We start from the raw sequence: 54,678 nt of genomic DNA, 5'->3' as shown, positions 1-54,678 counted from the left end.
TCGTTCTTTTGGAGACCGTGGTCGGATTCGAACCGACGTCACTCGCTTTGCAGACGAGCCCCTGAACCACTCGGGCACACGGTCGTGTAGGTGTGGCGACAACAACGACGTTAGGCGCCCCGGGGGAGGGGCTCAAGGGGGATCGGCGCCGCGCCACGGGACTGCAATGGCGCCGCCACACGCCGTTCACAGAGCGGGGGACGGACCTGATGAACTCGGCACGGGGGAGGGTGGCCGATAGCAGGAGTAAACGTTCCGGCAGGTCTGGGGAAAGCCCTGATGGGGCATGGGGGGCCGGATTTACGGCACCGGCCGGATTTCGATCCGCACGTCTGTGCATGCCCGTGTGCGTGCGTAAACTCCGGAGCCTCACTGGCGGACGGGGGGACGACGTGTCGTTCGAGGACGAGTGGGCCGCGGCGAAGGGTGCCGCCGCGATGCGGCTGAACCATGCTCCGGCCGACCCGGGGCGCTGGAGCCCCGGCGTCGGCCTCTCCGTGAAGCAGGACCACCTCGGCGCGATCGGCCACGCCGCCTACGAGCTGCACGGCCGGCTCGCGAAGGACGGGAACCACGCGCGGATGGACGGCTACGAGGCGGCCACCGCGCTCTCGGCCCACGGGTTCCGTACGGGAGCCGCCCTGACCACCGTCCAGGAGACCTGGGGTTTCCAGCTCCGCACCCTGCTGCACGCGGTCGCGCACATCTCCAACCACCTCGACTACAGCGTGGCCTCCCACGCGAAGGACGACGTGGAGATCGGCACCTCCCTCTCCGTGTCCAAGATCAGCGAATACTTCAAGTAGGGGGCGGAGGAAGCGTGCTGACCTTCGACGGCGTGTACCGGGTGCCGCTCGGGCGGATGAAGGACGCGGCGGACCGCTGGTCCGAGACGAAGCGCAAGCTGGACGAGCTCGCCGAGGATGCCCGCCGCACGATGGCCGACCAGACCAGGGCGGAGGACTGGCGGGGGCTGAACGCCGAGGTGACCAAGCCGTTCATCGACAAGACGGCCAAGGAGTTCACGGACGCGGCGAAGGCGGCGGAGGGGATCCACAAGGTCCTGGAGGACGGGTACCAGACCTTCAAGAAGGCCAAGGACGAGCTGACGAAACTCGTCGAGACGGACGCGCCGGCCCAGGGGCTCCTGGTGAGGACCGACGGCACCGTCGTGGCCCGCGACCCGGTCGGGGAGGACGTCGCCGTCCGCCGTGACCCGGACTTCGATCTCGTCCACCGCAAGGAACAGGCTCGGATCAAGGCGTTGAAGGCGCGCATCGACGCCGTCCTCGAACGCTGCGACGAGGCCGACGTCGCCTGTGCCAACGCGCTGCGCGCCAACATCACCGGCGACGCACACGACTTCAGCGCCCCGAAGTACGCGAGCCTCGACGCCGAGGAGGTCGACCGGGCCGTCGCACTGGCCGAGAAGGGCCGGAAGCTCACGCACGCGGAGCTGGAACAGCTCAACGAGCTGCTCGCCGACAACCGGGAAGTGGGATGGTTCTCCCGCACCTTCTACGACCGGCTCGGCACGAAGGGCGCGCTGGAGTTCTTCGGTGAACTCGCGGCCGACACGGGCGGGCAGGGCTCGGAGGAGAAGGACAAGGAGCGCCTGGCGGACGTCCAGGCCCTCCAGAAGAACCTCGGCCTCAACCTCGCGAACGCCACGCGCGGCGACGACGGCTGGGCCAAGGAGTGGTCCGCCGAGCTGCGGAAACTCGGCACCGAGCGGGTCCCGCTCCCCTCCCGCCCCGACGGCACGGGCCCCTACGGCTACCAGTTGCTCGGCGGCATCCTCCGCTACGGCGACTACCACCCGAAGTTCCTCGTCCCGATCGCCGAACACGTCACCCAGCTCCACGCCAGGGAACCCGACCTCTTCAGGCCCGACCGCACGCTGATGCGCCCCGGTGTCCGGGACACGTACAACCCGTCCGGGACGAACGGCTACGGCTTCGACCCGGTCATCCCGATGCTGGAGGCACTGGGCCACAGCCCGGAGGCGGCGAAGGAGTTCTTCTCGGCCAGGCCGACGGCGTACGAGAGGGACGGGAGCGTGGGCGGGACGCTGGGCCTGGGGAAGGACAAGGCCGGAGAGGACGTCGGGAAGTACCTCGACTACTTCGCCAGCGAGAAGTACGCGTCCTTCTCGGACCACATCACCGGGGACGACCCCTCGAAGGCCAAGGCGTACATGCCGGACGCGCTGGGCCACGCGCTTGAGGCGGCGACTCTCGGCCATGCTTGGGACGATCCACGTCCTGAGCTCCACAGGGACGAGACCACGGCACGGATCATGAGGGATGTCGTGGAGAAGTACGGCGATGGCGCCGAGTTCGTCAAGAAGCATCAGTCCGCTTTGGCAGACAGCTTGGGCAATATGGGCGCCGGATACATCGACGACTTGAGCTGGGCACTGACAGACAACGATCCACGTTCCGCCAACGCGCCGCATGTCGAGGGCCGGTCACTGAGGGAGGCCGCCGACATCGCGGCCCGCCATCCGGAATTCGGCAGGGAGGGCTCCGCGAAGTTCCTGAGTCTCCTGGGTCAGTATCCCGAGGCGTACGCCTCGATGACCACGGCGGATCGCCTCTACACGGCGAGCATGCTGGAGGCGCAGGTCGGCTCCGGCGGGTCGATCAACGGCGTGGCTGCCTGCGACGCGGTAGACGTCGGGGCCAAGGTTCAAGGGCTGTTGGACCAGTCTCGCGCGGCGCAGATCGAGGCCGAGGGGGCGAAGCTCCAGGAGGACTACGAGAAGGCGCAGGAAGAGCGCGGCGCGTGGGTGCAGTTCGGGGCGACCGCCGCCATCGCGGCGGGTGTCGCCTTCGTGCCGGCCACCGCCGCGGCCGCCGGGGCGGCTGCGATCCTGGTCCCGCTCGCGGTCGACACGGGCGCCGGTGCGATGGAGACCCTGGCGGGAGTAGTGGTCGGAGACTGGTCCGAGAAGTCCGTCGAGAAGCACAAGAACGACGTGGAGGACTCGGTCGACGAGGCCAAGGCCGCTGTCTATCTGGCAGGCATTCACAGCGCGGAGTCTCCGGCCAAGCACTTCATCGACGTGCGCGGGGACCAGGTGAGCGACCAACTGAGGAGGGACCTCCTCAAAGCCGCGGAAGACGGCTACGGGGTGGGTGTTCGGTACACCGGACAGTTCGGCAACGGACCGGAGACGGGGTGATCGTGTGGGTCTGTCGACAGTGGCCGTACGGCGGGTGCTGAAGGGTGTCGGGTCGGGGGTGGCCGTGTGTCTCCTCGCCACCGCGTGTGGCGCGGCGGAGGAGCCGGAGCCCGAGCGCGTCACGGCCGGGCAGCAATGCGACGACACGCTGTCGCCGGACGCGGCGCGAGCTTTGGAGACGGTGCTGAGGACGAAGCGCTTCGACCACGATCCCCGGGGCGGTCTGGAGCGGGGCGCGAAGGAGCTGGTCAGGGATTACGAGACGTCGTGGGGGCTGACGCTGAACCCACCCATGTGCCGGGTGAACCCGCCTACCGGCATCGAGAGGGTCGACCTCCGCTTCGGCCTCTATGTGGACGACGACCTCTTCGAGGACGTGCATCCCCGAGGGCTCCATCCCTACGACATGGGAGTGGAGGCGCAGTCCGGCCCGAGAAAGGCGTACCTCTTCGTCAGATGCGTCAGCCCTCGGCTCAAGGGCTCCGACAAGCGTCCCGCCCGGATCCGGGGAACGCTCGTCTTCAACGAATCCGAACTCCCCGACACCGTCCCCATCCGCGAAGCCAACCTCACGATCCTCCACTCCGTCACGCTCGCCATGGTGAGGAAGCTCGGGTGTGAGAACGACGCCGGGCTGGACGCGAAGCCGGTCTTCAAGCCTCGGCCCGAGTAAGGAGGGCCTCATGAGGTGGGCGCTGAAGACGACTGTCTTCGGGCTGACCGTGTGCCTCCTCGCCACCGCCTGTGGCGGGGAACAGCAGCCGGAGCAGGAGCGCGTCACGGCCGAGGAGCAATGCGATGCCACGCTGACGCCGGAGGCGGCCCGTGCGCTTGAGACGGTGCTGGAGACGGAGAAGTTCTCGCATGACCCGAGAGGCGGACTGGAGCGTGTCACGAACGCATTGGTCCAGGACTACAGGAAGCCTCTGTCGCAGACCCCCTATCGCTTCCTGTGCCGTGCGACCCCTCCTGTGGGCTCGGGCACGGACACGGTCAACATCCGATTCGGCTTCTATGGGCACGACGATCTCCTCGGCGACGTCCGCCCCCGAGGACTCCACCCGTACGCCATGGGGGTGGAAGCGCACTCAGGGCCGAAGAAGGCGTACCTCTTCCTCACGTGTGTCACCCCCCGTCTCGAGGGTTCCGACAAGCGCCCCGCCCGCATCCGGGGCACGCTCACCTTCAACCGGTCCAAGCTCCCCGACACCGTCCCCATCCGCGAAGCCAACCTCACGATCCTCCACTCCGTCACGCTCGCCATGGTGAGGAAGCTCGGGTGTGAGAACGACGCCGGGCTGGACGCGAAGCCGGTCTTCAAGCCTCGGCCCGAGTAGGGGGGCGTAGGGCCAAAGGACGAATTCGGGATCCGACGCGCGACAGGGGTCAGTGGGGGTGACGGCCCTTACCCTGGGGCCATGAGTGCCCTCGAACCCCGGGATGCCGGGACCGCCGTCGCCCCTTCCTCACCCGAGGCCCCCCGGGGCTCCGTCATGGACTCCGCCCATCGGGCGCTCAGTGTCGGCATCGTCTCCGTCGTGCTGCTCATCGCGTTCGAGGCGACGGCCGTCGGGACGGCGATGCCGGTGGCGGCGCGGGAGCTGGACGGCATATCCGTGTACGCGTTCGCGTTCTCCGCGTACTTCACGACCAGTCTCTTCGGGATGGTCGTCGCCGGGCAGTGGTCCGACCGGAACGGGCCGCTGGTGCCGGTGACGGTGGGGATCGGGGCCTTCGCGGCGGGGCTGCTGCTGTCGGGGACGGCGACCGCCATGTGGGTGTTCATCCTCGGGCGGGCCGTGCAGGGGCTGGGCGGCGGGCTGGTGATCGTCGCGTTGTACGTGGTGGTCAGCCGGGCGTACGAGGAGCACCTGCGGCCCGCGATCATGGCGGCCTTCTCCGCGAGCTGGGTCGTGCCGTCGGTGGTCGGGCCGCTGGCCTCCGGGACGATCACCGAGCACCTGGGGTGGCGGTGGGTCTTCGTCGGGATCCCCGTCCTCGTCGTGCTGCCGCTGGCGCTCGCGCTGCCGGCGATCCGGCGGACCGCGTCCGGGCCCGCCGACCCGTCGGCGCCGCGCGCGCCCTGGGACCGGCGCCGGGTCCTGCTGGCGTTCGCGATATCGGCGGGCGCCGGGCTGCTCCAGTACGCGGGGCAGGAGCTGCGCTGGCTGTCGCTGCTGCCCGCCGCCGTGGGTGTGGCGCTGCTGGTGCCGGCCGTGCGGGGGCTGCTGCCGCGCGGCACGGTGCGGGCGGCGCGCGGGCTGCCGGCCGTGGTGCTGCTGCGGGGCGTGGCCGCCGGATCGTTCATCGCGGCGGAGTCCTTCGTGCCGCTGATGCTCGTCACGCAGCGCGGGGTCAGTCCCACGCTCGCCGGCCTTTCGCTGGCCCTCGGTGGCCTGACCTGGGCGCTTGGATCCTGGATCCAGACGCGGCCGTGGACGGAGCCGTACCGGGAGCGTCTCGTCGTGCTCGGGATGCTGCTCGTCGCCCTCGCGATCGCCGCCGCGCCGAGCGTGCTGCTGCCGGGCGTGCCGGTGTGGGTGGTCGCGATCGCCTGGGGCTTCGGCTGCCTCGGCATGGGCGTGGTGATCGCCTCGACGAGCGTGCTGCTGATGAAGCTGTCGCCGCCGGAGGAGGCGGGCGCGAACTCCGCCGCGCTCCAGATCTCCGACGGCCTGTCGAACGTGCTGCTGCTCGCCGGCGGCGGCGCGGCCTTCGCCGCGCTCGGCGGCGGGGCGGTCGGGCACGCCGCCGCCTCGGCCGCGGGCCAGGCCTCCCATCCCGGTGCCTTCGCCGCCGTCTTCCTGCCGATGGCGGGCGTCGCGGCGGTGGGCGCGTGGGTGGCGACGCGGCTGCGGGGGGAGGGTCGATGACCCGAGTGGTACCACTCTGACCCCATCGAATGGTACCGTTCTGGTATGGCCATGAACCTGCGTCTCCGTGACGACCAGACCGAAGCGCTCAAGCTCCGCGCGGAGCAGGAGGGCACCAGCATGCACGCCATACTCCTCCAGGCGGTCGACGACTACCTGGCGCGTACCGCCCAGCAGGCAATCGTGCGGAAGACGGCCATGGAGCAGGCCGCCAAGTGGCACGAGCTGATGGAGCGGCTCAAGTGACCTGCGTCTACCTCTCTGCCGAGGATGTCCTGGTCATCGCCGGATACGCGGTCGATGACCAGGCCATCGTCGTTCGGGACGCGGGGCTGCTCGAATCGGCCGTCCACCGGCCGTCGGCCGCGATGTTCGGTGAGGAGGCGTACCCGGACCTGCTCGGCAAGGCCGCGGCCCTCCTCCAGTCCCTCGTGATCAACCACCCGCTCTTCGACGGCAACAAGCGCACCGCCTGGCTGTCCTGCGTGACGTTCCTGGCGATGAACGGCGTCCAGCTCCGGCCGGACATCGACGCGGCGGAGCGGCTCGTCATCGAGGTGGCGACGGGCCGCACCGACGAGGTGGGGGCGATCGCCCAAGAGCTGCGTGCGCTGCTCGCCCCCGAGGTCTGAGAGCGGTCCGTCCCGCCCCCCCGGCCGCGCGGCGGAGGGGGCCCCGGCGCGCGGCCGGGGGGCACTTCCCGCGCCGCGGATGTGAGACTCGCCGCACGCCCCGAGGTCAGAGCGTCGGCCGTCCCGTGTTCGATCGAGGTTCCGTCCGCCCCGCCGGTAAGGTGGCCCGGTTGTCATATCTGGACGAGCGTCTGGACGAGCGTCGAACCGTGACCGGAGATCGTGACTACCACCACCGCCACCTCCTCTCATCACCTCTCTCCCGCCTTCCCCGGCCGTGCCCCCTGGGGCACCGCCAACAAGCTGCGAGCCTGGCAGCAGGGCGCGATGGAGAAGTACATCCAGGAACAGCCCCGTGACTTCCTCGCCGTCGCCACGCCCGGCGCCGGCAAGACCACCTTCGCCCTGACCCTCGCGTCCTGGCTGCTGCACCACCACGTCGTGCAGCAGATCACCGTCGTCGCCCCCACCGAGCACCTGAAGAAGCAGTGGGCGGCGGCAGCGGCGCGGATAGGGATCAAGCTGGACCCGGAGTACAGCGCCGGGCCGCTCAGCAAGGAGTACGACGGCGTCGCCATCACGTACGCCGGCGTCGGCGTGCGGCCCATGCTCCACCGCAACCGCTGCGAGCAGCGCAAGACCCTCGTCATCCTCGACGAGATCCACCACGCCGGTGACTCGAAGTCCTGGGGCGAGGCGTGCCTGGAGGCCTTCGACCCGGCCGCCCGCCGGCTCGCCCTCACCGGCACCCCCTTCCGTTCCGACACCAACCCGATCCCCTTCGTGACGTACGAGGAGGGCAACGACGGCATCCGCCGCTCCTCCGCCGACTACACCTACGGCTACGGGAACGCGCTCGGCGACGGCGTCGTCCGGCCGGTCATCTTCCTCTCCTACAGCGGCAACATGCGCTGGCGCACCAAGGCCGGCGACGAGATCGCCGCCCGGCTCGGCGAGCCGATGACCAAGGACGCGGTCTCGCAGGCCTGGCGCACCGCGCTCGACCCGCGCGGCGACTGGATGCCGAACGTGCTGCGCGCCGCCGACCAGCGCCTCACCGAGGTCCGGAAGTCCATCCCGGACGCGGGGGGCCTCGTCATCGCCTCCGACCAGGACTCGGCCCGCTCCTACGCCAAGCTGATCCGCGAGATCACCGGCACCAAGGCGACGATCGTCCTCTCCGACGAGGCGGCCGCCTCCGACCGCATCGACGAGTTCAGCGAGTCCACCGACCGCTGGATGGTCGCCGTCCGCATGGTGTCCGAGGGCGTCGACGTGCCCCGCCTCGCCGTCGGCGTGTACGCGACGACGATCTCGACGCCGCTGTTCTTCGCGCAGGCCGTCGGCCGTTTCGTGCGATCCCGCAGGCGCGGCGAGACCGCCTCCGTGTTCCTTCCCACGATCCCCAGCCTCCTCGGCTTCGCCAGCGAGATGGAGGTCGAGCGTGACCACGTCCTCGACAAGCCGAAGAAGGCGGGGGAGGACGAGGACCCGTACGCCGAGTCCGAGAAGGAACTGGCGGAGGCGGAGAAGCAGCAGGACGAGGACACCGGCGAGCAGGACATGCTGCCCTTCGAGGCGCTGGAGTCCGACGCCGTCTTCGACCGCGTCCTCTACAACGCCGCCGAGTTCGGCATGCAGGCCCACCCCGGCAGCGAGGAGGAGCAGGACTACCTCGGCATCCCCGGCCTCCTCGAACCCGACCAGGTGCAGCTCCTCCTCCAGAAGCGGCAGGCCCGGCAGATCGCGCACAGCCGCAAGAAGCCCGACACCGAGGCGGACCTCCTGGAGCTTCCGGCCGAGCGGCGGCCCGTCGTTTCCCACAAGGAGCTGCTCGAACTGCGCAAGCAGCTCAACACCATGGTCGGCGCGTACGTCCACCAGAGCGGCAAGCCGCACGGCGTGATCCACACCGAGCTGCGGCGCGTCTGCGGCGGCCCGCCGAGCGCGGAGGCCACCGCCGGACAGATCCGCGAGCGGATCAAGAAGGTCCAGGAGTGGGCCACCCGGATGCGGTGAGTCCCCCGAGGGAGACATGAGAGAGGCCCGTACGACGGCGGTCGTACGGGCCTCTCCGCCGTTCCGTGCGAAGCGGTACGGCACCGGGGCCGGCCCCCACGGTCGGCCGTCCGGCACCCTCCACGCTACGGGCACGACATAGCCGTATCTGTCAGCCAAAGTCCCGAGGAGGGCCGACGAAAGTCCTGAACCGTCCGCATCCGGTCGCCCGCGCCCGGATTCTGGACGAGGTCTTCCGCTGAGCGGAGCGGGTCGCTACTGTCCCGGCACAAAGCAACCGCCCCGTGGCAGCGCCGCCGCGGAGCGCAGCCGGTGTATCCCCTTCCTGCCGGCGGCCTCTGACGTGCGTCGCCGACGGGACCGGCGCCGCGAACCCCGTGGGAGCCCGCCGCCACTTTCTCTTTCGAAGGAGAGGGCGTCGTGACCGCGGAGACCTCCCAGACGCTCGACAGGGGACTCAGAGTCCTCAAACTGCTCGCCGACACCGACCACGGCCTGACCGTCACCGAGTTGTCCAACAAACTCGGCGTCAACCGGACCGTGGTCTACCGTCTGCTCGCCACCCTGGAGCAGCACGCCCTCGTCCGCCGCGACCTCGGCGGACGGGCCCGCGTCGGCCTCGGCGTGCTGCGCCTCGGCCGCCAGGTCCACCCCCTGGTGCGGGAGGCGGCCCTGCCCGCCCTGCGCTCGCTCGCCGAGGACATCGGCGCGACCGCGCACCTGACGCTCGTCGACGGGGCGGAGGCGCTCGCCGTCGCCGTCGTCGAGCCCACCTGGACGGACTACCACGTGGCCTACCGGGCCGGCTTCCGCCACCCGCTGGACCGGGGCGCCGCGGGCCGCGCCATCCTCGCCGCCCGCCAGGGCACCCTCATCGAACCCGGCTTCACCCTCACCCACGGGGAACTGGAGGCCGGCGCGAGCGGGGCCGCGGCGCCGCTCGTCGGCGTGACCGGCGTAGAGGGCAGCGTCGGCGTGGTCATGCTCGCGGACGCCGTACCGGAGCGCGTCGGCCCCCGTGTCGTCGACGCGGCCCGGGAAGTGGCGGACGCGCTGCGCTAGCGCCCGCACGCCGTAGCGTGCCGTCGCGTGCCGGAGGGGTACCCGTAGGACGTACGGGTACCCCTCCGGCGTGCGTACGGTCCTACCGGAGCAGCAGCTCCGCCACCGCCGTGCGGCTGTGGTGGACCGACCGGCCCGTGCGGGCCGTGGCCAGCAGCCCGGCCGCGCGGAGGGCCGCCGTGTGCCCCGAGACCGTGGCCGCCGACACGCCCAGCGCCCTGGCCAGTTCGGTCGTCGTGCGCGGCGCGGGCAGGGCGCGCAGCAGCGCGGCCCTCGTGGGCCCGAGGACGCCCGCCAGCGGCTCCTCGGGCCCGTCGGCGCCCTCCGCCACGGGAGGCAGCCCCGCGCCCGCCGGACAGGCGAGCACCACCGGCCGCCCCGGCCGCGTGCAGCGACCGCACCCACGCCGGCATCGGCGTGGCGTCCTTCGCGGCCGTCCGTCGCGAGCTGCGCGGCTTCTTCGGCCGGGAGGCGGGCCGCGTCCGCCGCTGAGTCCGGCCCAGTAGATTGGACGCGTGCTCTCGCGTCTCTCCCGTATGCCCCGGTCCCGTGTGCTCGCGGCGTGCGCCGTGCCCGTCGTCGCGCTGGTCGCCGTGGCGGGGCTCGCGCCGCTGCCGTTCGCCATCGCCCAGCCCGGGACCACCGCCGACGTCCTCGGCAGGGACCAGGGGCGGGAGATCATCACGATCACCGGCGCCCCGGTCCGGCCGACCAGCGGGCAGCTGCGGATGACGACGATCCTCGCCACCGGGCCCGGCACGGACGTCGACCTCGGGGACGTCGCCGACGCCTGGTTCCGCACCGACCGCGCGGTGCTGCCGCACGACTCCGTCTACCCGCCGGGGAAGTCCGACGCGGAGATCGAGAAGCGGAACCTCGGGCAGATGAAGGAGTCCCAGGACGCGGCCGCCATGGCCGCCCTGGACTACCTGGACCTCGACCCGGCGAAGGTGAAAGTGGAGCTGCACCTCGCCGACGTCGGCGGGCCCAGCGCCGGCCTGCTCTTCGCCCTCGGCGTCGTCGACAAGCTCGACGGCGACGGCGACGGCGGCGAGCTCACCGGCGGCAAGGTCGTCGCCGGTACGGGCACGATCGCGCCGGACGGGAAGGTCGGGGCGGTCGGCGGCGTCTCCCTCAAGACCCAGGCCGCGTCCCGCGACGGCGCCACCGTCTTCCTGGTCCCGAAGGACGAGTGCTCGGACGCCCGGGCCGAACTCCCGGACGGCATGCGGCTCGTGCCCGTGACCGCGCTCACCGACGCGGTGGACTCGCTTCGGGCGCTGGGGCAGGGCCAGGAGTCGAAGGTTCCGAGCTGCTGACGGAGACCTGGTCCATGCCGCGCCAGGCGGGGAAGACCGCCGGGGAGAGCGTCACCAGGAAGTAGAGCGCGGCCGCCCCCAGCAGGGTCGGCGTCAGCCCCGCCCGCTCGACCACCAGGCCCGTCACCAGGCCGCCCAGCGGCGTCGCCATGAGCACCCCGGCCGTGGAGGCCCCGGCGACCCGGCTCCGCAGCTCCTCCGGCACCCGCTCGTACATCACGGTCGCCAGGACCGGGTTGAGCACCCCGGCCCCCAGCCCGGCCGCCACCGCCGTCACGAGCAGCGGCGCGACCGTCTCCGTCGTCGCCGCCACCACGTACACCGGGGCGCCGGTCAGGAGGAAGCCGGTCGTGAAGACCTTCCGGCGCGGGAAGCGGTGCCCCACGGCCCCGTACAGCAGCGCCGAGGCGAGCGCGCACCCGGCGGAGACCGCGAACAGCAGACCCTGGGCCGCGGGCCCGCCCAGGTGCTCCCGGGCGTGCAGCGGAAGGAGTACCGAACTCCAGCTCAGGGAGAGTCCGTTGGTGACCATCACCAGGAGCATGATGCCGAGCATCATCCGGTCGCCGAGGAGGTACGCGTACCCCTCGCGCAGGTCCGCCCGGTAGCGCTCCGAGGAGAGCGGCGGCCCGTCGCGCTGCGGCTCGGCCGCCGGTACGCCGCGCAGCCCGAACGCCACGAGCAGCGCGGAGACGCCGAAGGTCGCCGCGTCGAAGAGCAGCACGGTGTCGGCGCCGACCGTCGCCACCAGCACGCCGGCGAGCGCCGCGCCGGTCATCCCGGCCCCGCGCGACACCGCGTCGTACAGGCTCGCGGCCCGGGCCAGCGGGGTCCCGGCCCGCTCCGCGAGATGCGGCACCAGGACGTAGCGGGCGGTCTCGCCGGGGGCGTGGAAGAGGCCGTTGACGGCCATCAGCGCGCAGAGCATCCAGTAGGCGAGGTGCCCGGTGTGGTGCAGCAGCGGGATCGCGGCGATCGCGAGCGCGCAGACCAGGTCGGACGCGACGCTGACCCGCCGCCGCCCGATCCGGTCCACGAGCGGCCCGCCGGCGATCGCGGAGAGGACCACCGGAAGCGCCGCGCAGAACGCGACGAACCCGGCCTTGCCGGGGCTGCCGGTGGTCTCCAGGGCGAACCACGGCACGCCGATGAGGGTGAGCGAATTCCCCGCGATCGAGATCGTGTTGGCGGTGAGGGCGGTGAACAGCGGTCGTCCGCTCTTCCGCTGCGTCGGATGAAGGACGTCGTCGGCGTGCATCGTCTCGCGGTCCCTTCCGTGGTGGGCGTGGGGGAGGTCCGGCCCCGCCGGCGTTCGAGGCGCGGGGGTCCGGGGGTCCCGGGGGGAGGGGGGCGGAACCCCCGGTCACGGGAAGGGGCGGGGCGGGGGAGAAGCCCCGCGCGGGGCCCGCACCCTGTCCGCGCCCCGCCTGCTCACCCCGCCCGTGCACCCCGCCCGCTCACCCCTCCCGCTGCGGAAACGCGTGCAGGTGGAGTCGTACGCGCCCGGCGTCCGGCGCCTCCGCCGCGGGCGAGTCCCGGTACTCCTCGATCAGCGCGTGCAGCCGCTGTCCGAGCTCGCGCGCGGCGGCGGGCGGGAGCCGCAGCGTGAAGTCGCTCATGTCGGTCGCGCCGGCCCATTCGGGCCACTCGTGGCGGGTGGCGATCCAGGCGGACAGTTCCCGGGTGTGGTTGGTCGCGACCTCGTGGAGGAGGAGGTCGGCGGCGCCCCGCACCTCGGGGTCGTCGGTCCGGTCGAGGGACTCGTCCCAGCTGATGCCCTGCTGCGCGGCCCTCCACCACCGCTCCCGCCCCTTCCCGAGGCTCGGGTCGTCCTCGACGAAGCCGTGGGCGGCGAGCTGGCGCAGGTGGTAGCTGGTGGCGCCGCTGGACTCGCCGAGGCGTTCGGCGAGCCGGGACGCGGTGGCGGGGCCGTGGTGCCGCAGGGAGCGGAGGAGCTGCATGCGCAGGGGGTGGGCGAGGCCGCGCAGGGAGCGCGGGTCGAGGGCCCGGGTGACGTGCTTCTGCGGGGCCTTCGCGGCCTTCTCGGGCTCGGGCATGCCCTGAGCGTAGGGTTGCAAAGAAACCGTTGCAAGGATTTCTTTGCAACTACCCTCCCTCAGGGGCTACTCCGGCTCCCCGTCCGCCGCCTGCTCCACCAGCGGGATGATCCGCAGCGGCACCGCGTTCTCCATCACGATCGCCGTCGACGCCCGCACGATCCCCTCGAAGGCGACCACCTTGTCGATCACCCGCTGGAGGTCCGCGTTCGACCGCGCCACCAGCCGGCACAGCATGTCCCCGTGGCCCGTCGTGGTGTGCAGTTCGAGGACCTCCGGCACTGTCGCCAGGTGCTCCCGCACGTCCGCGCCCTGGCCCTGCTTGATCTCCAGGGTCGCGAAGGCCGTCACCGGGTAGCCGAGCGCCGCCGGGTCCACCTGCGGCCCGAACCCGCGGATCACCCCGCTCGCCTGGAGCCGGTCCAGACGTGCCTGGACGGTGCCGCGGGCCACCCCGAGCCGCCTCGACGCCTCCAGGACCCCGATGCGCGGCTCGCGCGCCAGGAGCACGATCAGCCGGCCGTCCAAATGATCGATCGCCACGACACCCTCCGAGTGGTCACGATGTACAAGTCGCCCGGCCATACTCCCTGGTTGCTGTACAGATTGCCCACTCCGACAGCGAACTATTGCGCACCTTGCGGGTCGGCGGGACGCTGAGCCCATGACTGAGACCCTTGACCACACCCCTTCCACCGCGCGCGAGGCCGACCCCTTCCCGGTGAAGGGCATGGACGCGGTCGTCTTCGCCGTGGGCAACGCCAAGCAGGCCGCGCACTACTACTCCACCGCCTTCGGCATGAAGCTGGTCGCCTACTCCGGACCGGAGAACGGCAGCCGGGAGACCGCCAGTTACGTCCTCACCAACGGCGCCGCCCGTTTCGTGTTCACCTCCGTCATCAAGGCGAGCAGCGACTGGGGCCGCTTCCTCGACACGCACGTCGCCGAGCACGGCGACGGCGTGATCGACCTGGCCATCGAGGTCCCCGACGCCCGTGCCGCGTACGCCCACGCCGTCGCGCAGGGCGCCACCGGCCTGGTGGAGCCGTACGAGCTCAAGGACGAGCACGGCACCGTCGTCCTCGCCGCCATCGCCACCTACGGCCAGACCCGCCACACCCTCGTCGAGCGCTCGGACTACACGGGCCCGTACCTCCCCGGGTACACCGCCGCCGCCCCGATGGTCGAGCCGCCGGCCAAGCGCACCTTCCAGGCGATCGACCACTGCGTCGGCAACGTCGAGCTCGGCAAGATGAACGAGTGGGTGACGTTCTACAACGACGTCATGGGCTTCACCAACATGAAGGAGTTCGTGGGCGACGACATCGCCACCGAGTACTCCGCCCTCATGTCGAAGGTGGTCGCGGACGGCACCAAGAAGGTGAAGTTCCCGATCAACGAGCCGGCGATCGCGAAGAAGAAGTCGCAGATCGACGAGTACCTCGAGTTCTACAACGGCCCCGGCGTCCAGCACATCGCCCTCGCCACCAACGACATCGTCGCCACCGTGCGCGCGATGCGCGCCGCCGGCGTCGAGTTCCTGTCCGTCCCGGACGCCTACTACGACACCCTCGGCGAGTGGGTCGGCGACACCCGCGTGCCGATCGACGAGCTGCGCGAGCTGAAGATCCTCGCCGACCGCGACGAGGACGGCTACCTGCTCCAGATCTTCACCAAGCCGGTCCAGGACCGCCCGACCGTCTTCTTCGAGATGATCGAGCGCCACGGCTCCATGGGCTTCGGCAAGGGCAACTTCAAGGCCCTCTTCGAGGCCATCGAGCGCGAGCAGGACAAGCGCGGCAACCTGTAAGGCCGGCCGGCGCGTCCGGGACGGGGCACGGGGCCCGTCCCGGACGCGCGGTCAACTCCCCGAAGACTTCGGTGACCCCTCCGGGGAGTCCTTCTCGCCCGGAGCGTCCGGAGCGTCCTTCGCAGCCTTCGCCGCCTTCGCCCGAGGCGCGTCCCCCGCCCGCCGCGCGTCCTTCGCCGGCAGCGCGTCCTCCGGCACCGCCTCCGGGTCCGGCTCGCCCAGCTCCGCCGACGCCGCCCGGGCCCGCGGCGCGTGCAGCGGCGAGAACGCCGGGTGGATCCGCAGCGCCTCCTCCAGGTGCCGCCGCGCCTGGCCCGTCCGCCCGAGCGCCCGCTCGATCTCGCCCAGGTGGTACATGAACGAGGCGCTCCGCAGCCCCTCGTCCGTGGCCCTGCGGGCGTACGGCAGCGCCTCCTCCGGCTCGCCCGCCCGGTGCAGCGCCCAGCCCAGCGCGTCCGCCACCGCCACCGACCGGTGGCCCTTCGCCCAGGCGCCCTTCAGCCGGGCCACCGCCGCGCCCGGATCGCCGTGGTCGGCGTCGAGCAGCCCCAGGACGACGTCCGCGGCGGCCCAGCTCCCCTCCCGCAGCCGCCGGTACGCCGCCTGCGCGTCCCCGTCCAGGCCCAGCGACTCCGCCAGCTCCCCGGACTCCAGGACGTACTCGGGCAGCGGCTGACGGGCCAGCGCCGCCCGCCAGTCCCGCTGCGCCTCGTCGGTCCGGCCGAGCGCCGCGAGCGCCCGCGCCCGGCCCGCGAGCGCCGGCCCGTGGTCCGGTACGAACCGCAGCGCCGTCCCGTACCGCTCCAGGGCCTCGGCCGGCTCGCCCCGCTCCCACGAGAAGCGCCCGAGGCGCGCGTACGCCTCCGCCTTCTCCGGGTCCGTCGCCGCCAGCGCCGCGGCGTCCAGCGCCGTGGCGTCGGCGTCCTCCCGCCAGCCCCGGTCCCGGTAGACCTGCGCCGCCCGGCCCCGCACCACCGCCCCGCCGTGCAGCTCCTCCAGGCGCTCCATCGCCCTGCGGGCCGCCGGGTAGTCGCCGAGGCCGTTGTACGCGTCGATGAGGAGCGGATACGTGTTCCACCGCTTCGGCGCCGCCTTCCCGGCCCGCTCGCCCCACTCCTTGGCGCCCTTCCAGTCGCCCCGCGCCCCCGCCAGCGCCGCGAGCCCCAGCTGCGCGTCCACGTTCCCCCGCCCGGCCGGCAGCTCCGCGAGCGAACGGTTCAGCGCCCGCTCGGCCCTCGGCAGGTCCCGTACGTCCCCGAGCCGGGCACCCCGCTCCGTGTAGGCCGCGCCGAGCACCGCCCACGACGCGGCGTCGTCCGGGTGCTCCGCCAGCCACTCCTCCCGGTCGCCGATCAGCGCCACCAGGTCCGGCAGCGCCGCCGGCGCGCCCGCGTGCGCCGCGCCCGCCGCCCGCTCGGCGGGCCCCGGCGGCCGCGGCGGCCCGTCCCCGCCGAGCAGCTCCGGCAGGTACAGCAGCGCCGTCGCCGCGAGCACCGCCGCCACCCCGGAGGCGAGCACCGCCCGCGACACGTTCTGGCTCTTCATCGCGCTCATGCGCCTCACTGTGCGCCCGCCCGCGCTCGTACGAAGAGCACACGAGCCGCCCGTCCCGGCGGGTTCACACCATCGGCCCCCGGTGCCACGCTGGGACCATGGACGATCTCCAGACGCCCCACCCGGACACCACCCCGGATCCCCGTGCGGCCCTCCTCGCGGACCTCCGTGCCGGGCTCCCCGCCGACGCCGTCCTCACCGACCCGGACGTGACGGCCTCCTACGCCCACGACATGGCGAGCTTCTGCGCGGCCGGCACCCCCGCCGTCGTCGTGCTGCCGCGCACCGTCGAACAGGTCCAGCACGTCATGCGGACGGCGACCGGGCACCGCGTCCCGGTCGTGCCGCAGGGCGCCCGCACCGGACTCTCCGGGGGCGCCAACGCCTCCGAGGGCTGCGTCGTGCTCTCCCTCGTCAAGATGGACCGGATACTGGAGATCGACCCGGTCGACCGCGTCGCCGTCGTCGAACCGGGCGTCGTCAACGCCGTCCTGTCCCGCGCCGTGACCGAACACGGCCTGTACTACCCGCCGGATCCCTCCAGTTGGGAGTCCTGCACCATCGGCGGCAACATCGGCACCGCCTCCGGAGGTCTGTGCTGCGTCAAGTACGGCGTCACCGCCGAGTACGTCCTCGGCCTGGAGGTCGTGCTCGCCGACGGACGCCTCCTCACCACCGGGCGCCGCACCGCCAAGGGCGTCGCCGGATACGACCTCACCCGGCTCTTCGTCGGCTCCGAGGGCAGCCTCGGCGTCGTCGTGAAGGCCGTCCTCGCGCTCAAGCCGCAGCCGCCCGCCCAGCTCGTCCTCGCCGCCGAGTTCCCCTCCTCGGACGCCGCCTGCGCCGCCGTCTGCGCGATCATGGAGCGCGGCCACACCCCCTCGCTCCTCGAACTCATGGACCGCACCACCGTCCAGGCCGTCAACCGCATGGCGCGGATGGGCCTCCCCGAGACCACCGAGGCGCTCCTCCTGTGCGCCTTCGACACCCCCGACCCGGCCGCCGACCTCGCCGCCGTCGGCGCGCTCTGCACCGCCGCCGGGGCCACCGAGGTCGTCCCCGCCGCCGACGCCGCCGAGTCCGAACTCCTCCTCCAGGCCCGCCGGCTCTCCCTCACCGCCCTGGAGACCCTCAGGCCGGCCACGATGATCGACGACGTGTGCGTGCCCCGCACCCGGCTCGCCGAGATGCTCGCCGGCACCACCGCCATCGCCGAGAAGTACGCCCTCACCATCGGCGTCTGCGCGCACGCGGGCGACGGCAACACCCACCCCGTCGTCTGCTTCGACCACACCGACGAGGACGAGTCGCGGCGCGCCCGCGAGTCCTTCGACGCGATCATGGCGCTCGGCCTCTCCCTCGGCGGCACCATCACCGGCGAACACGGCGTCGGCGTCCTGAAGAAGGAGTGGCTGGCCCGCGAACTCGGACCGGTCGGCCTCGAACTCCAGCGGGAGATCAAGCGCGTCTTCGACCCGCTCGGCCTCCTCAACCCCGGAAAGCTCTTCTGAGCCCGCCGGTACGGAATCACAGCTCCCCGTCCTGCGACTCGTCCGAGCCCCACGGGTCCCGCAGCCACAGGTCGTCGCCGACCACGGTGGTCGCGAGCAGCTCCGCCAGGCCGTCGTCGATGCCGAGCCGCTCCGACTCCGTGCCCGGCGGCACCGTGCGCAGGGTCCGCTCCAGCCAGGCGGACACCTGCGCCGACGGGGCCTCCAGGAGCGCGTCGCCGTCGGGGGAGGAGAGGGCCATCAGGATGACGCTGCGGCCGTCGACCTTCGTCGGCCAGATCCGCACGTCCCCGTGGCCGCAGGCCCGGAAGACGCCCTCGACGAGCAGCTCGCGGGCGAAGGTCCAGTTCACCGGGTGCTCGGAGCCGATGTGGAAGGCCATGTGGACGGCGTACGGGTCGTCGGTGCGGTAGGCGAGCCGGGCGGGCACCGGGACCGAGCGCTCGGGGGACAGGACCAGCTTCAGCTCCAGCTCGCGCTCGACGGTGGTGTGCTCGGTGTTGTTCCGCATGACTGCTGCCTCTCGCGTAGGGGCCCCGGACGGGCCTTCACCTGGAGAGAGCGCGGTGGACGCGGTTCATTACGCGACTTCGGGAAAGTTTTTCGGGAAGTTTCTTCCGGCCTCCCCCGACACCCCGGCCCCGGGCCCGAACCTCACGGGGAGTGAGTGATTCCGTCCTCCTTCGCGTGAAGGCGGGCTTTCTCGCGGGCTCTTTCCTCCCTCGCGGAGGTTCTTCGTTACTGTGCCTCCTTAGTGTGGTGACGGAACGTTGTGACTGAACGGAGTCGGGGCAGTGGCTACTCCTCCCGGAGGCGGCGGCGAGGTACCGCAGGCGGGGTACTACCCGGACCCGTCGATCCCCGGATACATCCGGTACTGGAACGGCGGCTCCTGGGTGCCCGGCACGAGCCGGCCCGCCCCCAAGGACGGCGAGGGCGCGCCGGTGCCGCCCGCCTCGGCCATGCCGGCCGGGCCGGTCCTCGCGCCGAGCCCCGCGCCCGCGCCGGCCGTGCCCGCCCCGGCGCCCGTCCCCGAGCCCGCCCCGGCGGCCGTGGCCCCCGCGCGGGCCGCCGTCGACGAGACCGGGCCCGTCTTCTTCGACGAGGAGCCGGGCGCCTGGGAGGCCCCCGCGGCCGCCGTGCCCGACCCGCGCTCCCCGGTCGAGTGGCCGACCGCCCCCGCGCAGGCCGAGGCGCCCGCCGCGGACCCGCGCGTCCCGAGCGCCCCCGCCCGTCTCGGCGGCATGCCCGTCACCCCGGCGCCGGCGCCCGCCCCGGCCCCCGAGCCCCCGGCCCCGGCCCCGGCGCCGGTCCACGAGGACCCGGCCCCGGCGCCCGTACAGCCGCAGCCCCAGCCGCAGCCGCAGCCCACCCCCGTACAGGCCCAGGCACAGGCCCCGGCCCCGGCTCCCGCGCCCGCGGCGCCCTCCTGGGCCCATCCCCATCCCCAGCCGGCGCAGCTGCAGCCCCAGCCCCAGCCTCAGGCGCAACAGGCCCAGCAGGCCCAGCAGCCCGTGGTCCCGTGGAAGCCGCCGGTCGAGGACCCCTTCCTCGCGGCCGTCCGCGAGCAGTCGTCCGCGCCGCCGGCCGGGCTCGGGCGCCGGCTGTTCGCCCGGGTGATCGACACCGTCCTGCTCGGCGCGATGGCGGCCGGCGCCGCCTTCCCCTTCGTCACCGCCGCCCTGGACCACATCCAGGCCAAGATCGACGCGGCCGAGCGCTCCGGCGTCACCGTGCAGGTGTGGCTGGTCGACGGCACCACCTCCGTCCAGTTCGGCATCGCGCTCGGCCTGTTCCTCGTCCTCGGCGTGCTGTACGAGGCGCTGCCCACCGCCAAGTGGGGCCGCACGCTCGGCAAGAAGCTGTGCGGCGTCCAGGTCAGGGACATCGAGGCGCACGAGCCGCCGTCCTTCGGGCGGTCCCTGCGCCGCTGGTCCCTGTACACCTTCCTGGGTCTGCTGGTGATCGGCGTCCTCAACGTGGTCTGGTGCGTCTTCGACCGTCCGTGGCGCCAGTGCTGGCACGACAAGGCGGCCGGCACCTTCGTCGCGAAGGCCTGACCCGGGGCGGGCGGCGGTCCCCCGAACGGGGGTCCATCCGTTGCGGCCCCCGGGCCGCCGGGATGCGATGCCCCCATGAGCACCGACCAGCCGCCGCCCGGACCGCCCCCCGACGACGACCCGTTCGCCAAGCGGCCCCAGGAGCCGCCCAGGGAGCCGCCCCAGGGCCCGCCGCCCGGGCCTCCGCCGCCCGGGAGCCCGTACGACTCGCCGTACCCGCCCCCGCCCCCGTACGGCGGCTACGGCGGGGGGTACGGCGGCACCGACCCGCTCTCCGGGATGCCGCCGCTCGCCGAGACCGGGCGCCGGGTCCTGGCGCGGCTCGTAGACTGGGCGATCATCGCGGTGCCGCTCGCGGTCATCGGCATCCCGTTCGACATCTACGACCGGGCGACGGTCGACGGCGACGACTTCCAGGCCACCTGGACCGGCGGCGGGCAGCTGGTCTTCCAGCTCCTGACGATCGTCGCGTACGTCACGTACGACACCGTGCTCACGGCGAAGAACGGGCAGACCCTCGGCAAGCGGCTGATGAAGCTGCGCGTCGCCATGCTCAACGACGGCTCCACGCCCCCGATGAGCCAGTCGCTGCTGCGGGCCCTCGTGCTCTGGCTGCCGGCGCTGATCTGCTGCGCCTGCCTGTGGCCGCTGCTCATCCTGGTCCTCATCCTGGTCGACAAGCCTTACAAGCAGGGCCTGCACGACAAGGCGGCGAAGACGGTGGTCGTCACCGTGCCGCAGTAGCCTCCGGCGGAACGGACGGACTCACCGACCGGTCCGGGTATCGGCTCCCGCGCCCACCTGCGCGGACGGTACCCGGACCGCGTCGTTCCCGGCGGCCGGCGCCGGGCCGTCGGGGGTCTTGACGGGCCGCGCCGCCGAGGGCATCGTCACCGCCACGAGCACGCCGAGCACCAGTCCGGCGAGACAGACCGCGGCGACGGCCGGCGGACCGGTCGCACCGGTCAGCAGCAGGAGCGCGGCGGTCGCGAGGACCACGACGGCCGAACCGTAGGCGTACTGCGCTGCGTTCGGACGCTGCATGACGGATACCGCCCCTCCGGACTCCCGGTCGACTCTACGACGCTCGATGCCCGCCGGGGGCGCCGGGTAAGCGTGACCTGACCCACGGTGCCGGAGCACGGGGGGCGCACGGGAGGCACGACCGGCCGGAAGGGGACCCGGGAGCCGGACCCGGAGCAGGGTCGGAGTCGGCCCCCGGAGACCGTCCCGAGGCGGTCCGGCACCCGAACTTCCGTTTTCTTTACCCTTCCTGACCGTCCGCATATCGGATTTCGACACCCGCATAGTGCACTTGGTGTGTGCAAGTCAAGATCTGTCTTTTCTGCGCTCTCTCCGGTCGAATGTCGTCACTTGTGACGCGCGACCCCGCCCGGACGGACACCCCACCTTCCTGGTCCGAGGGCGTGGGCGCCGGGGAGGAACGACACCAAGTGACCAACAGACGACGGGCGATTCGGGCGTCCGCGGTCGTCGTGGCGCTCGCGGCCACGGCCGCCACCGCCTCGACCTTCACCACCGCGTGGGCGAACGAGGACGGCAGGATCGCGGCGGCGGACGTCCGCCACGACCCGGCTCCGGGCCACGACCACGGCCAGGACAAGACCACGGTCGACCACGACCTCGACGGCCCCTTCAGCAAGCAGCAGGCGGCGCAGCGCAAGGCCGCCCTGGAGCAGGTGCTCAGCGGCGAGGCCAAGATCGAGCGCCGCGGTGGCTCGCAGGTCGTGAAGCTCGACGCGAAGAAGTACGTCGAGCTGGGCCGCGAGAAGACCGACAAGATCTTCACGATCCTCGTCGAGTTCGGCGACCAGGTCGACACCACCACCCTCGTCGACCGCAAGGACGACGACACGGACGAGCTGAAGCCGAAGTACGGCGGCCAGCCCGGTCCCCTGCACAACCAGATAGCCCAGCCCGACCGCGCCAAGGACAACTCGACGGCCTGGCAGGCGGACTACAACCAGAAGCACTTCCAGGACCTGTACTTCGGCACCGGCAAGGACAAGAAGACCGGTCAGCAGAAGCACTCCCTGAAGACCTACTACGAGCGCACCTCGTCCGGCCGCTACTCGGTCGACGGCGCCGTCTCCGACTGGGTCAAGGTCCCGTACAACGAGGCCCGTTACGGCTCCAACTACTGCGGCCAGACCAACTGCGCCAACGTGTGGGACACCGTGCGCGACGGCGTCAACGCCTGGGTCGCCGACCAGAAGGCCAAGGGCAAGACCGACGCCCAGATCAAGGCCGACCTGGCGTCCTACGACCAGTGGGACCGCTACGACTTCGACGCCGACGGCAACTTCAACGAGTCCGACGGCTACATCGACCACTTCCAGATCGTCCACGCGGGCGAGGACGAGTCGGCCGGCGGCGGCGTCCAGGAGACCGACGCCCTGTGGGCGCACCGCTGGTACGCCTACGGCACCAGCGCGGGCAAGGCCGGCCCGGAGAACAACAAGGCCGGCGGCACCCCGATCGGCGACACCGGCATCTGGGTCGGCGACTACACGATGCAGCCCGAGAACGGCGGCCTCGGCGTCTTCGCCCACGAGTACGGCCACGACCTCGGCCTGCCGGACCTGTACGACACCGCGGGCGGCGAGAACTCGACCGGCTACTGGTCCCTGATGTCCTCCGGCTCCTGGCTCGGCCTGGGCAAGGAGTCCATCGGCGACATGCCCGGCGACATGAACGCCTGGGACAAGCTCCAGCTCGGCTGGCTCAACTACACCAAGGTGAGCGACGAGCAGCGCGCCGAGAAGTCCACCCACAAGCTGGGCGTGGCGGAGTACAACACCAAGAACCCGCAGGCGCTCCTCGTCGAGCTGCCGAAGAAGGCCGTCACCACCGACATCGTGGAGCCCGCCGAGGGCGCCACGCAGTGGTGGAGCGGCATGGGCGACGACCTCAAGAACACCCTGACCCGCCCGGTCGACCTCACCGGCAAGTCGTCCGCCACCCTGAACCTCAAGGGCTGGTACGACATCGAGGCCGAGTACGACTACCTCTACACCGAGGTGTCGACGGACGGCGGCGCCAACTGGACCGCCCTGGACGGCACGGCCGACGGCAAGCCGATCGACCGTGACGCGGCCGGCACCCCGGCGCTCTCCAGCGTCTCCGGCGCCTACAAGTCGCTCTCGTTCGACCTCTCGGCGTACGCGGGCAAGAAGTTCGACCTCCGCTTCCGCTACCAGACGGACGGCGGCCTCGCGCTCAAGGGCTTCGCGGCCGACTCCATCTCGCTGACCGCCGACGGCGCCACCGTCTTCTCGGACGACGCCGAGAACGGTGACAACGGCTGGACGGCCAAGGGCTTCACGCGGATGGGCAAGGGCTTCACCAACGAGTACGAGCAGTACTACATCGCCGAGAACCGCCAGTACGTCTCGTACGACGCCACCCTCAAGGTCGGCCCGTACAACTTCGGCTTCACCGGCGACAAGGCGAGCTGGGTCGAGCACTACCCGTACCAGAACGGTCTGCTCATCTGGAAGTGGGACCTGTCCCAGAAGGACAACAACACCTCCCAGCACCCGGGCCAGGGTCTGATCCTCCCGATCGACGCCCACCCGACGCCGCTGAAGTACGGCGACGGCAGCCTGATGCGCAACCGTGTCCAGGCGTACGACTCCACCTTCGGAACGTACCGGACGGACGCTTTCCAGCTGCACCTGAAGGACGTCCCGACCTGGATCCGCTCGCAGCCGGGCAACCCGGTCTTCGACGACCGCAAGGGCACCTACTGGTTCCAGGAGACCGAGCGCGCCGGCGTGAAGGTCACTGACACCAACACCAAGATCGAGGTCGTCAAGGAGCCGAAGAACGGCCAGACGGTCACGGTCCGCGTGGGCCCGTCGACTCGATGATCGACTAGCTTCACAGCAGAACCGCAGGTCACAGCATGATCGGCCGTCGCCCCCTAGCGGGCGACGGCCGATCGTGTTTAGGTGCAGCTGACCGAGTTCTCATGGACTCCTTATTGACAGTCGGCTCACGGGGGAGTGGTTCCGCATGCCCGGTGGCGGGTTCTGCAAGTTGCCGGGAGGCAGTGTCGTGGTGGCGATAGGACTGCCCAGTCCGGCCGGCGACGGCGCCACGGTGCGCTTCCTCGTCCACGCCGCGAACCGCGCCCGCGCCCTGACCAGGCTGCGAAACCTGGGCCTGCGGTCGGTTTATCTGCGGGGGAACGCCGAGCCGCCCACCGGCGACGAGATCACCGCCGTCCTCCACCACCCGGACGGCCTGCTGTGGCGGTCCACGCCGGGCGCCGCCCAGGAGCTGTGGCACCCCGCCAGGGCGCTGCCGAAGGCCCCGGCGGCCTGAGCCGGGGCCCAGGGCCCGGGGACGCGCCGGTCGGGGTCAGGCGACGACCGGCTCGCCGGTGAGCTCGACGCCCGCCTCGCGGAGCTCGGCGAGCGCCCGGTCGGTGGTCTCGCGGGCGACGCCCGCCGTGAGGTCGAGCAGGACCCGGGTGCGGAAGCCCTCGCGGGCCGCGTCCAGGGCGGTGGCCCGCACGCAGTGGTCGGTGGCGATGCCGACCACGTCGACCTCGGTCACCTCCCGCTCGCGCAGCCACCCGGCCAGCGTCCCGCCGTTCTCGTCCCGCCCCTCGAAGCCGCTGTACGCGGCCTCGTAGGCGCCCTTGTCGAAGACGGCCTGCACCGCGCCGCCGGCGACCGCCGGGGCGAAGTTCGGGTGGAAGCCGACGCCCTCCGTGCCGGCCACGCAGTGCCGCGGCCAGGAGGTGACGTAGTCCGGCGCCTCGCCGGCCGGGGCGAAGTGCGCGCCCGGGTCGATGTGGTGGTCGCGGGTGGCGACGACGTGCCGGTAGACGCCGCCCGCCGCCTCGCCCACCAGCTCGGTGATGGCGGCGGCGACGTCCGCGCCGCCCGTCACCGCGAGGCTGCCGCCCTCGCAGAAGTCGTTCTGTACGTCCACGACGATCAATGCGCGGTGCATGGCGGGTGTCCTCGGGTGGTCGGGGCGGTGGGGGTGCGGCTCTGGGTGGTGCTCGGACTTCGTGTTCGGAGCTCGTGTTCGGAGCTCGTGTTCGGAGCTCGTGCTCTGAGGCGGGGCTCGGAGTGGGCCCGAGCCTAGAGACTTCCCCTCCGGTCCGGGAGGGGAAGCCCCGGGCTCTGGACGTATCTCCAGATGTACGCGTCCGGCTCGCCGGCCGCACGCGGCCGGCGGAGGCTACGCGTACTCGGTCGGCAGCACCGGCTCGCCGCGCGACAGCTGGATGGCCGACATCGGCAGCCCGGCACGGGCCGCGATGTGCCGGGCGCGGGCCGTCTCCAGCGGCTCCCTGGCGACCACCTCGCCGCCCTTGACCAGCTCGACCAGGAGCTGGTCGGCGGCGAGCGCGTCCGGGACCGGCCCGGTGCCGACGACCTCGGCCTCGGCGACCCCGTGGGCGTCCTTGCGGCGCGCGGCCCACTTGCGGCCGCCGATGGACGCCTTGCCGCCCAGGGACTTCTTGGCGACCGGCACGAGGGGCGCCTTGCGGTCGTCGGAAGAGGCGCGGGCGACCAGCTTGTAGACCATCGAGCAGGTCGGGTGGCCGCTGCCGGTGACCAGCTGGGTGCCGACGCCGTACGCGTCGACCGGCGCGGCGGCCAGCGAGGCGATGGCGTACTCGTCGAGGTCGGAGGTGACCACGATCTTGGTGTCCCGGGCGCCCAGCTCGTCCAGCTGCGCCCGCACCCGGTGGGCGACGAGCAGCAGGTCGCCGGAGTCGATGCGGACGGCTCCGAGCTCGGGGCCGGCGATCTCGACGGCGGTGCGGACCGCCTCGGCGACGTCGTAGGTGTCGACGAGGAGGGTGGTGCCCCGGCCCAGGCTGTCGACCTGGGCCCGGAAGGCGTCCCGCTCGGTGTCGTGCAGCAGGGTGAAGGCGTGCGCGGAGGTGCCGACGGTCGGGATGTTGTAGCGGAAGCCGGCGGCGAGGTCGGAGGTGGCCTCGAAGCCGCCGACGTAGGCGGCGCGGGAGGCGGCGACGGCGGCCAGCTCGTGGGTGCGGCGGGCGCCCATCTCGATGAGCCGCCGTCCGCCGGCGGCGGCCGACATGCGGGAGGCGGCCGCGGCGATGGCCGAGTCGTGGTTGAGGATCGAGAGGATGACCGTCTCCAGGAGCACGCACTCGGCGAAGGAGCCCTCGACGCGCAGCACGGGGGAGCCGGGGAAGTACACCTCGCCTTCGGGGTAGCCCCAGATGTCTCCGGAGAAGCGGTATCCGGCGAGCCACTTCAGGGTCGGCTCGTCGACGATTCCCCGCTCCCGCAGGAAGCCGAGGACGGCCGGGTCGAAGCGGAAGTTCTCGACGGCGTCCAGGACCCGGCCGACGCCCGCGAGGACGCCGTACCGCCGCCCCTCGGGCAGCCGCCGGGTGAACACCTCGAAGACGGAGTGCCGGTCGGCGGTGCCGGCCCTGAGGGCCGCCTGGAGCATGGTCAGCTCGTACTGGTCGGTGAAGAGCGCGGTCGACGGCACGTCCACCGGGAGCCCAAGGTCCGCAGCGTTCATGGGGATGATGCTAGCGCAGAAATCGTCAGTTTGACGAATACTCGGTCGAGGGGGTGTGGAGGGGGCGTCGCGGGGGTGCCGAAGGGGTGTCGGGGAGATGTCGCGGCAGGCCCGGAGGGTGCCCCGTTTGTGCGACAGGGGGTCCCGGGTGGCAGCATGGGGTAAGTGAGCATCGCGCCTATCGAGATCGAACGGACCGAATCGGCCGAGGAGGTCTCCGCGGTCGTCGAGCCCGACGTCCCCTGGGTCACCCTCGTGCACAACGACCCGGTGAACCTGATGAGCTATGTCAGTTACGTCTTCCAGGCGTACTTCGGCTACTCCAAGGACAAGGCGCACAAGCTGATGCTCGACGTGCACAACAAGGGCCGCGCGGTGGTCTCCAGCGGCACCCGCGAGGAGATGGAACGGGACGTGCAGGCGATGCACGGTTACGGACTGTGGGCCACGCTCTCCCAGGACCGCGGCTGATGGCCGGCCACTTCGAGGCCGTGCCCGGCGGCGGAGCGGCCGTCGCGCTCGACGAGGTCGAGGTCTCCATCCTGCGCTCCCTCACCGTCCAGCTCCTGGAGCTGATCGGCCCGGGCGACGAGCCCGGCGCGGACGCCGACCCGCTCGCCGCCCTCTTCGCCGAGGGCCCCACCGAGCCGCCCTCCGACCCCGCCCTGCGCCGGCTCTTCCCCGACGCGTACGGGGACGACACCGAGGAGCTGCGGGCGGCCGCGGCCGACTTCCGCCGCTACACCGAGAACGACCTGCGGGCCCGCAAGCGCGAGGACGCCCTCGCCGTGGTGCGCGCCCTGGACGGGATGGCGAGCGAGGGCCAGGAGGAGTCTGCGCTCCTGAAGCTGACCCCGGACGAGTCCCGCGCCTGGCTCGGCACCCTCAACGACCTGCGGCTCACCATCGCCACCCGCCTCGAGATCACCGAGGACGAGGAGAGCGAGCGGCTCTACCGGCTGCCGGACAGCGATCCGCGCAAGCCGATGGTGATGGCGTACCTCTGGCTGGGCGCCCTTCAGGAGTCATTGGTCGAGACGCTGATGTCCTGACGGACGGGCGTCACGAGGTGTTCGCTCAGCGGACGCTCAAATCCGGATAACGAACTCGTTATCCGGGCGGGCACCTCGCCCTCTTGAATTCCTTTTGTCCGTATTTTTTAGTGGCGTGCGCCACACCCGTCTCCGTCGATCACCCCCCACCCCGTGATAAATCTTCACGACCACTCGGGGACGCCACCCCTGTTCCCGAGGGCGCTTCGGCCGGCTGACCGCCGGTGGCACTCCATCCACATCCGGGGGGATCAGGACCTGATCCGCAGCAGACTCAGTCGCGCGGATCAGCATGGAGAAAGGCGCACCACCATGACCTCAGTGCGGGTCGACAAGCAGCACGACGGCAATGAGGCCGCGGACTCCGCCTCCGGCGAGGGTTACCACCGGGCACTCGGCGCCCGCCAGATCCAGATGATCGCGATCGGCGGCGCCATCGGCACCGGCCTCTTCCTCGGAGCGGGCAAGGGCATCTCCAAGGCGGGACCCAGCCTGATCCTCGCGTACGCCCTCGCGGGCCTCGTCATCTTCTTCATCATGCGGGCGCTCGGCGAGCTCCTCATGTACCGCCCCGTCTCCGGTTCCTTCTCGGAGTACGCGCGCGAGTTCATCGGCCCCTTCGCGGGCTTCGTGACCGGCTGGACGTACTGGCTCTTCTGGGTCGTCACCGGCATCACCGAAGTCACCGCGGCGGCCACCTACATGACCTATTGGTGGGACATCCCGCAGTGGCTGTCCGCCCTGGTCTTCACGATCATCCTGTACGGCGCCAACCTGATCTCCGTGAAGCTCTTCGGCGAGCTGGAGTTCTGGTTCTCCATGGTCAAGGTCACCGCCATCGTCGGCATGATCCTGATCTGCGCCGGCATCCTCACCCTCGGCTTCTCCGACGCCGGTGACACCGCCTCGATCACCCACCTGTGGGACCTCGGCGGCTTCTTCGCCGGGGAGAACGGCATCGGCTCCACCCTCATGACCCTCCAGATGGTCATGTTCGCCTTCCTCGCGGTCGAGCTGGTCGGCGTCACCGCCGGCGAGTCGAAGGACCCGAAGACCGTCCTGCCCAAGGCCATCAACACCGTGCCGTGGCGCATCGCCGTCTTCTACGTCGGCGCGCTGATCATGATCCTGTCGGTCGTGCCGTGGACCGAGTTCCAGCCGGGCGTCTCGCCGTTCGTCGCAGCCTTCGAGAAGATGGGCCTCGGCGTCGGCGCCGCGATCGTCAACTTCGTCGTCCTGACCGCGGCCCTGTCCTCCTGCAACTCGGGCATGTACTCCACCGGCCGCATGCTGCGCGACCTCGCGCTCAACGGCCAGGGCCCGAAGGTCTTCACCCGGCTCACCGAGAGCGGCACCCCGCTCGTCGGCACCACCTTCTCCGCCGCGCTGATGATGGTCGGCGTCTGGATCAACTACCAGTGGCCCGGCGAGGCGTTCAACTACGTCGTCTCCTTCGCCACCATCTCCGGCATGTGGGCCTGGATCATGATCCTGGTCTGCCAGATCCGCTACCGCCTCAAGGCCGACCGCGGCGAACTGCCCCAGTCCTCCTTCAAGGCCCCCGGCGGCATCTGGGCCAGCGTCTTCGCCCTCGCCTTCATCGGCCTGGTCGTCGTCACCATGGGCATGGACGCCGGCAACCGCGTCGCCCTCTACGGCGCCCCCGTCTGGGGCCTGCTGCTGGCCGTCTCCTACCTGGTGCTCAAGGCCCGCAACCCCGAGGGCGCCGCCTTCGCCAAGCGTTCCTGACCAGCGCCGTCCCGGCATCCGGGCCGCTCCGTACCACTCCTCGGTACGGGGCGGCCCGTCTGCTTATCCTGTCGGCATGCTGACCCTCACCCGAGACCTGTACGACCGGATCGTGGAACACGCCCGGGCGGACCACCCCGACGAGGCCTGCGGCGTGGTCGCGGGCCCGGTCGGCTCCGGCCGCCCCGAGCGGTTCATCCCGATGCTCAACGCGGCCCGCTCGCCCACCTTCTACGAGTTCGACTCCGCCGACCTCCTCAAGCTCTACCGCGAGATGGACGACCGGGACGAGGAGCCCGTGATCATCTACCACTCGCACACGGCGACCGAGGCGTACCCGTCCCGCACCGACATCACCTACGCCAACGAGCCCGGCGCCCACTACGTCCTGGTCTCCACGGCCGACACCGACGCCGCCGGCCCCTTCCAGTTCCGCTCGTACACGATCGTCGACGGCGTCGTGACGGAGGAGGAGGTCAAGGTCGTGGAGGCGTACGAGTAGGCCCGACGCGGGGCCTCCGCGCGGCTTCCGCGCGGCCCCTGCGCGGCTTCTGTCCGGCAGGCGGTCGGAAATCATCCACTATCTGAGATCACATTCCGGAACCCGGACCGGGAATCGATACGATGAGCCCATGGTTTCCCACGACGTGAGCGAAGAGACTCCGGGCACCCCGCTGCTCGTGGCGCGCCTGCACGTCGACCTGTGCCGTGTCGCCGGCGCGATCTGTACGTCCCGCGCCGCGCTCTGACCGACCGGCCGAGCGCACCCTCACCGTACGACCCCCCTCCGCGCGGGGGCCCCAGCAGCGCGCCCACCACGTCACGCAAGAGTCCTTCCGACAGGAGCCCACGCCCATGGCCATCGAGGTCCGCATCCCGACCATCCTCCGCACCTACACCGACGGCGAGAAGGCCGTCGAGGGCAGCGGGGCGACCCTCGCCGAGCTCTTCGCCGACCTGGAGACCCGCCACACCGGCATCGAGGCCCGCATCGTGGACGGCGGCAAGCTCCGCCGCTTCGTCAACGTCTACCTCAACGACGAGGACGTCCGCTTCCTGGACGGCATCGAGACCAAGCTGGCCGACGGCGACAGCGTCACGATCCTGCCGGCGGTCGCCGGCGGCATGGTCTGATCCGATGCGCTACGACTCCCCGCTGGCGGCGGTCGGCAACACGCCGCTCGTCCGCCTCCCCCGGCTCTCGCCCTCGGACTCCGTCCGCATCTGGGCGAAGCTGGAGGACCGCAACCCGACCGGCTCGGTCAAGGACCGCCCCGCGCTCCACATGATCGAGCAGGCGGAGAAGGACGGCCGGCTCACCCCCGGCTGCACCATCCTGGAGCCGACCAGCGGCAACACCGGCATCTCGCTGGCCATGGCCGCCAGGCTCAAGGGCTACCGCATCGTCTGCGTCATGCCCGAGAACACCAGCGAGGAGCGTCGGCAGCTGCTCGCCATGTGGGGCGCGGAGATCATCTCGTCCCCCGCGGCGGGCGGCTCCAACACGGCGGTGCGCGTCGCCAAGGAGCTCGCCGCGGAGAACCCGACCTGGGTGATGCTCTACCAGTACGGCAACCCGCACAACGCGGGCGCCCACTACGCCACCACGGGCCCGGAGATCCTCGCGGACCTCCCGTCCATCACCCACTTCGTGGCGGGCCTGGGCACGACCGGCACCCTCATGGGCGTCGGCCGCTACCTGCGCGAGCACAAGCCCGACGTCAAGATCGTCGCCGCGGAGCCCCGCTACGACGACCTCGTCTACGGCCTCCGCAACCTCGACGAGGGCTTCGTCCCCGAGCTGTACGACGCCTCCGTCCTCACCACCCGCTTCTCCGTCGGCTCCGCCGACGCCGTCACCCGCACCCGCGAACTCCTCCAGCAGGAGGGCATCTTCGCGGGCGTCTCCACCGGCGCGGCCCTCCACGCCGCGATCGGCGTGGGCAACAAGGCCGTCAAGGCCGGCGAGAGCGCCGACATCGCCTTCGTCGTCGCCGACGGCGGCTGGAAGTACCTCTCGACGGGCCTCTACACGGCGAAGACCACCGAGGAAGCCATCGCCACGGTCCAGGGCCAGCTCTGGGCGTAGTCCCGGTGCGGGCACACCGGACGGGCGCGCCGATCCGCGACCGCGCGCACGCGCCCCGAGGCCCCGCGCACCGCTAACGCGCAAGGTGGCGGACCTGGTCCCACACGACCGGGTCCGCCTCGCCCACCCGCCGCCGGAACTCCCCGAGCGGCACGTCCCGCAGCTCGTCCGTCTCCAGGAAACTGGCGCGCCCCCGCGCGTCCCCCACCGCCCCCGGCGGCAGCGCGATGACCCCGGGCCGCTCGTCGTGGTACTTGCTGGTGATCTTCGCGACGAGCGCGCGGTCCCCGCGTACGGACAGCACGAGACACGGCCGGTCCTTCGACCCCGGCCCGTCCTCGAAGGGCACCTCGGCCCACCAGAACTCCCGCGCCCGCGGCTCCCGCACGCCGGGCTCGCGCGCGGGCGGCCGGGTCCTCCCCGAAGGGCGCCCCGGCGGCCGGGTCCGCGCGGAGTTCCGCGTCCTGCCACCCGCGACCGCCACCACCAGCGCGATCACCACGACCGCGACCAGCGCGGGCCACCACGACGTGTCCATACCCCATGACGTTACCGGCGCCGACCGGGCCGCGCCGCCGCGCCCCGCCGTCCATCCGAACCGGTGACAGAGCCCGTGAGTTGCCCCACAACGGGACGCCACGAAGGAGCGACGGGCCCCCGTGCGCCTTACGCTCGTCTGACCGCACGGCCTCCCCTCCCCTCTTCTGCGTGCCTGACCGCACCCGTCCACGGAGGTTCACGCTCCTATGAAGCTCACCGTCGTCGGCTGCTCCGGGTCGTTCCCGTCCGCGGAATCGGCCTGTTCGAGCTACCTCGTCGAGGCCGACGGCTTCCGGCTGCTCCTCGACATGGGCAACGGCGCCCTCGGCGAGCTGCAGCGCCACATCGGCCTGTACGACCTGGACGCGATCTTCCTCAGCCATCTCCACGCGGACCACTGCATCGACATGTGCGGCTACTTCGTCGCCCGCTACTACCGCCACGAGGGCGGCCGCTGCGACGCCCTCCCGGTCTACGCCCCCGAGGGCGCCGAACAGCGCCTGACCACGGCGTACGCCGACACCCCCTCGCCGACGGCGATGAGCGAGGTCTTCGACTTCCGCACCCTGTCCACCGGCAGCTTCGAGCTGGGCCCCTTCACGATCCGCACCGCGAAGGTGTGCCACCCGGTGGAGGCGTACGGCATCCGCGTCGAGCACGAGGGCCGGGCCCTCGCGTACTCCGGCGACACCGGCGTCTGCGACGCCCTGCACGCGCTCGCCGACGGCGTGGACCTCTTCCTCTGCGAGGCCTCCTTCACCCACGGCAAGGAGGACATCCCGGAGCTCCACCTCAACGGCCGCGAGGCCGGCGCCCAGGCCGAGCGGGCCCGGGTGGGCCGCCTCGTCCTCACCCACATCCCGCCGTGGACGGACGGCGAGCGCAACCTCACGGACGCCCGCGAGGTGTACGACGGCCCGGCGGAGCTGGCGAAGGCGGGCGCGGTCTACGAGGTCTGAGGAGGCCGCCAGTCCGGGAGCCCGGCCGCCAGCGACTCCACGGTGGCCGTCGTCAGGGCCCCGGCCCCTCGCGACCTGGCCTCCTCCAGGAGCCGGGCGACCTCGTCGTAGCGACCGCAGGTCAGCGCCAGCAGCGCCTGGAGGTCATGGCTGCGCCCGGCAAGGCCCCGGTTGTCCGGCCGCTCGTGCCGGCTTCCCTCCGCGAGCCGGTCGAGCAGCTCCGAGCAGCGGCCGAGCAGACCGCTGAAATCGGCGAACGCCTGGTAGAACGACGCCTCCAGGAGACGCCCCCCGGCGCGCAGGAGAGGGACGAGCTCCGCGAGCTCGCGCCCTCCGCCGAAGCCCAGCGCCAGCTCGCACTGGAGGACCAGACCGTCGGCCCGCCGCTCGGTGGCGTAGTCGGACCCCGGCACCGCGTCGTACAGGGCGCGCGCCTCCTGGAGGCGCAGGAACAGCGCGTGGGACTCCTCGGCGTCGGGCTGCCGCCCCACGATGCCGTCGCGCACCGCGTAGAAGTGCCACTTCGGATTCCACGGCTCCTGCGCCAGGCACAGCCCGACGAGGCGGGCGTACCGTTCCCCCTTGCCCCGGCGCGCGATCACCTCCGGCTCGTAGCCGGTGTGGTGGAAGGTCACGTCCACCTCCACGTACGGCGGCTGGACACCCCGCGCGTCGTAGGGGCGCTCGTGGACGCGGCCCATGAACCGCAGTGCCGTGCCGGAGCGGAGGATCCGCCGGGTGTTCGTGTGGCACTCCCCGCTCGTGTCGAGGACGCGGGGGGACACCACGAAGTCGGCCTCGGGCAGGACGTGGTCCAGGGCCGCGAGGACGGACCGCAGCCGGCTCCGGCTCTCCGGCGACAGCGTCTCGTCCGCGTCGACGTACGCGACCCAGCCGCCCGGCCCGACCCGTTCGAACGCCGCGTTGCGCTGGGCGGCGAAGTCGTCGGACCACGCCCGGACGAGGTGCTCCACGTGCGGGACGGCGGCCTCGGCGGCGCGCAGCGTCCCGTCGTCGGACTCGGCGTCGATCAGCAGCAGCCGCTCGCAGTCCTCCGTCAGGGCGCGCAGGCACGCGCCGATGGTCCGCTCCTCGTCGCGGGTGAGGACGACCGCGGTCACGGTGGCCGCGTCGTCCGGGCGGTAGGCGGCGGCGAGTTCGGCGTACGAGACCGCCGGGACGGACCGTGCGAGCAGGTCCGGCGCGACCCCGCGGACGAGCCGCAGATCCCGGCCGAGCGCGGTCGGCCGGCCGGAGTCCTCGGCCCAGGCCGCGTCGAGGACGTCGGAGAGGTTCACACGGGTTCCTTCGTGAGGGCGGGGTCGGGAGCGCCGTCCAGGCGCAGGGTCAGGTCGCACCGCAGGGCGTCGACCTCGCGGTGCGCCACCAGGATCCGGGTGGCCCCGGTCCGCGCCAGGGAGTCCCAGACGCGGACGAAGGTGTCCTGGTCGATGCCGCTGAAGCTCTCGTCGAACAGGAAGACATCCGGGCGGATCAGGACCGCGCGGGCCAGGGCGAGCCGCTGCAGCTGCCCCCGCGACAGCAGGGTCCCGTCCTCCCGCAGCACCTCCTCGTAGCCCTGGTCGAGGGAGTCCACGACGGAGGTCGCCCCGGCCAGCGCGCACGCCCGGTCGACCTCGTCCCGGGAGTAGGAGGCTCCCAGCGTCAGGTTCTCCCGGACGGTGGCGTTGACGATCAGCGGGACCTCGGGCAGGTAGAGGACCTTCCGGGGGAGCGCCCCGGGATCCAGGCGGTCCAGGGGCACGCCGCCGACGAGGACCGTCCCGGCGTCGGGCGTGTGCAGACCGGCCAGGAGTTTCAGCAGGGTGCTCTTGCCCGAGGCGTTGGCGCCCGCCAGGTGCACCGCGCTTCCGGCGGGGACGGAGAGGGAGACGTTCTCCAGGACGCGGCGCGCCGTTCCCGGGTACGCGAAGGTGAGGCCCCGTGCCGCGAGGTCGGTGTCCGGCCGGTGCCGGGGGTCCGCCGGGCCCGGGTCGGCGGCGGGGGACGAGCCGGCCGCGGTGGACGGGACGGCGGAGCGGTCGCGCTGCGTCATGACGTCGCGGTAGCGGCCGATCGCGGCGGAGCTGCGCTGGAGGGTGGTCTGCAGGGTGGAGATGTTCACCAGCGAGGTGAGGAAGTATCCGGACAGCGAGATGAAGCTCAGCACGTGCCCCAGGGAGATCCGGCCGCTGTGCGCCTGGACGAGTCCCACCCAGGTCACGATGACGGCGAAGCAGCCGTGGGTCACCAGCCGGATCGTGGCGGCGAGGTTGTCGAGGCGGCCGAGCCTCGTCTCGGCCTCGATGCGCCGGGCCAGGGTGTGGGAGATCCGCCGGGCCGCGAAGTCACGCCCGCCGTGCGAGAAGACCACCTCGTGGTGATCGAGGACGTTGATCAGCTCGGATTTGAGCGTGGCGTCCCGCTGCAGCGATTCCTCGGACGCCTCGCGAATGCCCCGGTAAAGAAACCACGAGGCGACGACGGTGATGAAGGCGGAACTCAGGAGTATCCCGAAGAGGGGTAGGCTCGACCAGGCGAGATAGCCGCCCACGAGGAAGACGACGGCCACGTCCACGGATACGCCGATCGTGGTGGACGTCAGCAGCGTCTGTATGCCCTGGATGTCATCGAGCCGACTCGCGAGATCTCCGGTCCGGCGCCCGGAAAAGAATCTGGCCGGCAGGCTCAGAAGCTTTTTCACGTATCGGTCGGAAAGATTTCTCTGAATGCGCTGCCCGAAACCCACGATGATGATTCCGCGCAGGTACTGGAGGGCTCCGGCGGCCAGCACCATTCCGACGAATGCCAGCGAGGTGAAGGTCAGGGTGCTGATTCTGTCGGACCGCAGGAACTTGTCCACGGAAACCTGGAGGTAGATGCTGCTGGAGATGGAGAGAGCGGCCACCAGGAGCGTCAGGGCGATGACCCCGGCGAGGGTCCGCCGGTTCTCGCGCAGCTCGCCGACGAAGACGCTCCGCCTCCAGGCCTGCGCGAGCCGCCCGCGCCGGCCGGCGCCGACCGGCGGGGTCTCGGAGACGAGGGCCTCGCCGGAGAAGGTGTCGGCGAGTTCCTCGGCGGAGACGGTCCTGGGACGGTGGAACCACGGGTCGCTGACGGCGAAGCCGCCGTCCGGCAGGGCCTCCTGGACGACGACGAAGTGTGCGAGGCCGTCATGCCTGGTCAGGACGATGACGGGACCGGCCAGCGCGACGGCCTGGCGCAGTTCGTCCACGCTCAGCCGGAACGCCTGGGAGGTGACGCCGTAGTCGTCGAGCACCTGCTGGAGCCGGAGCAGGCTCGCGCCGCCCTCGCCGAGTCCCACGGACTCCCGGAGGACCGCCGCGTCCACCTGGACCCCGTGCCGGCGCAGGACGGTGCGCACGCAGGCCGGTCCGCAGTCGGTGTCGCCCTCCTGGTACGTGTGGTAGGCCTGCCAATTCATCGTGCCCCCCTGGGATGCGGACCGGCGGCGCCGGGCCCCCGGGAGGGATTCCCGGGGGTAGGCGCCGCCGATTCTTTCCTGCTGTCGGAATCTCTGGTCAGGAGATTCCGGTCAGCGTGAACTGCTACCGGCACTCACGGTTGTAGATGGCCATGTAGTCCGAGTAGCCGCCGCCACAGCCGTAGCCGAGCATCGCGGCCTGGGCGTTGGCCCAGATCGCGGCGCACTGGGCCTTGGAGAGACGACCGCCGGAAACGGCGTCGCTCTCGCTGTCGGACATGGTCGTGAAGTTCATCTCGCGCAGCGTGGAGAGGCTCATGTGCTTCTCTTTCCTTGGTCGTGACGGGATATCGGTCGAGGCCCGTCGGAAACGTGCGCCGAAGTGTTCCCCCTCGGCTTCATTGGTCTAATCCTATGGACGATGCGTGACGTCTACACGATCTTGCGGGGAAGTTTGTCAGGTCGATCGGGAGCCCGGTCGGGAGAGAATCTCCAAATCCCTTCCGGGAAAAGGAAATCGGCCCCCGGGACCAGTGTCCCGGGGGCCGATTCCCATGCCGTCCGTGTCACGCCGCTTGCGTCACGTCGCTTGTGTCACGTCGCTTGTGTCGTGCCGCGCGGCGGAGGCTCACGCCTTGGTGAGGTCCTCGACCTCCTCCTCGGGCTCGCGGCCCGGGGTGGGGAGGTTGAACTTGGTGATGGCGAAGCGGAAGAGCACGTAGTAGACCGCCGCGAAGACGAGGCCGATCGGGATGATCATCCACGGCTTGGTCGCGAGGCCCCAGTTCAGGAAGTAGTCGATCGCGCCGGCCGAGAAGCTGAAGCCGTGGTGCACGCCGAGGGCCCAGGTGACGGCCATCGCGACCGCGGTGAGGATCGCGTGGATCGCGTAGAGCACCGGCGCGATGAACATGAACGCGAACTCGATCGGCTCGGTGATGCCGGTGACGAAGGAGGTCAGCGCCAGGGAGATCATCATGCCGCCGACGACCTTGCGGCGCTCCGGGCGGGCGCAGTGCGTGATGGCGAGCGCGGCGGCCGGGAGGGCGAACATCATGATCGGGAAGAAGCCCGACATGAACTGGCCGGCGGTGGGGTCACCGTGGAAGAAGCGCGGCAGGTCGCCGTGCCAGACGGCACCGGCGGAGTCCTTGAAGGAGCCGATCTCCTGCCAGGCGACCGTGTTGACGAACTGGTGCATGCCGATCGGCAGCAGGCCGCGGTTGACGACACCGAAGATGCCCGCGCCGACGGCGCCCAGGCTGGTCATCCACTCGCCGAAGTTGGTGATGACGTTGCCGACCGGCTCCCAGACCAGGCCGAAGAAGACACCCATGATCGTGCCGACGAAGGCCATGATGATGGGGACGAGGCGGCGGCCGTTGAAGAAGCCGAGCCAGTCGACCAGCTTGGTGCGGTGGTAGCGCTGCCAGATCACGGCCGCCAGCAGACCCATGACGATGCCGCCGAGGACCTTGGGGTCGTTGTAGGTGGCGGCGACGTCCACGCCGCCGTTCTCGGTGGTGTTGACCACGCCCTCGGTCACGGGGAACGCGGTGAGGACGTTCTTGTAGACGAGGAAGCCGACGAGCGCGGCGAGGGCGGTGGAGCCGTCGGCCTTCTTGGCGAAGCCGATGGCGATGCCGACGCAGAAGAGCAGCGGCAGGTTGGCGAAGACCGCGTCGCCGGCGGTCGCGAAGACCTTCGCGACCTTGATCCAGCCGAGGCCGTCCTTGCCGAAGACGTCGTCCTGGCCGAGACGGAGCAGAATACCCGCGGCCGGCAGCACGGCGATCGGCAGCTGCAGGCTGCGACCGACCTTCTGCAGGCCCTGGAACAGGCCGGATCCGCGCTTCTTCGCGGGAGCGGCGGCCTGGGCGGTGGCCGTACTCATCAACTTCCTCCAGTAGGCAAGGCGCCGCCAGAGGACAGTGATACGGGGGGACGGCGGCGTCTCGTGGAACGCGGTGGTCTGGACCGCGTGGTCTACACCAATGAGTGGTGTAGACCAGTTTTAGCACGTGAGACTTAGATAAGGAACCTGCGAATTTTTGACGTGCGGGCATAGTGATGAAGGCGTGACAAAAGGCCCCTGGACCACGGGGTCCAGGGGCCTTCCACGGCTCCCGTCAGGGGTTCGAAAGCCCCGAAACGGACAGATCTACTTCACGTTGTCCTGCTCCAGCTGCTCCTGGAGCTCCTCGGGCTCGCGGCCCGGGGTCGGGAGGTCGAACTTGGTGATCGCGAAGCGGAAGATCACGTAGTACACCACCGCGAAGCCCAGGCCGATCGGGATGATCAACCACGGCTTGGTCGCCAGGTTCCAGTTGATGACGTAGTCGATCAGGCCCGCCGAGAAGCTGAAGCCGTCCTTCACGCCCAGGGCCCACGTCACGCCCATCGACACGCCCGTCAGCACCGCGTGGATGCCGTACAGCACCGGGGCGATGAAGAGGAACGAGTACTCCAGCGGCTCCGTGATGCCCGTGACGAACGAGGTCAGCGCCACCGACAGCATCAGGCCGCCGACCTCCTTGCGGCGGTTCGGACGCGCGCAGTGCGTGATCGCCAGGGCCGCGGCCGGCAGGGCGAACATCATGATCGGGAAGAAGCCCGTCAGGAACTGGCCGGCCTCCGGGTCGCCCGCGAGGAACATGCTGATGTCGCCGTGGACCACCGTGCCGTCCGGCTTCGTGTACGAACCGAACTGGAACCAGATGGGCACGTTCAGGAACTGGTGCAGGCCGATCACCAGCAGGGCGCGGTTCGCCACGCCGAAGATGCCCGAACCCCAGGAGCCGAGTCCGACCAGCCAGTCGCTGAAGCTCTCCAGCGCGTCGCCGATCGGCGGCCAGATCCACAGACAGAGCGCGGCGAAGAGGATGCCGACGAAGGACATGATGATCGGGACGAGCCGGCGCCCGTTGAAGAAGCCCAGCCAGTCGACCAGCTTCGTGCGGTGGTACCGCTGCCACAGATAGGCGGTCAGCAGGCCCATGATGATGCCGCCGAAGACGCCCGGGTTCTGGTACGTGTACCCCGCGAAGGAGTCGTCCGCGCCGAGGCAGCCGCCGCCGATGTCCGACGTCCCCGTCGGGCAGTCCTTCGGGAACTGGCGGAGCACCGTGTAGTAGACGAGGAAGCCGACCACCGCGGCGAGGGCGGTCGAACCGTCCGACTTCTTCGCCATGCCGATCGCGACGCCGATGCAGAACAGCAGCGGCAGGCCGAGACTGCCGTCGAGCAGCGCGCCGCCCGCGCCCGCCATCACCTTGGCGACGTTGTCCCAGCCGAGGCCGTCCGCGCCGAAGACGTCCGGCTGGCCCAGCCGGTTGATGATGCCCGCGGCGGGGAGCACGGCGATGGGCAGCTGCAGGCTGCGGCCCATCTTCTGCAGCCCCTGGAAGAAGCCTCCCCACGAGACCTTCCTGGAGCCGGCTGCTGCGCTGTCGGTACTCATCGGCGACCTCCCTGTCCCGGAACAACCCGGGGCCGCGTCTCGTTGCACACTGGTGTAGACCACTTGCGATAGGCTCCGGGAGCCCGCTGAGGACAGGCCGCCGGTGATCGTCATCATTCGGCAGAACGGCGGCACTCGCTCGCGAAGTTGGGCCAACCGTGGGTTACCGTGACAAAGCGGACCGTCGGTGCGCCGAGATTCGCGTATCCCGCGAACAGAGACGGACAGGGAGAAACACATGGCCAGCAAGGCTGAGAAGATCGTCGCCGGGCTCGGCGGCATCGACAACATCGAAGAGGTCGAGGGCTGCATCACCCGCCTGCGCACCGAGGTCGCCGACGCCAGCCTCGTCGACGACGCCGCCCTCAAGGCCGCCGGCGCCCACGGCGTCGTGAAGATGGGCACCGCCATCCAGGTCGTCATCGGCACCGACGCGGACCCGATCGCCGCCGAGATCGAAGACATGATGTGAGCAGCTGACACCAGCTGACGAGGGCCCGTTCCGGCAGGGGAACGGGCCCTCGTGCGTACCCCGGGACCGGTCGGCCCCTCCCCTCCATGGGGCTAGGCTCGTCCCATGTCTCGCATCGACGGCCGTACCCCCGAACAGCTCCGCCCCGTCACCATCGAACGCGGCTGGAGCAAGCACGCCGAGGGCTCCGTCCTCATCTCCTTCGGCGACACCAAGGTCTTCTGCACCGCCTCCGTCACCGAGGGCGTCCCCCGCTGGCGCAAGGGCAGCGGCGAGGGCTGGGTCACCGGCGAGTACTCCATGCTCCCCCGCTCCACCAACACCCGCGGCGACCGCGAGTCCGTCCGCGGCAAGATCGGCGGCCGGACCCACGAGATCTCCCGCCTCATCGGCCGCTCGCTGCGCGCCGTCATCGACTACAAGGCGCTCGGCGAGAACACCATCGTCCTCGACTGCGACGTCCTCCAGGCCGACGGCGGCACCCGCACCGCCGCCATCACCGGCGCGTACGTCGCCCTCGCCGACGCCGTCGCCTGGGCGCAGAACAAGAAGCTGGTGAAGCCCGGCCGCAAGCCCCTCACCGGCACGGTCTCCGCGGTCTCCGTCGGCATCGTCGGCGGCGTCCCGCTCCTCGACCTCTGCTACGAGGAGGACGTCCGCGCCGACACCGACATGAACGTCGTCTGCACCGGCGACGGCCGCTTCGTCGAGGTCCAGGGCACCGCCGAGGCCGAGCCCTTCGACCGCGCGGAGCTCAACGCCCTCCTCGACCTGGCCGCCGGCGGCTGCGCCGACCTGGCCGACCTCCAGCGCAAGGCGCTCGACGCCACGCTCTGACGCCACCCTCTGAGGAACTCCCCGCCCCCGAGCTGCGTCCTTTACGGCAAGGGGTGCACGGCCGTACCGTGCGCCCCGTCGATATGTACGCAGCCTGGGGAGGACCCGAACAGTGAAGCGCCGCCGCACCCTAGCCCTCGCCGTCGCCACGGCGGCAGCAGTCGCCACCGTCCTGACGGGCTGCGGAGCCCTCGACAAGGCGATGGACTGCGTGAAGACCGCCGACGCGATAGCCACCTCGGTCGGCAAGCTCCAGCAGGCCGTCTCCAACGCCTCCAACGACGTGACGCAGATCGAGGAGTCCCTGAACTCCATCTCCACGGAGCTCGGCAACCTCAAGAACACCACGGACAACGCCGACCTCTCCAAGGCGGTCGACGACCTGACCAAGGGCGTCGAGACGGTCCGCACGGCGGTCAAGGACGGCGACACGACCCCCGACATCACCCCGATCACGGACGCGGCCGGCGAGATCGGCAAGGTCTGCACCCCGTAGATACTGGGGGCATGACCGGACAGCGCCTGATCCTCGCCACCCGCAACGCGGGCAAGATCACCGAACTCCACGCGATCCTCGCCGACGCGGGCCTCGACCTCGAACTCGTCGGCGCGGACGCGTACCCCGAGATCCCCGACGTGAAGGAGACGGGCGTCACCTTCGCGGAGAACGCCCTCCTCAAGGCCCACGCCCTGGCCCAGGCGACGGGCCTCCCGGCGGTCGCCGACGACTCCGGCCTCTGCGTGGACGTCCTGAACGGCGCCCCCGGCATCTTCTCCGCCCGCTGGTCCGGCACCCACGGCGACGACAAGGCCAACCTGGACCTGCTCCTCGCCCAGCTCTCCGACATCGCGGAGGAGCACCGAGGAGCCCACTTCGCCTGCGCCGCCGCCCTGGCCCTCCCCGACGGCACGGAACGCGTCGTCGAAGGCCGCCTGGAAGGCACCCTCCGCCACGCCCCGACGGGCACCAACGGCTTCGGCTACGACCCCATCCTCCAGCCGGCCGGCCACGACGTGACCTGCGCGGAACTGACCCCGGCGGAGAAGAACGCGATCAGCCACAGGGGCAAGGCGTTCCGCGCCCTCGCGCCGGTGGTGCGGGAGCTGCTGGGCTGAGCGAGACACGACGAAGGCCCCGCTCCGATCTACCTGAGCGGGGCCTTCGTTTTGAAGGTTTGTGCGGCCTGAGGGATTCGAACCCTCACGGGATTACTCCCATCGCACCCTAAATGCGAGGCGTCTGCCGTTCCGCCAAGGCCGCCAGCCGCCTGCCATCGTAGCGGTAGGCGAAGGGTTGGGGGCGCGGGCGCCTAAAACGACCGGCGACGCTTACCTCCTCGGCACCAGGTGCTGGTGACCGCGTGGCAGTTGGGGCACAACAGCCGCAGGTTCTCGCGCCGATCGTCGCTCCGGTCTCCGTTGATGTGGTCGAGCTCCAGGGTCATCGGCTTGCCGTGCCATCGCGCGTCGACGCCGCAACTGGCGCACTGTTCGGGCACCCCGGCCTCCAGTAGGGCGCGGCGCAGCGTCCGGGTGCCGGTGCGGCGCCCGCTGTCTCGGCGTACCAGAATCTCGTGCGGCTGCTTGGCGGTCGGGCTCCGTTTGCCGCGCTGGTGCGACTGTCCCAGAAAGTGCGCGGTCGACAGACCGTCGTCTGCGATCCAACCTTTCAGGTTGGCGCGCTGCGATTGGTTGTCCTTCCGCCCCAGGTGACGCAGGGTCTCCCGGAGCGAACAGGACGAGGCGACCGCGTCTCGTAGCTCGGCCACACTTGGCCGAGGCCCTCGACCGAAGGGCGGGAAGTGTGAGACGTCGATCCCGAAGTGGGTGAAGCGCCGCAGCAGATACCGGGACAGGTGGCCGGACGGCTCCGCTCCGAGGAAGGCCATCACCGCGTCGATGTCTCGGTAGCGGGCCGCGGTCTCGGCCAGGCGCTGGCGTGTGTACCGCCTGTCATCCGCTGTCACCTGGCACGCCCCTTCCCGCGCCCGCGATAGTTGTCCGTGGCGGAGTGACAGTTCGGGCAGAGGAGCCGCAGGTTCTCGGGCCGGTTGTCACGCCAGTTGCCATCCATGTGGTCGACCTCCAGCGGCAGGGGCCGGCCGAGCCAGGTCGCCCCGACATCGCACAGGGCGCACTCCTCCTTGACGCCGGTCTCCAGAAGCGCGCTTTTCAGGCGGCTGCTCCGGACGCGCCGGGGATGCGGTGCGTCGTTCAGGACAAGAACCTCCTCCGGGGCCCGACGCCGCTGGTTGTGCCTCATACGCTCGGTCCACGTAGGCGGCGTGAAGTGCGTGGTGTCGATCCCGTACGCCTTGATCCGGCGGCTGATGTGCGCGTGCTGACCGCCGACCAGGTCCACCCCCAGCCTGCGGAGCACGTCCCACACACTGCTGGACGCCGCCACTACCTCCGCCAGCACTTCCCGCGTCCACCGCACCCCCTCCCGCTCGAAGTGCGAGGTGTCCACGCCCAGCTTCCGCATCCGTGCGGACACGTACGCCCGCGACCCGCTCTTCGGGTCCACCCCCAGCCGCTCCAGCGCCTCCGTCAGCGTCCGCGCCCCTCGCGCCGCCGACTCCAGTCGGTCCTTCGTGTACGGACTCGTCCCCATCGGAACGGACCCCCCTCCCCAGTGCGAATCTCGTACGTATCAACGAGCCGAATATCGGACGGTTACGCCGATCGTGCGCGGAATGCGAACGGGCCCGCGCCCTCGTCGTGAGGGTGCGGGCCCGTCGCGGAGGCCTGGTGGGGCTCAGATGCCCAGGTCTCGGATGATCTTGGCTACGTGGCCCGTGGCCTTGACGTTGTAGAAGGCGTGTTCGATCTTGCCTTCCTCGTCGACGACGACCGTGGAGCGGATGACGCCCGTGACGACCTTGCCGTAGAGCTTCTTCTCGCCGAAGGCGCCGTAGGACTCCAGGACCTCCTTGGAGGGGTCGCCCACCAGGGTGACCTTGAGGTTCTCCTTCTCGCGGAACTTCGCGAGCTTCTCCGGCTTGTCGGGGGAGACGCCGATGACGTCGTAGCCGGCGGCGGCCAGGACGTCGAGGTTGTCGGTGAAGTCGCAGGCCTGCTTGGTGCAGCCGGGGGTGAGCGCGGCCGGGTAGAAGTAGACGATGACCTTGCGGCCCTTGTGGTCCGCGAGGGAGACCTCGTTGCCGTCCGCGTCCGGCAGGGTGAAGGCGGGGGCGGTGTCGCCGGGCTGCAGTCGCTCGCTCATGGCTCGCTCTCCTCGGGGGGTGTGCGCGTACGCGATGAGCCTAATGGGGGTCGGGGACAGCCTCCCGGCGGCGGAACTGACAGACTGTCCACCAACGACCGGAATACGACTACGGAGGCAGCGCGGTGTCGGACGCCAGGACCCCTGCGCAGATCGAGGCGGACATCGTCCGCCGGCGCGAGCAGCTCGCCGTCACGCTCGACGAGATCGGCATTCGGATGCACCCGAAGACGATCATCGGGGACGCCAAGGCCAGGGTCGCCTCGACCGTGGACGAGACCGCCGGACGGGCGTTCGTCGCCGTGAACCGTGTCGTCTCCGATGTGAAGGCACGTTTCACCGACGAGGAGGGCGCGCCCCGCCTGGAGCGGGTCGTCCCGGCCGCCCTCGTGGCCGTCGCCGTCGTCGGGCTGCTGCTGGGCTCGTCCCGGAAGCACAAGGGCTGAGCCGGGCCGGTAGGTTCGTTCCCGTGAGCGAGAACACCCACGACAAGCTGCCCATCCGGATGCTCCACGACCGGGTCCTGGTCCGCACCGACTCCCCGGAGGGGGAGCGGCGCTCCGGCGGCGGGATCCTGATCCCGGCGACCGCCGCGGTCGGCCGCCGCCTGGCCTGGGCCGAGGTGGTCGCGGTCGGGCAGAACGTCCGGACCGTCGAGATCGGCGACCGGGTGCTGTACGACCCCGAGGACCGGGCCGAGGTGGAGGTGCGGGGCGTCGCCTACGTATTGATGCGGGAGCGGGATCTGCACGCGGTGGCGGCGGACCGGTTCCAGAGCTCGGACTCGACGGGGCTGTACCTGTAGGACGTTTCGCGCGAAGGCCCTGGTGACCGGTGTCACCAGGGCCTTTGCCCGTTTTTTGCTAGGCTGGAGCCACCCCGACGAGACGCGCCGTACCGGGTCATCGGAAAAGACGACGCACCTTTTCTGTTCCGTCTCGCGGAGGTGTCTCGTCATGGCCTGGGTTCTTCTCGTCGTCGCCGGTCTGCTCGAAGTCGGCTGGTCGATCGGGATGAAGTACACCGAGGGCTTCACCCGTCTCTGGCCCAGCGTCTTCACCGCGGCCGGGATCGTCGCTTCGATGGTGCTGCTGTCGCAGGCCGCGAAGACCCTCCCCATCGGTACCGCCTACGGCGTCTGGGTCGGCATCGGCGCGGCCGGTGCGGCGGTGCTCGGCATGGTGGTGCTCGGCGAGCCGGCGACCGCCGCCCGGATCTTCTTCGTCGTCCTGCTGCTCGTCGCCGTGGTCGGACTGAAGGCGACCTCGGGGCACTAACGGTCCTGTCCGCGGGGCTTCACGGGCTTCGCGGGCCGCACGGGCCGTTCGGGCTTCGCCGGTCCCGGGCCCGCCTCGCCCGTCTCGTACCAGTCCTCCTCCTCCGTACCGTCCCCGGGGACGTCCGGCGTCGGCGGTACCTCGGGGAGCTCGGCGCCCGGCATCAGCCGCAGGTCGAAGTCGCGTACGGGGGTGTCCGCGAGGGCCTCTCGGGTGAAGCGGGCCCAGATCTCGGCCGGCGGGCCGCCGCCGTTGACCCGCGGCAGGCCGAGCGCGCCGTACAGCGGCTCCTGGCGGCCCGACTCGGGGTCCTGGCCCATCAGCGCGACGACGGTGGCGAGTTCGGGGGTGTAGCCGGCGAACCACGCCGCCTTGTCGTCCTCCGCCGTGCCCGTCTTGCCGGCCGCCGGGCGTCCGGCGGCCTGCGCGGCCGTGCCCGTACCGGACTCGACGACGCCCCGCAGCACGGCGGTCGTCGTGTCGGCGGCCTCGCGCCCCACGGCCTGCCGGGGTTCGCCGGCGGGCAGCGGCAGCGGCTCCCCGTCCCGGGAGACCGCCGCGACCAGGGTGTGGTCGCCGCGCCGGCCGTGCGCGGCGAGCGTCGCGTACGCCTGGGCCATGTCGAGGACGCTGGCGGTGGCCGGGCCGAGCGCGATGGAGGGGGAGGCGGTGAGGTCGGGGGTGGTGGCCGGCAGGCCGAGGGCGACGGCGGTGCGGCGCACGTGCGCGGGGCCGACGTCGACGGCCATCTGGGCGTAGACGGCGTTCACGGAGAGGTCGGTGGCGGCGGTCACGGGGATCTCGCCGTAGCTCTCGCCGTCCTCGTTGGCGGGGTCGTACGGCGCCCCGGGCCACCCCTCGACGGGCCGCCGGTCGGTGCCGTCGTAGACGGTGTACGGGGTGATCGGCTCGCCGTACTGCGTCTGCGCGCCGCTCTGCACGGCGGCGGTGAAGACGAACGGCTTGAACGTGGAGCCGACCTGGTAGTCGCGGCGGGTGGCGTTGTTGACGTACTGCTGGGTGTAGTCGACGCCGCCGTAGAGGGCGACGACGCGGCCGGTGGCCGGTTCGACGGCGGCGGCCCCGGCCCGTACGTACCGGTCGGCGGGGTTCGCGGCCGGGTCGAGGCGGTGGGTGACCCGGTCCTCGACGGCGCGGACGAGCGCGGCCTGCCGTTCGGGGTCGAGGGTGGTGACGATCCGGAAGCCGCCGCCGGCGAGGGTCTTCTCGTCGACGATCCCGCGGCCGGTGAGGTACTCCTCGACGGCCTGCACGAGGTAGCCGCGCTGGCCGGAGAGGCCGGTGGCGGGGCGGGCGGTCCGCGGGTCGGGGAAGCGGAGGGCGGCGCGCTCGGCGGCGGTGAGCCAGCCCTCCTTGACCATGCCGTCGAGGACGTATCCCCAGCGGGCGAGGACGGCGGGGCGGTTCTCGGGGTGGGTGGTGACGTCGTAGGCGCTGGGGGCCTTGAGGAGGGCGGCGAGGTAGGCGCCCTCGGCGGTGCCGAGGCGGGCGGCGTCCTTGCCGTAGTAGGCGTGCGCGGCGGCCTGGATCCCGTAGGCGTTGCGGCCGAAGTAGCTGGTGTTGAGGTAGCCCTGGAGGATCTCGTCCTTGGTCTTCTCGCGCTCCAGTTTGATCGCGATGAAGAACTCCTTGGCCTTGCGGGTCAGGGTCTGCTCCTGGCCCAGGTAGTAGTTCTTCACGTACTGCTGGGTGATGGTGGAGCCGGACTGGCGGCCCTTTCCGGTGACCGTGTTCCAGGCCGCCCGGACCATCGCCTTGGGGTCGACCGCGCGCGAGGTGTGGAAGTCGCGGTCCTCGGCGGCGAGGACGGCCTGCCGGACGGTCGGCGGGATCCGGTCGAGGCGCACGTTCTCCCGGTTCACCTCGCCGTCGCGGGCGAGGACGGTGCCGTCGCGGTACAGGTACAGGTTGGACTGGGCGACGGCGGCGGCGTTGGCGGCCGGGATGGACACCAGCAGGTACCCGGCGGTGAAGGCTCCGGCGAGGAGCAGTCCGCCGAGCAGGAACAGCCAGGCGGTGGCGCGCAGGAGACGGCGGGGGAGCGAGGCGCGGGGGCGCGCGCCGGCGCGCGGGGCGGGGAGGGTGGGGTCCCTCGGTGCCCAGCCCGGATCGTCCGGTGGCGGCGCGGCGGGCGAGGCGGAACGCACAGAAGGGGACATGGCACCACATAGTGCACATAAAGCGGGCGAAACTCCCGAAGGTGGGGGGTGGGGGAGCGGAAATCGCCGGGAAAACCGCTCGCGGCGGGGTGCGGGGGGCCACTAGGGTCGTGCGCTTCGTCCTCTTTCGATCTTTGACGCCCCCCCCATACCTGCATCCCCGAATCCCTGATCCCCCTCACCGGAAGGGACAGCTCCATGCTGCGGCTGTACGCGACCGTGGCCGCGGGTGGCTTCCGGCGGTACGCCACCTACCGGGTGGCCACGCTGGCAGGCCTCTTCACCAACACGGTCTTCGGTTTCGTCTTCTCGTACACCTACATCGCCCTGTGGGCCGAACGGCCCGCGCTCGGCGGCTACTCCATGGCCGACGCCCTCGCCTACGTCTGGATCGGCCAGGCCCTCATCACCGTCTGCGGCATGATGGGCGGCGGCTTCGAGGACGAGCTGATCGAACGGATCAGGACCGGCGACATCGCCGTCGACCTCTACCGCCCCGCCGACCTCCAGGGCTGGTGGTGCGCGGCCAACGCGGGCCGCGCCGCCTACCAGTTGCTCGGCCGCGGCGCCGTCCCGCTGCTGATCGGCGCGTTCGCCTTCGGGTTCACCCTTCCGGCCGATCCGGCCGGCTGGGCCGCCTTCCTGCTCGCGGTGGCCCTCGGCTCGCTCGTGTCGTTCGCGCTCTGGTACCTCGTGGCGATGAGCGCGTTCTGGCTGCTCGACGGGCAGGGCGTGGTCCAGGTGGCCTGGCTGACCGGCCTCTTCTTCTCCGGGATGCTGCTCCCGCTGAACGTCTTCCCCGGCACGCTCGGCGAGGTGGCCCGCGCGCTGCCGTGGGCGGCCCTGCTCCAGGTCCCGGCGGACGTCTACCTCGGCCGGTACGGGGACGGCTGGGGCCTCGTCCGCGCGTACGGCTTCCAGCTCGGCTGGCTCGCGCTGCTCCTTGCGGCGGGCCGGGCGGCGCAGGCGGCGGCGACCCGGAAGGTGGTGGTCCAGGGTGGCTGAGCCGCTCCGTACGGACGACGTCCACGGCTCCGGCGACGTCCACGGCTCCGGCGAGTCGTACGGCTCCGGCGACGTCCACGGCTCCGGCGAGTCGTACGGCTCCGGCGCGGGGGAGGTCCTGCGCACGTACCGCCTGGTCGCCGCCATGTGGATCCGGTCCACGATGACGTACCGGACCTCCTTCGCCCTGACCCTCGTGACGTCCTTCTGCGTCACCTTCTTCGACTTCGTCGTGATCCTGCTGATGTTCGGTCAGGTCCGGGGCCTCGGCGGCTTCTCCTTCGCGGAGGTCGCCTTCCTGTACGGCACCACCGGCACCGCCTTCGGCCTCGCCGACCTCACGCTGGGCTCGCTGCAGCGGATGGGGCGCCGGATCAGGGACGGCTCGCTCGATGTGTTCCTGCTGCGGCCGGTGCCGCTGCTCGCGCAGGTCGCGGCGGACAAGTTCGCGCTGCGGCGGCTCGGCCGGGTGCTCCAGGGGCTGATGGTGCTGGTGTGGAGCCTGGTGCTGCTGCGCGACGAGGTGGCGTGGACCTGGGGGAAGGCCGCGATGGTGCCCGCGATGGTGGTCTGCGGGGCGGTGATCTTCATGGCGGTGATGGTGCTCGGCGCGTCCGCGCTGTTCTGGCTCCAGGACGCCGCCGAGGTCACCAACTCGTTCACGTACGGCGGGAACACGCTGCTCCAGTACCCGCCGACGGTCTTCGCGCAGGACCTCGTGAAGGGCGTGGTGTTCGTGGTCCCGCTGGCCTTCGTGAACTGGCTGCCCGCCCTGTACGTCCTCGGGCGCCCCGCCCCGGCCGGGGTGCCGTCCTGGGCGGCCTTCGCCTCCCCGCTCGTCGCCCTGGTCTGCTGCGCGGTCGCGGGCCTCGCGTGGCGGGCGGGCGTCCGCTCGTACCGATCGACAGGAAGCTGAGGACCCGCCATGGGAGTACCGCTGATCGAACTGGACGGCCTGGAGAAGACCTTCACCGTGCGCCGCAGGAGCGGCGTCCTCCGCCGCGAGAAGCGGGAGGTCCGGGCCGTCGACGGCATCTCCTTCACCGTGGACCGGGGCGAGATGGTCGGCTACATCGGCCCGAACGGCGCCGGGAAGTCCACCACCATCAAGATGCTCACCGGCATCCTCACCCCCAGCGGCGGCCGCCTCCGCGTCGCCGGCCTCGATCCGGCGCAGGACCGCACCCGCCTCGCCCGCCGCATCGGCGTGGTCTTCGGCCAGCGCACCACCCTCTGGTGGGACCTGCCGCTGCGGGACTCGTACCGCCTGGTCCACCGCATGTACCGGATCCCCGACGACCGCTACCGGGAGAACCTCGCCCGCTGCGTGGACCTCCTCGACCTCGGCGACCTCCTCGACGTCCCCGTACGCCAGCTCTCCCTCGGCCAGCGGATGCGCGGCGACATCGCCGCCGCGCTCCTCCACGACCCGGAGGTGCTGTACCTCGACGAGCCGACGATCGGCCTGGACGTCGTCTCGAAGTCCCGGGTGCGGGAGTTCCTCCGCGAACTGAACACGACGCGCGGCACTACCGTCCTCCTCACCACCCACGACCTCACCGACATCGAGCAGCTCTGCTCGCGGGTGATGGTCATCGACCACGGGCGGCTGATGTACGACGGCGATCTCGCCGGCCTGCACGAGGCCGGCGACGGCGAGCGGATGCTCATGGTGGACCTGGCGCGGGAGCTCCCGCCGATCGAGGACGTCCCGGGCGCCCGCTTCGTCCGGGCCGACGGGCCGCGCCAGTACCTCGCCTTCCCGGCCTCCGCGTCGGCCGCGCCGCTGGTGGCGGCGGTGGCGGCGGCGTACCCGCTGGTGGACCTCTCGGTGCGGGAACCGGACATCGAGTCCGTCATCGCGAAGATGTACGGGGGAGCGTCCGGGGGAACTCGCGAGCAGCGCCGGGAGTCCCTGAGATGAGGATGTGAGGAGGTCTGCGGATGGTGAGCTTCACCTACACGGCGGCGGACGAGGAACGGAATCGCGGCGTCCGCCGCATGAAGGCCCTGGCGACGGCGCTGCTGGCCCTGGTCGCGGTGGTCTACGCCCTCGCGACCTGGGCGGAGAACGCCGGCGCGGGCGCCTGGGCGGGCTACGTCGCCGCGGCGGCCGAGGCGGGCATGGTCGGCGCGCTCGCGGACTGGTTCGCGGTGACGGCCCTCTTCCGCCACCCGCTGGGCCTGCCCATCCCGCACACGGCGATCATCCCGACCAAGAAGGACCAGCTGGGCGCCTCGCTGGGCTCCTTCGTCGGCGAGAACTTCCTCTCCGCGGACGTCGTACGGGGCCGCCTGCGCGCCCTGGGCGTCGCCCGCCGCCTCGGCGCCTGGCTCGCGGACCCGGCGCACGCGGACCGGGTGACGGAGGAGGCGGCGACGGCCCTGCGCGGCGCGCTCACGGTCCTCCGCGACGCCGACGTGCAGGCGGTGGTCGGCGAGGCGATCACCCGGCGCGCGGAGCAGGCCGAGATCGCGCCCGGCGTCGGCAAGACCCTCGAACGCATGGTGGCGGACGGCGCCCACCGCCGCGCCGTCGACCTGGTCTGCACCCGCGCCCACGACTGGCTCGTCACCCACGGCGACTCGGTCATGGACGCGGTCCAGGGCGGCGCCCCCGGCTGGACGCCCCGCTTCGTGGACCGCAAGGTCGGCGAACGCGTCTACAAGGAGCTGCTCCGCTTCGTCACCGAGATGCGCGACATGCCGACGCACCCCGCCCGGGGCGCCATCGACCGCTTCCTCACCGACTTCGCCGCCGACCTCCAGGCCGACACGGACACCCGCGCCCGCGTCGAACGCCTCAAGTCCGACCTGCTGGCCCGCCCCGAGGTCCAGGACGTCATCGCCTCCGCCTGGGCCTCCGTCCGCGCCCTGATCATCGCCGCCGCCGAGGACGACCAGAGCCAGCTCCGCCTCCGCGCCCGCGCCTCCCTGATCTCCCTGGGCAAGCGCCTCGCCTCGGACGCCCGCCTCCAGTCCAAGGTCGACGGCTGGCTGGAGACGGCGGTCATCCACCTGGTCACCACCTACCGCCCCGAGATCACCTCCCTGATCACGGAAACGGTCGCCGGCTGGGACGCCGACCAGACCTCCAGGAAGATCGAGGCCAACATCGGCCGCGACCTCCAGTTCATCCGCATCAACGGCACGGTGGTCGGCGCCCTGGCGGGCCTCCTGATCTACACGGTGAGCCACGCGGTGGGCGGCTGACGGGCCGGTACGGCTCGGGCCGTCACGGCTGACGGGTCAGCCGCGCTCGCGGGTGACGGATCCGGTACGCCTCAACGGCTCTCGCGGGTGACGGCCCAGGAAGCAACCCCCATGGCCCCCGCCACGGAGAACACCGCAGGCCAGGCCCCGATCTTCTTGGCCAGCGGATGCGACCCCCCGAACGCCGCCACATAAGCCGCCGACAGCCCCACGGCCGCCTTCACCCCACCCACCCGCTGCCACTCCCGAGCCGCCACCCCACCGGCCACGGCCAGCACTACCCCACCGAGCGGCCGCTTCTTCGTCCACCGAGCGACGGCATACCCGCCCACGAGTCCGGCGGCGGCGATGGCGGGGGAGGGGATGCGGGGCATGGTGGGGCCTTCCTGGTAGGCGGGTCGTCCTTCGAGCGTACGAGATGTGCGCGTGGTGCCACCGGGAGGGCTGACGGTCAGGTGCACACAGCGCAGAGTGTCTCGTCGTCGACTGGCCGGAAGAGCATGGGCTGGGTGTGGTCACCGGCACACTCGCGTGTCCCTTCGAGCCGTGCCGAAAGCCGACTTCGGGGAACGTGCGGGGACGGCAGCTCTCGAGGCGGTACGTCACGAAGGAGGTACCGCACGAGCCCACCGGGCCGGTGTACGGGCGTCCCGGCACCAGGCAGACCGCGCAGGATGTGTTGGTGGACGTCGGCGGAGGTGTGGCCCATGTCGAGCCAGCGGGCGGCGAGGCGGGCCAGTTCGTCGCGCATTCCGCGGGGGATGTGGCGCAGGGCGGAGGAGAGGAGCGGCAGAGAGCCGACGAGGGCGCGAGCTTCTTCGAGCCGAGGCGACTCCTCCACGACCTCCGGGGGAGGGTTGGAGGTCTCTGCTTCGCGGTCTTTCTCTGGATGACCGTCGGTCGGCGGGGTCACCGGCTCGTCGATGGTCGGGGCACCGACGACCGGGTTCCGAGGACTCGGTGTGACCTGCGATGACGCGATGGGCTCTCGCGCGAGGAGCTTCGCGGCCCGTTCAGCGGTCAACGGAGTGCTGGACACGAGCTGTTGGGTCACCCAACGCCCGCCACTGACCTGCACCCGCCGTTCATGCACGAACCCCTCCTCCTTGAGCTGCCGCTTGGCCCGCCCGAAGGCGCATGCCCCGATCCGGGCACGTTCGGCGGTGCGGGACAGGGATTCGCGTGCGCCTTGGGGGAGCGACAACTGCCAGGTCAGAAGACGGACGGCGTCGGAAGAGAGCCGGGGGTGCCGGATGATCTCGTGCGAGAACTGGGTGAAGCCGCGCGAGGGCGCGTTAAAGTGCCGGTAGATCACGGTGGACGGTCTTTCCACTAGTGGTTCAGGCCCTCGCCGATGGCTGCAACCATGGCGGGGGCCGTTTTGCGCGACCGTACCGCTGTCCATGTGGCTGTGCTGGCCCAGTGAAGGAAGAACGCTCGTGTGGGTGACGCCGGTTGCTTGAGGTGACCCGGCTACGAGGGTGCGGGTGCGGCCGCCCTCTTCTCCGAGTGTGGCGCCCGCCGCCGCCTCAAGGGCGCTCCTCCGTCGCGTCGCCGCACGATGGGCTTCGCCCTCCCTTGCCCCGGCGGCTCCGGCCGCCCCTTAACGCTCGGTGGCGTTCCGCCAGTAGTCGGCCAGCATTTCGCTCGGCCACGATGGTTCTGTGACGGGGCCACGCGGAAGCATCTCTTGGAATACGGCTACGAGATCGACGACCTGTGTCCCCTCATCGGCATCAAGGTCGGTGACGTGGAGGTCGAGTCCCTCGACCTTCAGCAGGCGTGGGAAAGAGGTCGCGAGTCGGGCCGGACGCCGATGGTTGTGGTGCACGAAGGTGCCGGTGGCAGGCCACGCGGGATTGTCACGGGGGCTGCGGGCGTGAAGGGCGACATCCTCCGGAGAGCCGAGATTGAAGAACCACGTGACTTGGAGGTGGGAGAACAGCTCGATGCCCCGCAGCGTCTCTGGGGGGAACTCCGGCCGGAGGCGGATGATCGACTCCACACCCCCCTTGAAGTCATCAAGTCGCCCGGTGTGGCCTCCGACGACCTCGGCGATGACCGGTACCTGAATGGATTCTGGGGACACGGATTGCCCTTCTTCCTCGTCAACCCCAGCACGAGCGCGGGGCTTTGGGGCGTCAGGGTACTTGTTGGAGTACGGCCCGGGCCCGCGCGTCGACTTCGGATACGGAGGGAATGCCGCGGTTGCGGAACGGGGACAGGACCGCGCGCATGGTCGTGGCCGCTTCCCGTGTCCTTCCGGACTGGACGCCGTGCATGGCGTCCAGAGCCAAGGTCCAGGTGTGGCAAGCAGCCTCAAGGTTCCCTTGCCTGGCCTGGACCGTACCCATATAACCCAGAGTGACGGCGTGAGTCCTGCTGAAGGCGTCAGCCCTGCGGTAGCGCACGCTGTCATGGAAATGGCGCAAGGCACCGTCCAAGTCACCCAAAGCCCATAGGGCGCGGGCTGTCTCGTGGGCGAGGGACGCTTCCTGGAAGAACCAGATCCGTTGCGGTTCCTCATCCCCTGGCGTGGCC

Annotated in this window: 58 protein-coding genes, 2 tRNA genes and 1 riboswitch (1 of these 61 only partly in view); of the genes, 35 read left to right on the top strand and 25 right to left on the bottom strand. The window is 71.3% G+C overall.

Going from position 1 to position 54,678, the window contains the following annotated elements:
- Positions 1-9 precede the first annotated feature (9 nt).
- Positions 10-84, bottom strand: a tRNA-Cys gene (locus ABZ621_RS12640).
- A gap of 308 nt (positions 85-392) precedes the next feature.
- Between ABZ621_RS12640 and ABZ621_RS12635 the strand changes: the two genes are divergently transcribed.
- From ABZ621_RS12635 to ABZ621_RS12595, 9 genes are all read left to right on the top strand, one after another.
- Positions 393-806, top strand: coding sequence for a hypothetical protein (locus ABZ621_RS12635; protein WP_360603520.1), 414 nt, complete (start codon positions 393-395; stop codon positions 804-806).
- Between the two features lie 14 nt (positions 807-820).
- On the top strand, positions 821-3,187 hold the full coding sequence (locus tag ABZ621_RS12630; protein WP_360603518.1) for a hypothetical protein: 2,367 nt from the start codon (positions 821-823) through the stop codon (positions 3,185-3,187).
- Positions 3,188-3,191: 4 nt separating this feature from the next.
- Entirely contained in the window at positions 3,192-3,860 is a 669-nt protein-coding gene (locus ABZ621_RS12625; RefSeq protein ID WP_360603516.1) for a hypothetical protein, read from the top strand.
- A gap of 10 nt (positions 3,861-3,870) precedes the next feature.
- On the top strand, positions 3,871-4,524 hold the full coding sequence (locus ABZ621_RS12620; protein ID WP_360603514.1) for a hypothetical protein: 654 nt from the start codon (positions 3,871-3,873) through the stop codon (positions 4,522-4,524).
- Between the two features lie 81 nt (positions 4,525-4,605).
- Positions 4,606-6,060 (top strand): MFS transporter, encoded by a 1,455-nt coding sequence (locus tag ABZ621_RS12615; RefSeq protein ID WP_360603512.1) that lies wholly within the window; start codon positions 4,606-4,608, stop codon positions 6,058-6,060.
- A gap of 45 nt (positions 6,061-6,105) precedes the next feature.
- Complete coding sequence (locus ABZ621_RS12610) at positions 6,106-6,306, top strand: ribbon-helix-helix protein, CopG family (RefSeq protein WP_030221768.1); 201 nt, start codon at positions 6,106-6,108, stop codon at positions 6,304-6,306.
- Positions 6,303-6,692 carry a type II toxin-antitoxin system death-on-curing family toxin gene (locus ABZ621_RS12605; protein WP_360603510.1) on the top strand — a complete coding sequence of 130 codons (390 nt, stop codon included), beginning with the start codon at positions 6,303-6,305 and terminating at the stop codon, positions 6,690-6,692. Before ABZ621_RS12610 ends, ABZ621_RS12605 begins: the two co-directional genes overlap by 4 nt.
- Positions 6,693-6,914: 222 nt before the next feature.
- Positions 6,915-8,711: a DEAD/DEAH box helicase gene (locus ABZ621_RS12600; RefSeq protein ID WP_360603508.1), complete on the top strand. Its 1,797-nt coding sequence runs from the start codon at positions 6,915-6,917 to the stop codon at positions 8,709-8,711.
- A gap of 420 nt (positions 8,712-9,131) precedes the next feature.
- Entirely contained in the window at positions 9,132-9,773 is a 642-nt protein-coding gene (locus ABZ621_RS12595; RefSeq protein WP_030753286.1) for a helix-turn-helix domain-containing protein, read from the top strand.
- 82 nt (positions 9,774-9,855) lie between these two features.
- On the opposite strand, the gene ABZ621_RS12590 is transcribed toward ABZ621_RS12595, so the two are convergent.
- Complete coding sequence (locus tag ABZ621_RS12590; RefSeq protein WP_360603506.1) at positions 9,856-10,143, bottom strand: helix-turn-helix domain-containing protein; 288 nt, start codon at positions 10,141-10,143, stop codon at positions 9,856-9,858.
- Between the two features lie 166 nt (positions 10,144-10,309).
- On the opposite strand from ABZ621_RS12590, the gene ABZ621_RS12585 reads away from it, so the two are divergent.
- Positions 10,310-11,092: a S16 family serine protease gene (locus ABZ621_RS12585; protein ID WP_360603575.1), complete on the top strand. Its 783-nt coding sequence runs from the start codon at positions 10,310-10,312 to the stop codon at positions 11,090-11,092.
- On the opposite strand, the gene ABZ621_RS12580 is transcribed toward ABZ621_RS12585, so the two are convergent.
- From ABZ621_RS12580 to ABZ621_RS12570, 3 genes are all read right to left on the bottom strand, one after another.
- A complete protein-coding gene (locus ABZ621_RS12580; protein ID WP_360603504.1) occupies positions 11,025-12,350 on the bottom strand; it encodes an MFS transporter in 1,326 nt (441 codons plus the stop codon). The genes ABZ621_RS12585 and ABZ621_RS12580 overlap by 68 nt on opposite strands.
- Positions 12,351-12,549: 199 nt before the next feature.
- On the bottom strand, positions 12,550-13,149 hold the full coding sequence (locus ABZ621_RS12575; RefSeq protein WP_360603502.1) for a helix-turn-helix domain-containing protein: 600 nt from the start codon (positions 13,147-13,149) through the stop codon (positions 12,550-12,552).
- A 66-nt stretch (positions 13,150-13,215) separates the two neighbouring features.
- The gene (locus tag ABZ621_RS12570; protein WP_030753266.1) at positions 13,216-13,692 is read right to left on the bottom strand and encodes an Lrp/AsnC family transcriptional regulator; all 477 of its coding nucleotides are present in this window, start codon (positions 13,690-13,692) and stop codon (positions 13,216-13,218) included.
- 121 nt (positions 13,693-13,813) lie between these two features.
- Between ABZ621_RS12570 and hppD the strand changes: the two genes are divergently transcribed.
- Positions 13,814-14,959, top strand: coding sequence for a 4-hydroxyphenylpyruvate dioxygenase (gene hppD, locus ABZ621_RS12565; RefSeq protein WP_360603500.1), 1,146 nt, complete (start codon positions 13,814-13,816; stop codon positions 14,957-14,959).
- 51 nt (positions 14,960-15,010) lie between these two features.
- Here the strand turns inward: hppD and ABZ621_RS12560 are convergent, their stop codons facing one another.
- On the bottom strand, positions 15,011-16,513 hold the full coding sequence (locus ABZ621_RS12560) for a tetratricopeptide repeat protein (protein WP_360603498.1): 1,503 nt from the start codon (positions 16,511-16,513) through the stop codon (positions 15,011-15,013).
- Positions 16,514-16,611: 98 nt separating this feature from the next.
- Here ABZ621_RS12560 and ABZ621_RS12555 point away from each other — a divergent pair, with 98 nt between their 5' ends.
- On the top strand, positions 16,612-18,024 hold the full coding sequence (locus ABZ621_RS12555; RefSeq protein ID WP_360603496.1) for an FAD-linked oxidase C-terminal domain-containing protein: 1,413 nt from the start codon (positions 16,612-16,614) through the stop codon (positions 18,022-18,024).
- A 16-nt stretch (positions 18,025-18,040) separates the two neighbouring features.
- On the opposite strand, the gene ABZ621_RS12550 is transcribed toward ABZ621_RS12555, so the two are convergent.
- On the bottom strand, positions 18,041-18,535 hold the full coding sequence (locus ABZ621_RS12550) for an SsgA family sporulation/cell division regulator (RefSeq protein WP_360603494.1): 495 nt from the start codon (positions 18,533-18,535) through the stop codon (positions 18,041-18,043).
- Between the two features lie 283 nt (positions 18,536-18,818).
- Here ABZ621_RS12550 and ABZ621_RS12545 point away from each other — a divergent pair, with 283 nt between their 5' ends.
- Entirely contained in the window at positions 18,819-20,084 is a 1,266-nt protein-coding gene (locus tag ABZ621_RS12545; protein ID WP_360603492.1) for an RDD family protein, read from the top strand.
- Between the two features lie 75 nt (positions 20,085-20,159).
- Positions 20,160-20,828 (top strand): RDD family protein, encoded by a 669-nt coding sequence (locus ABZ621_RS12540; RefSeq protein ID WP_360603490.1) that lies wholly within the window; start codon positions 20,160-20,162, stop codon positions 20,826-20,828.
- Positions 20,829-20,849: 21 nt separating this feature from the next.
- Here the strand turns inward: ABZ621_RS12540 and ABZ621_RS12535 are convergent, their stop codons facing one another.
- The gene (locus ABZ621_RS12535) at positions 20,850-21,128 is read right to left on the bottom strand and encodes a hypothetical protein (protein WP_360603488.1); all 279 of its coding nucleotides are present in this window, start codon (positions 21,126-21,128) and stop codon (positions 20,850-20,852) included.
- Between the two features lie 410 nt (positions 21,129-21,538).
- Between ABZ621_RS12535 and ABZ621_RS12530 the strand changes: the two genes are divergently transcribed.
- Positions 21,539-23,977 (top strand): immune inhibitor A domain-containing protein, encoded by a 2,439-nt coding sequence (locus tag ABZ621_RS12530; RefSeq protein WP_360603486.1) that lies wholly within the window; start codon positions 21,539-21,541, stop codon positions 23,975-23,977.
- A gap of 145 nt (positions 23,978-24,122) precedes the next feature.
- A complete protein-coding gene (locus tag ABZ621_RS12525; protein ID WP_031011690.1) occupies positions 24,123-24,434 on the top strand; it encodes a hypothetical protein in 312 nt (103 codons plus the stop codon).
- 36 nt (positions 24,435-24,470) lie between these two features.
- On the opposite strand, the gene ABZ621_RS12520 is transcribed toward ABZ621_RS12525, so the two are convergent.
- Positions 24,471-25,070: a nicotinamidase gene (locus ABZ621_RS12520; RefSeq protein WP_360603483.1), complete on the bottom strand. Its 600-nt coding sequence runs from the start codon at positions 25,068-25,070 to the stop codon at positions 24,471-24,473.
- Between the two features lie 234 nt (positions 25,071-25,304).
- Positions 25,305-26,633 carry a nicotinate phosphoribosyltransferase gene (locus ABZ621_RS12515; protein ID WP_360603481.1) on the bottom strand — a complete coding sequence of 443 codons (1,329 nt, stop codon included), beginning with the start codon at positions 26,631-26,633 and terminating at the stop codon, positions 25,305-25,307.
- Between the two features lie 165 nt (positions 26,634-26,798).
- Between ABZ621_RS12515 and clpS the strand changes: the two genes are divergently transcribed.
- The 7 genes from clpS to ABZ621_RS12480 all read left to right on the top strand — a co-directional run bounded on the left by clpS (position 26,799) and on the right by ABZ621_RS12480 (position 31,523).
- Positions 26,799-27,104, top strand: coding sequence for an ATP-dependent Clp protease adapter ClpS (clpS, locus tag ABZ621_RS12510; RefSeq protein WP_360603479.1), 306 nt, complete (start codon positions 26,799-26,801; stop codon positions 27,102-27,104).
- Complete coding sequence (locus ABZ621_RS12505; protein WP_360603477.1) at positions 27,104-27,685, top strand: DUF2017 domain-containing protein; 582 nt, start codon at positions 27,104-27,106, stop codon at positions 27,683-27,685. Before clpS ends, ABZ621_RS12505 begins: the two co-directional genes overlap by 1 nt.
- 312 nt (positions 27,686-27,997) lie before the next feature.
- A complete protein-coding gene (locus tag ABZ621_RS12500; RefSeq protein ID WP_360603475.1) occupies positions 27,998-29,434 on the top strand; it encodes an amino acid permease in 1,437 nt (478 codons plus the stop codon).
- A gap of 76 nt (positions 29,435-29,510) precedes the next feature.
- A complete protein-coding gene (locus ABZ621_RS12495; RefSeq protein WP_169084374.1) occupies positions 29,511-29,936 on the top strand; it encodes a M67 family metallopeptidase in 426 nt (141 codons plus the stop codon).
- A gap of 130 nt (positions 29,937-30,066) precedes the next feature.
- Positions 30,067-30,183 carry a putative leader peptide gene (locus tag ABZ621_RS12490; protein ID WP_360603473.1) on the top strand — a complete coding sequence of 39 codons (117 nt, stop codon included), beginning with the start codon at positions 30,067-30,069 and terminating at the stop codon, positions 30,181-30,183.
- A gap of 106 nt (positions 30,184-30,289) precedes the next feature.
- A complete protein-coding gene (locus ABZ621_RS12485; RefSeq protein WP_360603471.1) occupies positions 30,290-30,568 on the top strand; it encodes a MoaD/ThiS family protein in 279 nt (92 codons plus the stop codon).
- A 4-nt stretch (positions 30,569-30,572) separates the two neighbouring features.
- Positions 30,573-31,523, top strand: a complete 951-nt coding sequence (locus ABZ621_RS12480) for a cysteine synthase (protein WP_360603469.1) — start codon at positions 30,573-30,575, stop codon at positions 31,521-31,523.
- A 73-nt stretch (positions 31,524-31,596) separates the two neighbouring features.
- Here the strand turns inward: ABZ621_RS12480 and ABZ621_RS12475 are convergent, their stop codons facing one another.
- On the bottom strand, positions 31,597-32,061 hold the full coding sequence (locus ABZ621_RS12475; RefSeq protein ID WP_360603467.1) for a type II toxin-antitoxin system PemK/MazF family toxin: 465 nt from the start codon (positions 32,059-32,061) through the stop codon (positions 31,597-31,599).
- Between the two features lie 208 nt (positions 32,062-32,269).
- On the opposite strand from ABZ621_RS12475, the gene ABZ621_RS12470 reads away from it, so the two are divergent.
- The gene (locus ABZ621_RS12470; RefSeq protein WP_360603465.1) at positions 32,270-33,022 is read left to right on the top strand and encodes an MBL fold metallo-hydrolase; all 753 of its coding nucleotides are present in this window, start codon (positions 32,270-32,272) and stop codon (positions 33,020-33,022) included.
- On the opposite strand, the gene ABZ621_RS12465 is transcribed toward ABZ621_RS12470, so the two are convergent.
- The 5 genes from ABZ621_RS12465 to ABZ621_RS12445 all read right to left on the bottom strand — a co-directional run bounded on the left by ABZ621_RS12465 (position 33,010) and on the right by ABZ621_RS12445 (position 39,927).
- Positions 33,010-34,320, bottom strand: coding sequence for a glycosyltransferase (locus tag ABZ621_RS12465; protein ID WP_360603463.1), 1,311 nt, complete (start codon positions 34,318-34,320; stop codon positions 33,010-33,012). The genes ABZ621_RS12470 and ABZ621_RS12465 overlap by 13 nt on opposite strands.
- Positions 34,317-36,467 carry a peptidase domain-containing ABC transporter gene (locus ABZ621_RS12460; RefSeq protein WP_360603461.1) on the bottom strand — a complete coding sequence of 717 codons (2,151 nt, stop codon included), beginning with the start codon at positions 36,465-36,467 and terminating at the stop codon, positions 34,317-34,319. Before ABZ621_RS12460 ends, ABZ621_RS12465 begins: the two co-directional genes overlap by 4 nt.
- 124 nt (positions 36,468-36,591) lie before the next feature.
- A complete protein-coding gene (locus ABZ621_RS12455; protein WP_360603459.1) occupies positions 36,592-36,786 on the bottom strand; it encodes a hypothetical protein in 195 nt (64 codons plus the stop codon).
- Between the two features lie 309 nt (positions 36,787-37,095).
- Complete coding sequence (locus ABZ621_RS12450; protein ID WP_360603457.1) at positions 37,096-38,361, bottom strand: PTS transporter subunit EIIC; 1,266 nt, start codon at positions 38,359-38,361, stop codon at positions 37,096-37,098.
- A gap of 267 nt (positions 38,362-38,628) precedes the next feature.
- A complete protein-coding gene (locus tag ABZ621_RS12445; protein ID WP_360603455.1) occupies positions 38,629-39,927 on the bottom strand; it encodes a PTS transporter subunit EIIC in 1,299 nt (432 codons plus the stop codon).
- 205 nt (positions 39,928-40,132) lie between these two features.
- Here ABZ621_RS12445 and ABZ621_RS12440 point away from each other — a divergent pair, with 205 nt between their 5' ends.
- The 4 genes from ABZ621_RS12440 (at position 40,133) to rdgB (ending at position 42,352) form a co-directional block, all read left to right on the top strand.
- On the top strand, positions 40,133-40,399 hold the full coding sequence (locus ABZ621_RS12440; RefSeq protein WP_360603573.1) for a PTS glucose/sucrose transporter subunit IIB: 267 nt from the start codon (positions 40,133-40,135) through the stop codon (positions 40,397-40,399).
- A gap of 105 nt (positions 40,400-40,504) precedes the next feature.
- Entirely contained in the window at positions 40,505-41,236 is a 732-nt protein-coding gene (gene rph, locus ABZ621_RS12435) for a ribonuclease PH (RefSeq protein ID WP_360603453.1), read from the top strand.
- Between the two features lie 172 nt (positions 41,237-41,408).
- On the top strand, positions 41,409-41,732 hold the full coding sequence (locus tag ABZ621_RS12430) for a hypothetical protein (RefSeq protein ID WP_360603571.1): 324 nt from the start codon (positions 41,409-41,411) through the stop codon (positions 41,730-41,732).
- An 11-nt stretch (positions 41,733-41,743) separates the two neighbouring features.
- Positions 41,744-42,352: an RdgB/HAM1 family non-canonical purine NTP pyrophosphatase gene (gene rdgB / locus ABZ621_RS12425; protein ID WP_360603451.1), complete on the top strand. Its 609-nt coding sequence runs from the start codon at positions 41,744-41,746 to the stop codon at positions 42,350-42,352.
- Between the two features lie 62 nt (positions 42,353-42,414).
- Here rdgB and ABZ621_RS12420 read toward each other — a convergent pair.
- The 4 genes from ABZ621_RS12420 to bcp all read right to left on the bottom strand — a co-directional run bounded on the left by ABZ621_RS12420 (position 42,415) and on the right by bcp (position 44,462).
- Positions 42,415-42,497, bottom strand: a tRNA-Leu gene (locus ABZ621_RS12420).
- A 49-nt stretch (positions 42,498-42,546) separates the two neighbouring features.
- A complete protein-coding gene (locus tag ABZ621_RS12415) occupies positions 42,547-43,125 on the bottom strand; it encodes an HNH endonuclease (protein ID WP_360603569.1) in 579 nt (192 codons plus the stop codon).
- 74 nt (positions 43,126-43,199) lie between these two features.
- The gene (locus tag ABZ621_RS12410) at positions 43,200-43,850 is read right to left on the bottom strand and encodes an HNH endonuclease (protein WP_360603449.1); all 651 of its coding nucleotides are present in this window, start codon (positions 43,848-43,850) and stop codon (positions 43,200-43,202) included.
- Positions 43,851-43,994: 144 nt separating this feature from the next.
- Positions 43,995-44,462: a thioredoxin-dependent thiol peroxidase gene (bcp, locus tag ABZ621_RS12405; protein WP_360603447.1), complete on the bottom strand. Its 468-nt coding sequence runs from the start codon at positions 44,460-44,462 to the stop codon at positions 43,995-43,997.
- A gap of 125 nt (positions 44,463-44,587) precedes the next feature.
- Between bcp and ABZ621_RS12400 the strand changes: the two genes are divergently transcribed.
- The 3 genes from ABZ621_RS12400 (at position 44,588) to ABZ621_RS12390 (ending at position 45,739) form a co-directional block, all read left to right on the top strand.
- The gene (locus tag ABZ621_RS12400; protein WP_360603445.1) at positions 44,588-44,908 is read left to right on the top strand and encodes a DUF3618 domain-containing protein; all 321 of its coding nucleotides are present in this window, start codon (positions 44,588-44,590) and stop codon (positions 44,906-44,908) included.
- A 23-nt stretch (positions 44,909-44,931) separates the two neighbouring features.
- Positions 44,932-45,267, top strand: a complete 336-nt coding sequence (locus ABZ621_RS12395) for a co-chaperone GroES (RefSeq protein WP_031011657.1) — start codon at positions 44,932-44,934, stop codon at positions 45,265-45,267.
- A 56-nt stretch (positions 45,268-45,323) separates the two neighbouring features.
- Positions 45,324-45,386, top strand: a riboswitch (guanidine-III (ykkC-III) riboswitch).
- Positions 45,387-45,418: 32 nt separating this feature from the next.
- A complete protein-coding gene (locus ABZ621_RS12390) occupies positions 45,419-45,739 on the top strand; it encodes a multidrug efflux SMR transporter (RefSeq protein ID WP_189945772.1) in 321 nt (106 codons plus the stop codon).
- On the opposite strand, the gene ABZ621_RS12385 is transcribed toward ABZ621_RS12390, so the two are convergent.
- On the bottom strand, positions 45,736-47,919 hold the full coding sequence (locus ABZ621_RS12385; RefSeq protein ID WP_360603443.1) for a transglycosylase domain-containing protein: 2,184 nt from the start codon (positions 47,917-47,919) through the stop codon (positions 45,736-45,738). The two genes, ABZ621_RS12390 and ABZ621_RS12385, sit on opposite strands and share 4 nt — an antisense overlap.
- A 201-nt stretch (positions 47,920-48,120) precedes the next feature.
- Between ABZ621_RS12385 and ABZ621_RS12380 the strand changes: the two genes are divergently transcribed.
- The 4 genes from ABZ621_RS12380 to ABZ621_RS12365 all read left to right on the top strand — a co-directional run bounded on the left by ABZ621_RS12380 (position 48,121) and on the right by ABZ621_RS12365 (position 52,137).
- Positions 48,121-48,924, top strand: a complete 804-nt coding sequence (locus ABZ621_RS12380; protein ID WP_360603567.1) for an ABC-2 family transporter protein — start codon at positions 48,121-48,123, stop codon at positions 48,922-48,924.
- A 145-nt stretch (positions 48,925-49,069) separates the two neighbouring features.
- Positions 49,070-49,840 (top strand): ABC transporter permease, encoded by a 771-nt coding sequence (locus ABZ621_RS12375; protein ID WP_360603565.1) that lies wholly within the window; start codon positions 49,070-49,072, stop codon positions 49,838-49,840.
- A 9-nt stretch (positions 49,841-49,849) separates the two neighbouring features.
- Positions 49,850-50,848, top strand: a complete 999-nt coding sequence (locus ABZ621_RS12370; RefSeq protein ID WP_360603441.1) for an ATP-binding cassette domain-containing protein — start codon at positions 49,850-49,852, stop codon at positions 50,846-50,848.
- 20 nt (positions 50,849-50,868) lie between these two features.
- On the top strand, positions 50,869-52,137 hold the full coding sequence (locus tag ABZ621_RS12365; RefSeq protein WP_360603439.1) for a DUF445 domain-containing protein: 1,269 nt from the start codon (positions 50,869-50,871) through the stop codon (positions 52,135-52,137).
- Positions 52,138-52,208: 71 nt separating this feature from the next.
- On the opposite strand, the gene ABZ621_RS12360 is transcribed toward ABZ621_RS12365, so the two are convergent.
- The 4 genes from ABZ621_RS12360 to ABZ621_RS12345 form a co-directional block, all read right to left on the bottom strand.
- Positions 52,209-52,511, bottom strand: a complete 303-nt coding sequence (locus ABZ621_RS12360) for a hypothetical protein (RefSeq protein WP_360603437.1) — start codon at positions 52,509-52,511, stop codon at positions 52,209-52,211.
- Positions 52,512-52,588: 77 nt separating this feature from the next.
- Positions 52,589-53,452 carry a hypothetical protein gene (locus ABZ621_RS12355; RefSeq protein ID WP_360603435.1) on the bottom strand — a complete coding sequence of 288 codons (864 nt, stop codon included), beginning with the start codon at positions 53,450-53,452 and terminating at the stop codon, positions 52,589-52,591.
- Positions 53,453-53,740: 288 nt separating this feature from the next.
- On the bottom strand, positions 53,741-54,226 hold the full coding sequence (locus ABZ621_RS12350; protein WP_360603433.1) for a TrmO family methyltransferase: 486 nt from the start codon (positions 54,224-54,226) through the stop codon (positions 53,741-53,743).
- 52 nt (positions 54,227-54,278) lie between these two features.
- Positions 54,279-54,678: the 3' portion of a Tat pathway signal protein gene (locus ABZ621_RS12345; protein ID WP_360603431.1), read on the bottom strand. 986 nt of this gene lie beyond the right edge of the window; the window shows 400 of its 1,386 coding nt (coding positions 987-1,386); its start codon lies off the right edge, out of view; it ends in the stop codon at positions 54,279-54,281.

The sequence above is a fragment of the Streptomyces sp. NPDC007863 genome, assembly GCF_040633895.1.
Classification (GTDB): Bacteria; Actinomycetota; Actinomycetes; order Streptomycetales; family Streptomycetaceae; genus Streptomyces.
This window is presented reverse-complemented; position numbering and strand designations above follow the sequence as displayed.

What these genes read in the sequence shown, in the direction of transcription:
- ABZ621_RS12620 (WP_360603514.1), top strand. Translation starts at nt 3,871, where the DNA reads ATGAGGTGGGCGCTGAAGACGACTGTCTTCGGGCTGACCGTGTGCCTC.
- ABZ621_RS12615 (WP_360603512.1), top strand. Translation starts at nt 4,606, where the DNA reads ATGAGTGCCCTCGAACCCCGGGATGCCGGGACCGCCGTCGCCCCTTCC.
- ABZ621_RS12610 (WP_030221768.1), top strand. Translation starts at nt 6,106, where the DNA reads ATGGCCATGAACCTGCGTCTCCGTGACGACCAGACCGAAGCGCTCAAG.
- ABZ621_RS12585 (WP_360603575.1), top strand. Translation starts at nt 10,310, where the DNA reads ATGCCCCGGTCCCGTGTGCTCGCGGCGTGCGCCGTGCCCGTCGTCGCG.
- ABZ621_RS12580 (WP_360603504.1), bottom strand. Translation starts at nt 12,350, where the DNA reads ATGCACGCCGACGACGTCCTTCATCCGACGCAGCGGAAGAGCGGACGA.
- ABZ621_RS12575 (WP_360603502.1), bottom strand. Translation starts at nt 13,149, where the DNA reads ATGCCCGAGCCCGAGAAGGCCGCGAAGGCCCCGCAGAAGCACGTCACC.
- hppD (WP_360603500.1), top strand. Translation starts at nt 13,814, where the DNA reads ATGACTGAGACCCTTGACCACACCCCTTCCACCGCGCGCGAGGCCGAC.
- ABZ621_RS12560 (WP_360603498.1), bottom strand. Translation starts at nt 16,513, where the DNA reads ATGAGCGCGATGAAGAGCCAGAACGTGTCGCGGGCGGTGCTCGCCTCC.
- ABZ621_RS12555 (WP_360603496.1), top strand. Translation starts at nt 16,612, where the DNA reads ATGGACGATCTCCAGACGCCCCACCCGGACACCACCCCGGATCCCCGT.
- ABZ621_RS12550 (WP_360603494.1), bottom strand. Translation starts at nt 18,535, where the DNA reads ATGCGGAACAACACCGAGCACACCACCGTCGAGCGCGAGCTGGAGCTG.
- ABZ621_RS12540 (WP_360603490.1), top strand. Translation starts at nt 20,160, where the DNA reads ATGAGCACCGACCAGCCGCCGCCCGGACCGCCCCCCGACGACGACCCG.
- ABZ621_RS12535 (WP_360603488.1), bottom strand. Translation starts at nt 21,128, where the DNA reads ATGCAGCGTCCGAACGCAGCGCAGTACGCCTACGGTTCGGCCGTCGTG.
- ABZ621_RS12525 (WP_031011690.1), top strand. Translation starts at nt 24,123, where the DNA reads ATGCCCGGTGGCGGGTTCTGCAAGTTGCCGGGAGGCAGTGTCGTGGTG.
- ABZ621_RS12520 (WP_360603483.1), bottom strand. Translation starts at nt 25,070, where the DNA reads ATGCACCGCGCATTGATCGTCGTGGACGTACAGAACGACTTCTGCGAG.
- ABZ621_RS12515 (WP_360603481.1), bottom strand. Translation starts at nt 26,633, where the DNA reads ATGAACGCTGCGGACCTTGGGCTCCCGGTGGACGTGCCGTCGACCGCG.
- ABZ621_RS12505 (WP_360603477.1), top strand. Translation starts at nt 27,104, where the DNA reads ATGGCCGGCCACTTCGAGGCCGTGCCCGGCGGCGGAGCGGCCGTCGCG.
- ABZ621_RS12500 (WP_360603475.1), top strand. Translation starts at nt 27,998, where the DNA reads ATGACCTCAGTGCGGGTCGACAAGCAGCACGACGGCAATGAGGCCGCG.
- ABZ621_RS12495 (WP_169084374.1), top strand. Translation starts at nt 29,511, where the DNA reads ATGCTGACCCTCACCCGAGACCTGTACGACCGGATCGTGGAACACGCC.
- ABZ621_RS12490 (WP_360603473.1), top strand. Translation starts at nt 30,067, where the DNA reads ATGGTTTCCCACGACGTGAGCGAAGAGACTCCGGGCACCCCGCTGCTC.
- ABZ621_RS12485 (WP_360603471.1), top strand. Translation starts at nt 30,290, where the DNA reads ATGGCCATCGAGGTCCGCATCCCGACCATCCTCCGCACCTACACCGAC.
- ABZ621_RS12480 (WP_360603469.1), top strand. Translation starts at nt 30,573, where the DNA reads ATGCGCTACGACTCCCCGCTGGCGGCGGTCGGCAACACGCCGCTCGTC.
- ABZ621_RS12475 (WP_360603467.1), bottom strand. Translation starts at nt 32,061, where the DNA reads ATGGACACGTCGTGGTGGCCCGCGCTGGTCGCGGTCGTGGTGATCGCG.
- ABZ621_RS12470 (WP_360603465.1), top strand. Translation starts at nt 32,270, where the DNA reads ATGAAGCTCACCGTCGTCGGCTGCTCCGGGTCGTTCCCGTCCGCGGAA.
- ABZ621_RS12460 (WP_360603461.1), bottom strand. Translation starts at nt 36,467, where the DNA reads ATGAATTGGCAGGCCTACCACACGTACCAGGAGGGCGACACCGACTGC.
- ABZ621_RS12455 (WP_360603459.1), bottom strand. Translation starts at nt 36,786, where the DNA reads ATGAGCCTCTCCACGCTGCGCGAGATGAACTTCACGACCATGTCCGAC.
- ABZ621_RS12450 (WP_360603457.1), bottom strand. Translation starts at nt 38,361, where the DNA reads ATGAGTACGGCCACCGCCCAGGCCGCCGCTCCCGCGAAGAAGCGCGGA.
- ABZ621_RS12445 (WP_360603455.1), bottom strand. Translation starts at nt 39,927, where the DNA reads ATGAGTACCGACAGCGCAGCAGCCGGCTCCAGGAAGGTCTCGTGGGGA.
- rph (WP_360603453.1), top strand. Translation starts at nt 40,505, where the DNA reads ATGTCTCGCATCGACGGCCGTACCCCCGAACAGCTCCGCCCCGTCACC.
- rdgB (WP_360603451.1), top strand. Translation starts at nt 41,744, where the DNA reads ATGACCGGACAGCGCCTGATCCTCGCCACCCGCAACGCGGGCAAGATC.
- ABZ621_RS12415 (WP_360603569.1), bottom strand. Translation starts at nt 43,125, where the DNA reads ATGGCCTTCCTCGGAGCGGAGCCGTCCGGCCACCTGTCCCGGTATCTG.
- ABZ621_RS12410 (WP_360603449.1), bottom strand. Translation starts at nt 43,850, where the DNA reads ATGGGGACGAGTCCGTACACGAAGGACCGACTGGAGTCGGCGGCGCGA.
- bcp (WP_360603447.1), bottom strand. Translation starts at nt 44,462, where the DNA reads ATGAGCGAGCGACTGCAGCCCGGCGACACCGCCCCCGCCTTCACCCTG.
- ABZ621_RS12390 (WP_189945772.1), top strand. Translation starts at nt 45,419, where the DNA reads ATGGCCTGGGTTCTTCTCGTCGTCGCCGGTCTGCTCGAAGTCGGCTGG.
- ABZ621_RS12385 (WP_360603443.1), bottom strand. Translation starts at nt 47,919, where the DNA reads ATGTCCCCTTCTGTGCGTTCCGCCTCGCCCGCCGCGCCGCCACCGGAC.
- ABZ621_RS12375 (WP_360603565.1), top strand. Translation starts at nt 49,070, where the DNA reads ATGTGGATCCGGTCCACGATGACGTACCGGACCTCCTTCGCCCTGACC.
- ABZ621_RS12370 (WP_360603441.1), top strand. Translation starts at nt 49,850, where the DNA reads ATGGGAGTACCGCTGATCGAACTGGACGGCCTGGAGAAGACCTTCACC.
- ABZ621_RS12365 (WP_360603439.1), top strand. Translation starts at nt 50,869, where the DNA reads ATGGTGAGCTTCACCTACACGGCGGCGGACGAGGAACGGAATCGCGGC.
- ABZ621_RS12360 (WP_360603437.1), bottom strand. Translation starts at nt 52,511, where the DNA reads ATGCCCCGCATCCCCTCCCCCGCCATCGCCGCCGCCGGACTCGTGGGC.